Genomic DNA, 57,671 nt, shown 5'->3' on the forward strand with positions numbered 1-57,671 from the left:
GAGACTGTGAAAGTTGGACTTGGTCCTTGTGGAATTACAGTCAACCAGGAAGGAACGAAACTATATGTGACTAATTGCGAAAGTAACACTATTTCTGTAATTGACACGAGTTCAAACACTGTTACAGCCACAGTCCCTGTGGAAAAATGGCCTATGGGAGTTACAATCATCCCGGATGGAACAAAAGTATATGTGGCAAATGAACGCAGCAACAATGTTTCCGTAATTGACACCGCAACAAAAACCGTTATAGGCACCGTTAAAGTCGGAAGGAGTCCTTACGGAATTGCAGTCACACCGGATGGAACAAAGGTATATGTAGCGAACTGCGGCAATGACAATAATCTCGGAAAAACTGTCTCTATAATTGATACAACTACAGACAAGGTTACAGCTACGGTAAAAACAGGTTTCAGTCCTATTGCTTTTGGTCAGTTTATGAGTCCTCTCCCGGCACAACCAGTACTTCCCGCTGCAAACTTCAGCAGCAATATCACATCCGGTTATGCTCCTCTTTCTATCCAGCTTACGGATTTCTCAAAGAATGTAAATGAGCGAAACTGGAACTTTGGAGACGGATCCAATTCAACACAGCAGGATCCAGCACATACTTACTCCCGAGCAGGAAATTACAATGTAACGCTTACAGTAAACAATACAAACGGTACCGATTCGAAATTTGTCACAATAACTGTTCTGGCACAGCCAATATTTTCTGCATCTCTAACTTCAGGAAAAACACCACTCAGTGTTAGTTTTACTGACCAGAGCACAGGATCGCCAACATCGTGGAACTGGACTTTTGGAGATGGAACTTATTCAACGAAAGAAAATCCTGTACACATATATAGGAAACCAGGAAAGTACTCTGTTACGTTGATATTAAACGAAACTGGGAACAAGAGTACAGTAACAAAATCAGGTTATATTACTGTTTCAAACGGTTTTGAAGCCCCTGTTACTGCTTTTTCTGCATCTCCAGTTTCAGGAAAAGCGCCTCTTACCGTTAGTTTTACTGACCAGAGCACAGGATCGCCAACCTCAAGGAAATGGACTTTTGGAGACGGTACACATTCAATCGGAGAGAACCCTGTACACACATACAATAAGCCAGGACGATATAATGTTACATTAACAGCAAGTAATGCAGATGGCAGTAATAAGTTAACAAAATCCAGCTATATTATTGTCTCAAACGTTTTAGATAGTCCTGTCACCAGCTTTTCTGCATATCCCACTTCAGGAAAAGCACCGCTTACTGTTAATTTTACAGGCCAGGGCAAAGGATCTCCAACTGAATGGAAATGGTTTTTCGGAGATGGAAATAATTCAACAGAGAAAAATCCTGTATACACATTCAATAAATCAGGACTTTATTCTGTTAGATTAACAGCAAGTAATGAAAAAGGCAGTAATACGTTGACTAAAACCGGCTACGTAGCTGTCTCAAGCGTTTCAGATACTCCTGTGTCCAAATTCTCTGCATCCCCAACTTCAGGAAAAGGGCCTTTGAAAGTTCAGTTTACTGACCAGAGTACAGGGTCACCAACCTCATGGAAATGGTATTTTGGAGATGGAAGCAATTCTACAGAAAGAAATCCTGTACATACATACAATGATTCAGGACTGTACTCTGTTTCATTGACAGCAATTAATGAGAACGGAAGTAATGCGTTAACTAAAACCGGTTACATTGCTGTCTCAAGCGTTTTAAGTACACCTGTTACCAGCTTTTCTGTATCTCAGACTTCAGAGAAAACGCCTCTTATTGTTCGATTTACTGACCAGAGCACTGGATCGCCAACTGAATGGAAATGGACTTTCGGAGACGGAAATGATTCAACAGAAAAGAATCCCGTACACACATACAGTAAATCAGGAAATTATAATGTTTCTTTGACAACGACTAATGAGGGAGGCAGTAACAAGGTGCAAAAATCAGGTTATATAAATGTAATTGCTGAGAGCGGTACTGTAACGTCAAATCCGAGATACACTGTCCCTGTTACTGCCTTTTCAGCAACTCCAACTTCAGGAAGCATGCCTCTTACTGTTAGTTTTACTGACCAGAGCACAGGATCGCCAACTGAATGGAAATGGACTTTCGGAGACGGAAGTAATTCAACAGAAAAGAATCCTGTACATATATACAATAAGTCAGGACGATATAATGTTACATTAACAGCAAGTAACGCAAATGGTAGTAATGCGTTGACAAAATCAAGCTGCATTCTTGTCTCAAATGTTTTAGATGCTCCTGTTTCCAAATTTTCTGCATCCCCTACTGCAGGAAGCATGCCTCTTACTGTTAGCTTTACTGACCAGAGCACAGGATCACCAGTTGCATGGAAGTGGAGCTTCGGAGATGGAAATTATTCTACAGATAAAAATCCTGTACACATATACAATAAGTCAGGAAGATACACTGTTTCATTGACAGCAAGTAATGTAAACGGCAGCAACACGTTGACAAAATCCAGCTATATTGTTGTTTCAAATGTTTTAGATGGTCCTGCTACTAACTTCTCTTCATCTACTACTTCAGGAAAAGCACCGCTTACGGTTAGTTTTACTGACCAGAGTACAGGATCTCCAATTGAATGGAAATGGACTTTCGGAGATGGAGGTAATTCAACAGAAAAGAATCCTGTACATACATACAATAAATCAGGACTGTATTCTGTTACATTGACGGCAAGTAATGAAAACGGCAGTAATGTGTTGACTAAAACCGGTTATATTGCCGTCTCAGGCGTTTCAAATACTCCTGTTGTCAATTTTTCCGCATCTCCTGCTTCAGGAAAAGCACCGCTTACGGTTAGTTTTACTGACCAGAGTACAGGATCGCCAACCTCATGGAAATGGACTTTCGGAGATGGAGGTAATTCAACAGAAAAGAATCCTGTATATACATACAATAAATCAGGACTGTATTCTGTTACATTGACGGCAAGTAATGAAAACGGCAGTAATGTATTGACTAAAACCGGTTATATTGCCGTCTCAAACTCCCTTGTAGCTGCTTTTTCTGCGTCTCCAACTTCAGGAGGCATGCCTCTTACGGTCAGTTTTACTGACCAGAGTACTGGATCACCAGATGCATGGAAATGGGCTTTTGGAGATGGAAATACTTCAACGGAAAAGAATCCCGTACACACATACAGTAAAACAGGACAATACGCAGTTAGTTTAACGGTAAACAATTCCGGTAACGTTAGTACTGAAACCAGGTCCAGATATATTGTAGTAAGTAAGTAAATGTCTAGATAGAAAAAATGGTTTTGCAGAAACTAAGGACTATAAATTAGGTATTTGGGAAAAAGGAACTACAGGCTTTATCTAAACTAAAAGATAAAAGGGAGCTATACCTTAAAGGACATACCAGTCAGTATATTGGGTTATAACTTTTCTCAATAGAATCCTTTTCCCGATATATTTCCAATGCCTTTTCAAATGTCAAATTCTTGTTTGATTTAAGGCAGAAAAATCCTTCTCTTCCATTAATTATCGAACTTTTCAGGAGTTCTATTGCTTCTTGCTCACTAATTGCTTCTTACTCACTAAGCTCTTCGAGCTTAGTCTTAAAAGAATAGTCAATCTCAATCAACTCATTGTTTATTCTGAATTTTTTGGGAAGCTTTTTGTTTTTGACAATTATCTCTTGTATCTCTTTTGCTTCCTGTAACTTCTTCAGAACAGTTCTTGCCTTTGCTTCCAGCTGTTTTTTCTTGTAATGCTTCTGAGAAACAGAAATACTTAATGCTATTTGGCTTGAGGATTTTTATTCCGTAAATACCTTTTTCAGAATCTATCAGTTCTGCTTTATCTTTTTCAAATTTCTCAATGATTTTATCGGCACTTGAACTCAGTTTCATGGAAGTAAGATACGTCATCTCATCTTCCTGTATTAGCTTAATTGTCAACTGTATTAGCGCCTGTATCAAAAACAATAAGAGATCCTCTTTTAAGTTTACTTTTTACCTAGTGTCTAGAATACTTAGTTATTAGTCATTAGAATTATGAAAATGACTGCAGATGTGTATTTTCTAATTATTAATGCCCAACAATTAAATTGTCATGAAACTAGTTATAAGTCTCAGGAAAATGTTGCAGATCAAGAACATTTCCTTTGTTGACTGTAATTCCAATGGGTATGTTAATTGGTTTTTAAGTTCACTGACTCCGATAGTTATCTGCAACTTATCAGGTCTATGATCTCTACTATATCCATATTTACCAAGTTTGGATTTAGTGCCGTAAAGAGTTATACTTGTCCAGTCAAGGTTTATATTTGTCTCTTCAAAATCATAAACGGAAAATAGATTACCTAAAATATCAGAAAGAATCTCCTCTTTGTTACGTCCTAAGAGCTCAAATGTTCTGTAAAGAACTTTCTCATGAAAACTCTCGAGATTCAAAATCTCGAGAATTTCTTCCTGATTTAGCCATTTACCAGTTTCTTTAACACTAAAATTCTCGGTGAGCTTGTAGCTCACCAAGCCAATTAATAAGCTATTGAGATCTAAACCTCGGCTTTTATGCTTACTAAAAACAGCAGAAAAATTAAGTTTTTCGTAAAAGTATTGAACAGCAAGCATCGATCCGATAGGAACACATATATTCTTGTTAGGAACAGTAGGAATGCTCTTATTTTTGTTTTTAGATTCATCAAACCAATGACGAAAATAAGAGTACTTACTTTTATATAAATGTCAAATTAAGGATGAAAACTAGAGAGCAGCTCCTAGTCCAAAGGCAGACTTTCCAAGACCTCTATCTCCTACTATGGTTATATCGTAGCTTTCATTATATCGTTTTACTCTATTGACAATCACTTTAAAAAAATCGTAGTTTTGATTAAGCCTCATATCAGTCTTGTAGATAGGTCTCCAAGGCCTGGTGAAATGTACTATCCCAGATCTGCTGAAAATTAGCGATTAGTTGGGAATCAAAACTAGGTTTAATTCGTCTTCCGTTTGCGTTTTCCATTTATGAATATATAAAAAACTACGGATAAGTAAGTTATTACCGTAAGTGGCTATTAGAAAGAAGAGTAATAGGAAATAGGACTTACGCACTTGAAGTTCAAAATCAAGGTCAATAGACATCACTAATAACTCGATGCTTTAGACGGTTGAAGGTTTGACGCTGTTGATTATTCAATTCAACTGCGTAAGTCCTATTTCATTAAATTAATTTTATTTTCTGAACACAAATTTACCTTCTTCCTCAGTAAATAAAAGTGAGTTGAACCATAATCCGTAATAATTGCTAAACTCGTCAATTATACTTCTTCCAATCTCCAAATAATCTTCAGTTAATCTCCATGAATCCCATTCTCGCTCAATATATATCTCATCTGTTTCACACTTAGCAGAGTAGCTAGAAGGGTTATAGCCCGTGGGAATCACAGATCCAGCTGCATTCTTAACTTTAAGTATTATCTTTACTTTTCCCACAAAGTTTAGTTTTGAGTAAACTGCTTCAGAAAATTGAATTGTTTGTAACAAATTTATAGCTAAACCGCGAGTCCAGAGTAATTTATTTCCATCTTGAGATTCTCCAAAATCCTCCATGCAGTGGATTAGTCCGTTTCTGTGAACTTCTACATTATGATGATTATATCCGCTTATCCATCTAATTCCGTATCTAGAAGGTCTACCAATACCTTCCAAATAAATATCTTCTTTTTTTGGTTCAAACCTCATTTTGTTCCGATCGAAATCTAATTCTTTTAAGTTTGAGTTATCTATTATTTGTTTATCAACTTTTAAAGGAGTAATAATTATATGAGTATCCATTAGAAAAGCATTGTCTGTAAGTATTAGGAGGCGGTTAGAAAAAATGGTATCTTCAACGTACTTAGTAAGTTTGCCAACTCCAAAAAATCTTTTTTGATAAAGAGCTTCAATCTCATGTGCATCCATTTCTGTCGCTTCAAAATTATACCTTTTATAAAATTTTTTTGCTCTATTATTGTAATAAGGTTGATTTTGACCTTCTGGAATGTGGATTATTAAAACTATTTTTCCAGGTTTCTCTGGTACATTAATTGATTTAATCTTAACTCCAATTCTAGGTATGATGTTACTTATTATAATTTGCTCTAATCTATCTGTATCAATGTCATCAATACCGTCTATGGCTGCAGGATATCCTCCTTTTCCACTTTCTTGGACGCCATAAATTAAAAAGCCTCCTGAAGAATTTGAAAAAGCAGTTACTTCTTTCAATAAATTATTTTCATGCTCCTTTATTTCCGAATATTCTTTTTTGTAATCTAAGATTTCTGATTCTTCTATTTTTTGAGACTTTAATTTACAAATATCTTCGTAATTCACTTCGGATAACATTTTATTAAAAAACATGCATAGTAAGAGCAATAATTAGGTGATAAAGTTTACTAATGTAACTATAATTACTCAAATTACTTAATAACTCAGTAAGACAAATATGAAATCGTATTAACTTATTAATTAAATCGCCATCTGTAAAAAATGACCTATTGATATTGTTTTTTGATCTGCTATGTGTTCCTAAAACTTTTTTAATCATAATAATATATTAAAGAATTTCCAAAATGTAATATAGATCGATTAATAATGTATCAAAAGTTCCAAAGTAAAAACGGTGGTTGAGCTTGTGGAGATTTTTATAAATGGCACTTCATCCGACTGATTATTTTAGGAAGGAAAGGGTTTTTGTTGATCGCGAAACTTGCATTGATAATTTTAAAAAAATCATTCAAAATCCCAATAATCAAGATTATAATGCTCTATTTTACTATGGTATAGCAGGCATTGGTAAAAGCAAGTTGCAACATGAGTTGCAAAATATATTGAACACGGAATATCCTGAAATGCTTTGGGTATCTATGGATTTGGAAAACGATACTCACAGAAATGTGAGTACTTTTTTAATAGCACTCAGGAACGAAATTCAGAAAAAACGCAATGTAAAATTTTATAAGTTTAACTTGGCTCATGCCATATTTTCGAAAAAAAGTAGGCCTGACATTCCGTTAAATAAAGAGACATATCCAATGCTTAAAGAAGATGAATTTTTTTACAATATACTAAATGCTCTTAATGAAAACGCATTTGGACCTTTTATATCAGTACCTGTAAAACGGATAGTTGATGCTATAAATCACGCTCCTGAAAAAGTCAGAAAATATTTTGGAGAGTTGCCTATAGATATTAATAAACTTGAATCTATGGAGGCTCATGAAATCGAAAAGAAATTGCCTGGTATTTTTGCTGCAGATTTTACAGGTAGTTTAGGCACTAATTCAAGAGCTTGTATTTTTATTGATACTTATGAAGCTATTTGGAAAGACTGGAGGGGAATAGGTAGCTTCAGTGAAAAAGATAAATGGATACGAAAATGCCTAATTCCCAATATGCCAGGCGTCTCATGGGTGATATGTGGGAGAGAACAGATAAAATCACTATGGGTAGAAGACGAGCAAGAATGGAAAATGTGCATGAAAGAGTATCCTATAGAGGATCTATCAGAAAAATATAGTGAACAATTCTTAAAAGAATATATAGAAGAGGAAGATATTCGAAATGTAATAGTTAAAGCAAGTGAAGGAGTTCCATATTACCTTAATCTATCTGTTGACATCTATGAGCAAGTCAGTAGAATCAAAAAACCAGAAATCAAGGACTTCCCAAACACGAAAAAAGAAGTTTTTGAAAAGTTTGTGAAATACCTTGATAATAATGAAAAAAGAACTCTTTATATCCTCTCAGCACCGAACTCATGGGATCGAAGTCTTTTCGAAATATTAATAAAAAAATTCAATCCAATTTATTCAGTTTATGAATTCCCAGACTTAATTAAATATTCATTTATAAAAAAAATGACGGATGAGAAATTTTCACTCCATCAACTAATGAGGAAAAATCTTCAAGAATATCAAGATCCGACATATAGAAAAGAAGTTCATCTATTTTTGCATAATTACTATAGTAACAAAATCAAAGACATCGATGTTAAATCGATCACCCAAGAACATGAAATTGCATTAATCGAAGCTTATTACCATACAAAAGAAGTACTGGAATTCGACGATTTAGGTGGATGGATTGTTGAATATACCGAACCATTTGATAAAGCTGGATACTGGAAAACAATTCATCCGATGTTTAACGATCTTGTTGAGGTTTTTAAGGAAAGGCTCGGGTCAGAACATCCTTATGTTGGAATTCTTACGAAAAAATTAGCTTATTTAAGTGAAGATAGAGGGAGATACAACGAAGCAATATCGTATTACCAACAAGTTCTTGAAATATATGAAAAAAATTTAGGCAAAAAATATAGAGGGGTTGACCTTGTAATTGATGACCTTGCAATTGCAATGGCATCTAACGATTTAGCAAATTCTTATACGGGTATTGGTGAGTATGAAAAAGCACTTACACTGCAACAAAAGGCACTTTACATACTTCAGAATGAAATTGACAAAGAGCATCTTTATTTTACACTTGTACAACAAAATATAGCAATGACTTATCAATTCTTAGGTCAGTATAACAAAGCAATGGAGCTATGCCAAGAAGCTCTAACTGTTCGAGAAGCTCTTTTGGGGGAAGAAGATCTCGAAGTTGCTAAAACGGCAGAAAATCTGGCAGTAATTCATCAGCAACTAGGTAATTATAAAGAAGCTTTTGCCCTTGTTCAAAGAGCACTTAATATAAGAGAAAAAAAGCTTGGTCCTAAACATCCCGTAGTTGCAACAAATCTGTCTAGTTTGGGAGTATTGTGTACTATGATGGACAACCTTGAAGAAGCCTTGAAATACAATCACAGGGCTGCTGAAATTGCAGAAGAAAGATTTGAGGGAAACCATATAAATATTGCACAAACGTTATCCAACTTAGGAGCTACTTATCAATATATACTTAGATATGATGATGCATTAGAGGCATATCAACGAGCTTTACAAATAACTGAATACAGTTTGGGATCAGATAACCCAATTCTTGTAAATACATTAAATAACATAGCAGAGACATATCGCAAAATGGAAAATTATGATAAAGCACTAGAATTTTATCAAAGAGCCTTAAATATAGCTAGAAATCGTCTTGGAAAGGAACACCCTCATGTTGCATTAATTCTGAACAATATTGGAAGGCTCTACATTGATATAGGAGAATTTGACAAAGCACATCCAATTTGCCAACAAGCGCTCGATATTCGTGGGAAAACTTTAGGAACGGATCACGTTGATTTCGCAATAACACTACAAAATCTAGGAATTATTTATGGATGTGTTGGAAGGCGTGATTACGCTTTACCCTTATCTGAACGCTCGCTACATATATTTGAACAAAAATTAGGTTCTGATCATATACGTACCAAGGAGGCTAAACTGTTAGTTGATACTCTAAAGGAATCTGTATAAAAGATTCCTACCAAATTTATTTTTAAACTTTTCTTAATTTGGTCAGGATTCAAGTCTTAAAGGGTATGACGACTTAGGTATTATTTAAGCCAAAATAAGCTAATATTGCCATCTTGACTACATCAAGAGATATATCTAAAGTTTTGTCAGCAGCGCTTGACATCACTTTCTCGGATAAGTTAGAAATCCATTTTTTAACATTTGAGCCAATGTTTTTTGAATTTCCATCTTGTTTATCTTTTTTTATTAATATTTCTAAATCATCTATTTCGTTTGAAGGAACTCCAATTTTCTTAAGATATTCTAATAGGCTTGTTAAATTATTTTCTTGAACATATTGTTGTACTACTTGGCAATTGTCAAAATTATTAATAGAAAAATGTCCCCCGTAAATATTATTGTTGAAAATTTGTGCAATTTCTCTTTCTGGTATTTTCGGTGTATCAATGGAGGACCCTTTAATCTCAGGATACTTTTCTTGAAGTTCTAATAGAAAATCTAATAAACGATTCCTTATATTGTCTAAAATCTGTTCAAAAAATCCGATAGGAATATCTTTCCATGCGTCTACACATATATCATTTTGACAAAGATTATAAAGTTTTATCAGGTCAGCCGGCCAGCGACGCTTAAGATTTAGCTCTCCAGCTTTTACTATACTTTCTATAGATTTTACACCATCGTATATGTTATTCTCCTGAAGACCATTTCTTATTGTTTCATCTGGTATGCACATAACAGATATTGGGATATTTTCAATTTTATAATTATAACTAATAAAATTTCCCCTGTTAAAAGCAGAAAATTTTCTATATTCGGGTAACTCTTCTTTACTTTGATACCCATTTAATTCGTGATCTACCCACGTTTTAATTTCTATGTTATTTAATTCTGAAGCAAGTACTTTTGCTTTTCTTAAAATTGATGAGAGCTCCGTATTTGGCTCAAGAATGTCACTTTGTAAACTTTCTATAATCGCCATAGAATCTATTTAATTTGATCATGTCATTATATTTTAATAATTCTGTATATGTGTGAGCTGATCCTAAAACTCTAAATTTCCTTCCTTAATCTCGAATTTGGAACAATCACTCACTCCTCCAACAACGAACCCAGTTATGAACTTCTTATTGATGTGGAAATAAAATTGGTTTTGGAATGAACTCTATTATTGCCCTTCAATTACTCACCCCGAGCCTCTATACTCAATTAAAAACAGTTACCTTACCTCTTTTACCCCGAAAAGTCACTGGCTCCCCTACACCCCGACTGCCTCAGCCTCTTCAGCCCCACTCTCACACTTAAAACCTCTAAAAAAGCCAATCCACAACTCCCTCAACTATCAAAAATAGTATCCCCTTTCAATCTATCTTTTTTCAGTCAAACACTCGAATCAGGTTAGTGCATGAGCTCATCCCAAAACCAATTTTATTCTCACATCAAGATCCTAAATTAGAGATTAAAAGGGCTAATTTCAAGTTTTGGGATCGGCTCCATAAGAGCCGGATCTTTAACATAACCTTTGAAGCATACAAGGTTATTACAGATAATATTCTAAAGCCTCTTCGAAAATTTATTTTAGAATAGATAACCAAAGATGCGCTTGATGCATTCTGCCGCAAGCAACAGGTATGTCAGCGCCAAACCCGTCTTGATTTCTTACAACTTTCCAAAAGCCCCTGCAGTCATAAAAAATAGCTACCTTATTTCTTTGTCAGAGGCAGGCAGAAGCTTTAAGTGAGCAGTAGCAGTAAAACTAAACCTAATGCTCACAGTGGGGTTTTTGAAGCAAAGCTAATATCTCATGCTGAATTCAGCACATCTATTTTTCAAATTACTGCTTAAAAATACGGATTAATGCTGCTAAAAAGTTCTTTTTAACGAGGTCTTTTTTGAGGCTCTCAAATTAGAATCTTGACTTAAAAATCTATTGTCAATTAGATCAGAGGTTTTTAGAGCTAATTTGAGAGTTATTGTACTAATAACAGATATAGAAAAGTATAAGCCAAAGTTGACTATATATCTATTAAATAGTGTGGTATTGTGAATACCATACTCAACTTAAAACAGCTCATTATGAGCTGGTGATGTAAAGATTATTGACCGCGCATACTAATCTTTTTCATGACAGCCACATTCGATCCTTCCATAACTGGTATATTCATGTTTGGGCTATTAGCAGGTATATGTCCATGTAATAGTGTACTGTGCCTAGGGTTGATAGGTTACCTTACAAGTGGAAAGACAAACTTATCGCCTATTAATATTCTCAAGTTAGTCATCTCATTTTCAATAGGCACTGTGTTAGTACTGTTACCACTCGGGTTTATTGCCGGATACATTGGGAAATATGTATTGTTTTTAAACAGTGCAATTGCCTGGACAATTGGCGGAATATTAATGATTGGAATGGGATTACAACTATTGCATGTTTACAAACCACCAATAAGAAGCATATTTAATTTTTTCAGATTACCTAATTCTTACACAATAACGGGAGCATTTTTACTTGGGCTTTCATTCGGAGCAATTACAGTAGGTAGAGGTGCTCCAATGTTAATAGTTGTATTAACGTATATCGCATTATATCAAACTCCAATTCAAGGATTGCTTACTATATTGATATACGCAACAGGCCTAAGTATCCCCCTCATTATAATCAGTTCTATCGGCGGTTCATTTGGCAAAAAGATAAAAGATACTACAAAAATAAGTGGCAATCTAGCTGATAAAGTAATAGGAGTATCAATAATAGTAATTGGTATATATTTCCTATATTTAGCCCTGCAATAAAAAAGCTCATTAAAAAATATCTGTTTTCGATGTTAGTTCCTGCATAGCCTGTGTAGTACGCAAAATGATTCGATAAAGTTCATCAGACCAATATATTTTATCATCGATTATGATATTCCAATCCCAATTTCCAACATGAGCCATTCTCTGAGCTTCAGCAAGGCTTTCTTTGTTTTCTTTCAACGAGGTGTAAATAGCCTCAAGTTCTTCTGTACACTCTCTGACCTTTCCTTTTAAGTCCTAAATCATTTTTTCCTGAATTCCCACTCTCCATACAGGCATGTCAAGCTTCCCAATAATCCGAAACCTAGAATAGAGTTATTTTTGTTTGATTCATTTCCACCTGAGCTACTACCGTAATCAGATTCAGAATTGTTATTATTTGAATTATTGAGTCCGATAGCGTTTATTTCTGTAGAGACTGATGGATGAGATGCCTGGTGAAATCGCAATATAATATGGAGTTAATTGGGAATCGATGCACAAGTTCTCCCGTTATTTTATCCTATGGAAAAAATATGATGGTCAAAGATTTTTTTGATCTGATTGCCGGAATTAACTTTCCATATCTGTGAATCCAATTCCCATTTGGACTATTCTTCAGTTAATCCCTTTCTTATTCATGTATAAAAGGATTAAAGTGATTAAAAGTATTGTAATGTAACCTCCCGTCCCAATCGCAGTCCGATTAATTTCTATATTCAACAAGGTTGCAATTATTATTACAATAAGCCATAGGAAAAAACCCAGTAGATTACTTTTAAGACCTATTATGTCTTCAATTCTCTTTTTTTCGTCAATTACTTTTCTTGAGACTATATAATGCCCCAGTATTATGAAGAAAACGATAAGACCAGTATTGAACCCAAACAACTATTTGATTAGAAAAATGTAATACATCGCTCGCCCTAATAGACAAAGTGAACATAATAAAACTAAATACAATGCCTAACAGAAGTCCCCAAATCTCTTCTCAGGTTTGAGTTTTTGTATTTTCATAAATACATCACTTTTTAAATTTAATTATATAATCATCAAATTAACCAGGGCTTACTCACTTATGATGCCAGATCAAGTACAGGAAACATCATAATTGAAATTTAAGTTTTAGAAAGTTATGAGTTTTCTACTGTTGTTTTTGTAGTTTAAACCGTAAGTCCTATTAACTTAGATTTGAAGTACGAGAGAACATAATTCAAAAATGTAAAAGGACGAAATTTATACAAGTTCGTCCTTGTGCTGCATCATTCATGATGTATGTTTATGGGTTTGAGATCTTCTCTTTTAATTATTGTTTTTCTGAATATTCTTTAACAGCTACTGATAATATTACAAGTATCAACGTAAGAGATAATAAATTTGAACTATAGTTATCTTCAAACCATGAAAGGTACACATTATATAACGCCATAACTATGGCTATTAGTGATAACACATGCCATACCATATTAACTAACTTTTTTCCCATTGTAATCCCTTAAAACTTAATTGGGTCAAACGGAATGAAGCGGCTACCTGCATTGCTTTGCGTCTTTATTCAATTGTAGAAATATTGGATTTTAAGGCCGTCTCTAAGACAATTTGCTGTAACGATTTACGATATAAGTGATCAGGATTATGATTAAGTATATGATGAGAGATTCAATAAAAGTTCCAACAACTACGCCCATAATAGTTGATAAATCAGCAGGTACAATCACGAAGAACGAATTAAAAATTAAAAAAAGGCGAAGCAAGCGATAAATAATATTCCATAACTTGATTTTTTCATTATAAATTCTTTTTACCTAATCCTTTATAAGTTTTCTATGTAAATTTTCAAACTATTCGTTTTTAGAATTCATTCAAAGCGGTAATTATCCTTGGTCTTGTTTGTTTGATAATCTGGCGAAAGATTATAAATATATGTAATTTGCTCATTCATATTCAATGACTTTAATAAAAGATAAAATGATACAATATAAAATCCTTTAACCGTAATATACTGGTAAGTAAGTGCATAACTTATGATATTCTTAATCTACTCATAGCCCCAAAACTGTGAGAGTGCCAGAAGATTGGTACGTTCTTATCTCCGCCATTTGGGAGAATATAGGGTTGGAATTCATCCGACTCTGGATATCACAAAACATACCAGTCAGTATCATCCACAGAGAAGTCTTCCTTTAAGCCTACTTCCCTTCTGGGAAGCCCGAATGCGTCGGTAATTGCGTCGGAAAGGTCCTGAAGGTACTCTTTAGATGAGAGGCTGTTGTAGATGAAGGGTTTATCGGGCTGAGTCATCTTCTGGATTGTAGATTCCCTCGGGACAACATCCACTTTAATGTCAACCATTTCCAGAGCTTTTTCCATTGCAGTCCTGAAGTCCCCGATGCAGTAGGCTATCCTGTGTCTGTAGTTTTCCCTTGTTTTTTCAAGATAAGCGGCAATCCTCTCGCTTTCGATTTTTATGAAGTCCCTTTTGATCTTTGTCACGTTGCACTTGCCCATCATAAAAGTATAGTTCATAAAGGGATATTGAGTATCAAGTTCCCTTGGAGCGATCCCGCAGGTTCCGAAGGTTACTATATGCACATCCTCGGGTTTTAAAATCCCAAAGATTATCCTGTCAAACTTTTTATGGGACGGGCTTTCATGGTAAGGCTTTCTCTTGGCGCAGGGAACAAAAATACATACTTCCCTGAAAGGAGCTTCATACTCGGTGAGAACCCAGTCATTGGCTCTTATCATGTCAGGATGATAAATTATTCTCTCGGTATCAAGAGGTTCTCTGGAACGTTCGTCTTCAGGGATAATTGGCTTCATAAGACCTCAGAGCTTATTGAGCCTGGAAATTATATATATAATTTCCTGAGCAGAATCTCTCTGGGCTTGTTATGTTTTTTTGAAAACAACCGGAAAAGATATAACTGAATATTTAGCACATACTACCGGACGAAAGTGATATGATTTAAGAGAGATAAATAAGTTTATAAATATATTCATCAATATTGATAGCTAAAAACACATAAAGGTAATTAACCTAATAATAATTAACGAAACTGAGGAGTATGCTTTTGAAAGCAAGTCTGGAGACCGGAACAAGGTTTTCTATTTTGTAAGCATCTCAGTCTACCCTTAAGTAATTCCTGAACATGCTGCCGGTATCCTCAAAGAACTAAAAAATTCTAAAAACAACAGGGCGAACTGTCCTTAAATAGTGGTTTTATGGCGAATTCTATTCATGAAATGATCAGAGCAAGCTTCAGATGCGAGGACATGGTAAAATGTGTGCTCGGCTTGAAATCCCTTGATATCGATGCATACAAGGCTCTGCTTATGCATGGACCCCTGACGGCAGAAAGACTGGGAGAGATTCTTAACAGGGAAAGGAGCACTGCGTACCGTTCTCTGCAGAACCTTATAGCCTGCGGAATTGTTTACAGGGAAACAAGATCCATCGACAGCGGAGGATACTATTATGAATATGTAGCCATCGAGCCTCAGGAAATGAAGCAGATGGTTAAGAAGAACGTTGACGAATGGTACAATCAGATGAACGAACTGATTGAAAAACTTGATGATAAAGTAAGTGTCCTCGTCATGCGGATGGACGATGAGGAAGCTGAACACAAATAACTAGAGTAAAAATTAAAGTAAAAAGTTACATAAGTAACAGGAATAAGAAAAAGGCAGACCGAATAAAGATTCGGCCAGATTTACTGTTTTAATCCGTCTACAAAGTCTCCCATTCTTTCTATTGCTTTTCTGATGTCATCCAGAGATGCTGCATAAGCACAACGAAGGAAACCTTCACCTGCTTCTCCGAATACGTCTCCGGGGATTGTAACGATTTTCTTTTCATTCAGCAGGCGTTCTGCAAAGTCAGAAGAGGAAAGACCTGTACACCCAATATAAGGGAAAGCATAGAAAGCGCCTTTAGGGTTACAGCATTCAAGTCCTATTCTGTTAAAGCCTTTTACAATAAAGTGCCTGCGCCGGTCGTATTCACGAACCATTCGTTCCATTTCCCCTTTACCGTTGCGGAGAGCCTCGATTGCTCCTACCTGAGCAGTTGTAGGAGCACAGAGCATGGAATACTGGTGGATCATCATCATTGAATGAATGATATCCGGAGCTCCCATGGCAAAACCAAGTCTTAACCCTGTCATAGCATAGGCTTTGGAAAAACCGTTCAGCATTACAGTCCGATCCTTCATGCCTTCGAGGGAAGAGAATGGAACGTGAGTGCCTTCATAAGTCAGGCATTCATAAACTTCGTCCGAAATTACAAATAAATCATTCTCGACAACGAGGTCCGCAATATCCTCCATTCCTTCCTGCTGCATAATTGCACCTGTAGGGTTGTTAGGGAAATTGAGGACAATTGCCTTTGTCTTGCTGGTGATTGCAGGTTTAAGAGCTTCTGCAGTAAGGCTGAAATCATCATTCCTGTGCGTGGAAACAATAACAGGCTTGCCTCCTGCCAGAATTACTGAAGGAACGTATGCCACATATGATGGCTGAACCACAATTACTTCGTCTCCGGGATTTACCACTGCCCTGATTGCTATATCAAGAGCTTCGCTTACTCCTGTAGTAATCAGGATTTCGGATGCAGGGTCATAGTCCAGACCGTAGCGCCTATAATAGGTTCTTGTAAGTTCGTCTCTGAGTTCCGGAAGCCCGTAGTTTGAGGTATATGATGTCTGCCCTTTTTCAAGAGAATGGATACACATCTCACGGATGTGCCAGGGAGTAATGAAATCAGGCTCTCCCACACCAAGGGAGATTATATCCTCAAGTCCGGAAACCAGATCAAAAAAACGGCGTATTCCCGATGGAGGGATACTCTTTACAGCTTCCGCAATGAATTTTGAAGGATCGCATGGAGGTCTCAAGCAAACACCCCTATAAAAAATTATGTGAGTTGGATAGAATATAAAACGGGATAAGAGGGATAAAGTTAAGCAGTCCCGAATTAAAACGAGACAGGAAGTCTCTGAATTGTCTCCGGTTCGTGAAGGATTACCCCGTCTTCTTTATAGGTCTTCAGCACGAAATGCGTGGACGTACTCTGGACCTGGTCAAGAGTGGCGATTTTTTCTGCCACAAAAAAGGCCACATCCTTCATTGACTTCCCCCGGACTGTAAGGGAGATGTCGTAGTCCCCGGACAGAAGCCTGACAGACCTGACTTCCGGGAACTTATAGATCCTTTCTGCAATTGCCTGATAGCCCTGGTTACGCTCGAGAGTGACCTTCAACTCAATTACGGCGTAAACATAATTTTCCCCAACCAGGTCCCAATCAACTATGGTTTTGTAGTGCCGGATAACTCCTGTTTCTTCAAGCTTTGCGATCGTCTGGGAAACTTCCTGTGCAGACGTTCCTATTAGGGTTGCGATTTCTTCCGGACTTGCTCGGGCATCATTTTCAAGAATTTCCAGTATATGTCGAATCATTTCGTCCATTTTGACCACCGGCACAAAGTTTAGGGAAAATTGGCACAGAACCCCGGGTTGGGGTCAGGGCTCTCTTCAATTATTCAATTAATACAGCGTTTATAACTCCATCCTGCCCGGGTCTGCTTGTAACTCTGGCAGTGCCCACGGGAGTCCTTATAACGGAACCTTTTGTCAGAATATTACGCCTGACATAGTGTTTGTTGGCAGTATTGTCAATTACGGTCTCAATTGGTGCGGTAACTGTCTTTCCGTCCTTAGGGTTGGTTACGTTTGCAACATTGGACTGGAGAAGCCTTACTTTCCTGTTGCCGCCCATTGTGTGAACATTCTTTCTTTTTACGTCGCTGATACGGGTATCCGCAGATTCGCGGCCCATTTCAAACTTGCGCTTTCCGCGGGCAGCAATAACCTTCCCGCCGGTAGCTTTTCTTCTGGAGCTGCCTTGCCATCTCATTATTAAAACCTCATTATTTTATTGAAATTTAAGTCAAGATTTGTATTCAGTATTTATAGTCAGTATAATTTTTAGCGCTACTCAAGCCGATTTTTAACGGGACCTTGAATGGTTCAGATAGTAAATATCCTGTAATCCTGGTGATCCTGATCTGGTGATCGTTATCAGGGTATAAGCATACCTGTCAGTAGCCTAATTGCTCTGCTAATATATTAATGTATTAACAGGAGTACTTTAATTAGCATATTTGCTATGGACTTAGCAATACGAATAGAATTGTATATGAACTTTGCGATCATGCCGCCAGAAAAATCCTGACTTCCGACCAGACCCTTAACACAGGTAACTGTAGCTGAAAAAGTAGTGCCTGAAGCCTATAAAGTTATTATGTAAAAAAGAAACAAGGAATCGCCATAGAAAAATATATATGCAGAATTAAATAAAAAAGTAAGAGGAAAAAGCTTCAGGTGCAGGCTAAAAGGGAAATTATACAAATACTACATCGAAAGCCCTTCAGCCTCCGGACAATTATTCAGATAGAGGAGGACAAATAATGGTCACTGAAATTTCACTTAATACTATATGCGGACATACAACAAAAGTTATAGCTACAAAAGAAGGCAAAAACACCCATGTGCATATCAAAACCACCTGTGAAAAACTCAGGAAATGGGGTACGCATTTTGATATGGGCATGAAAGATCTTATGGGCGGCCCGGATACCGTGCTTGCCCAGAAAATGGCTGAAGCTCCTCTTACTCCCACCTGTCTTGTCCCGGCTACAGTAATGAATGCCTGCTGGCTCGAAAACGGCATGATCTCTAAAAACCTTGCCAGGGAAATGGGAAAAATGGAGATTATTTTTGACAAACTTGAGTGAGGATTCTTGTCAAATCCTCCTTAATTTACTTCCTGTCCAGGCAAGAAGCTGTCTAAAGCAGGAAACTGAGAACGGCATAACTGGCTTAAAAATTAAGAGTACTGCGAAAAACTTCCTTTCAGAATCAGAACTCGAGAATATTTATATCGAATCTGGTTGTGTATAATTTAGTCAAAACTCAACAAATATACATATAATAAAATAATATACAATTGTTTTTTCAAATTGGTTTTTCTATAAATTCATACCCTGAGTGATAAAATGGACATAAAAGAAATTAACAGCTACGGACAGGAAATGATCGAGTGTCTTAAACTCACAACTTCTCCAGTTGCGGTTAAACTGGTCCCGAAGGGAGAAAAAGTTCCGGAAGGAATTAAAAAGGCGGATGAGGGAATGAGACACTGCCAGTTCATCGACCGGGTGAGAAAAACCGGAGAGGAGCTATACACTCTGGGAGAAGACCAGATGTGCAAAGGCGGAGCAGGTGTCATGGGCCTTGGAGCACTCCCTCCGAAAGTCGCAAGCGGAGAGTTTTATTATAAAGGCTTAAAGCAGTTCAGCACCCAGGAGGCTGCAAAGCTCACTATAGAAATGGTGCCGACACTGGCTCCGGACTCTACGGAGGCTGTCCTGTATGCCTCCCTTGAAAAGGTTACGTTCATGCCGGATCTTGTACTGATAATCTGCAACCCGAAGCAGATAATGCTACTCACCCAGGCTTACATGTATAAAACCGGAGGCAGGCTTGAAGTCAGTTTCGCAGGCAAACAGAGCCTCTGTTCCGATGGTGTGGTGCAGGCTAAAGAAGGTGAAATAGGAGTTACAGTAGGCTGCAGCGGTAGCAGGGCTTATACAGAAATTACAGACGACGAAATGACAATGGGCATCCCGATCGACTTCCTTCCCGACATCGCAGCCGGACTTAAGGAAATCTGCCCTAACTGAGTATAAAACCTGCTTCATTTAAATATAAATTCCTCCATGCTTAAGCCCTATACAGGGTGAGCTATTGATCAAATATAACATAGTAGACACAGCCTATTTGTTATATTTGAGAACTATTTTTCTACTTCACTTTAGTAATTGCCCGTCAGTGACTTTTTATTAACAGAGCCAATAACACTCCCGAGGTGCAATTCGGGAAGGACAGCGGACTGTTGCGATGTAATCGCAACTACAAGAAAAATCATCGATTTTTCTGTCCCGAGGCACATTCGGGCGTGAAAAAGGATAAACTATTTAAATATGAGTGCCGAAAGCTTGTGCTTTAGCCAACCAATCCCCTTGTAAAACGTCTCCTTTTGCTGCTACACTGGTAGCTATTAAGATACCTCTGTCTTTCCATTTCATATAATCTGCCGTATACTTGTAAGTATCTATGGCACCACTAAAAAATCGTTCTTCATCGCACTCTCCGCACATAATCAAAGCAGATTCCTTTATATTAAGCGATTTTTTACAGTTATCCACACAATAGGCACAAAATCTGTCAATCACAGCCTTCAACTGTGCAGAAATCCCAAAAAAATACAAAGGAGAAACCAGTACAAGCATATCTGCGCTTTCGAGCAGTGGTTCAATCTCTGCCATATCATCACACTGAATGCAGGCTCCATCCTTTGTCCAGCACATGATACAGGCCTTACATCCACTAATATTGAGTTTTGCCACTTCGATTTTGTTTACTGTATGCCCTTTTTCCTGTGCTCCTTTCATAAAGGCATCTGCCAGCATATCGCTATTCCCGTTCTTTCGTGGACTACCAGTAAGTATCAGTATTTTTTTATTCATTACATAGCATCTCCAGAAAACTACTTTTATCTTTTTCAGTAATTTTATTTTTCGCTCTGCACGGATTGCCAACAGCTACTACATTAACCGGAACATCTTTTGTCACTACACTCCCGGAACCGATGACTGTGCCATCGCCAATGGAAAAACCCGGATTCACAATAGAGCTACACCAAACCAAACATTGTTGCCTATGAAAATAGGAGTGGCATGTTCCAGCCGAGTATTCCGTACATCGGAACGCATGGGATGTCCTGCATATGATTGCAGTAGAAAGCAGCCATTCCATATAGTCGTCATATATGTTTTTGGTTTTCAAGAGTGCTGGGAAGCCAGTCAACTACCCCTCTCTGCCCGCTGATGCGGTCGAGGAGGGAGTCTCCTGCTTATGAGGATGAATTATATACTAACAAGGAAAAGAGAAAGAAAATGACCTCTTACATAGCAGACTCGGCAGTTTTTATTATGGGAAACTGCAACGTGGACAGCTCGCTGCTTATTACAGTCCCTTCGGTTGCGGACGAGTTAAAAAGCAGTGACTCCATACTCCGTTTTGACCTTGCAAAAGAGGGAGGACTCAGGGTAGAATGGCCGGAACCTGAAATGGTAAAAGAGGTTCGGAAAAAAGCTGAACAGACCCGGGACTCAGAAGAGCTATCAAAAACAGATCTGGAAGTTCTTGCAAAAGCACTTGAACACAGGGAAACGGCGGTACTGCTTACAGATGATTATGCAGTCCAGAACGTTGCCGTGCAGCTCGGGATTCAGGTTAAACCGATTGCCCAGAAAAAGATAAAGGATGTTCTTATCTGGCAAAAACAGTGTATTGGCTGTAGAAAAACCTTTGAGAAAGGGGACGAATGCCCTATTTGCGGTTCACCCCTGAAAAAAAAGAGAAAAAAAAGACTTAAAGGCAAAGGTTATCAGGAAAACTGAAGAAAAAGATATAACGCTTGATAGTGTAATAATGTCTTTAACTGAGAAAAGATATACTTGAATTATAATTTTTCAGGCAGTAATTCCAGGCAGTATTCCAAAGAATAACTGCAAAATCGGCCGGAAATACCGCCAGATAAAAAATTTCAGGTGGGAATGGAGGCATGAAGAATATAGAAGATCTCATTCAGAAAGCTGTGGAACTGCAGAACAACGGACTTGGAACCGGCCAGATTGCCGATGAACTTAATGTTTCAAGAGAAACAGTTACATGGCTTTTAACCCGTTCGAAAAAAGAAATCGCAGCCCCCGCTCCAAAAGACATATCCGTAAACTGGAGCAGCATAGGAAAGAGCGCTACACGGCTTCACTACATCTCACTTGCACTCTGTGACATGGTGCTTGAGACCCTGGAAAAGACAAACACTGAAGTGGATGTAGTAGTTGGCGTTGCAGCTAGCGGCATTCCCCTGGCAAGCATGATGGCAAACGAGCTGGGAGCAGATTTTGCCCTTTACCATTCCCGTAAAGGACATGACATGGTCCAGCCCGGCCAGAAAGGTACCATTAGCAGAAACTTCGGAAGCGTCGCAGGTAAGAACTGCGTAATTGTTGATGATGTAATTACCACAGGTTCAACCACAATGGAAGTAATCGAGCAGTTGCGCGAAATGGACGCAAAGCCCAGAGTAGTTGTGGTTCTTGTGGACAAAAAAGGCGCGGATACAATTGCCAATGTTCCTATCCAGTCTCTGGTAAGGATAGTGCGCGTGGACTGAAAATATCGAAAGATAAAACAGAAGTAAATCTCTTTTATATGGAAGGCCTTTCACAAGAGAGGTTTTCCAAAACCTATACTTATACCTGTTTACATTTCTTAGTTTTTTCTTTTTTATTTATTTTATCTTCTTCAGGCATTTCTGAACCAGTACTTTAAAAAATTATTCTTTTCAGAATCGAGAAGAGAAAAATTAACAGGTTTATTTAAAAGGCCTGTTAATACTCAACTTCCGTAGATGCAATCTTTTCTGCAAGCCTTGAGAGCACTTCGGTTCTCATTCCTTCCACAAACTTGATACTGCCGACAACAAGATGTCCGCCTCCGCTGACTCCGGCACCTTTCATTTCTTCGCGAAGCTCCCTGACAATCCTGGGGATATTCATAAGCACGCCTTTTGAACGGATAACAGCAAAGTCAGGACCATAGCCAATAGTAACTACAGGCTTGTCCGGGTTTCTTTTAACAAGCACATCATGCACTTCCCCGGAGGTTTTTCCCGGTGGCGGGAAGGTAAACTTCTGGGCATAGTTTTCGACATCTATTACATTCATAATCGCGCCATTCGCCAGTTTCTGAGATTTGACGTTGAAGAGACAGGTCTCAAGCTGTTCTTTTATCATGGTATTTGCCTGTTCGCAAAGCAGAGATACCAGATTTTTGTGGATTGTGTGGTCGCCCATATCCAGGATATCGTCAATAAGACCCTTTCCACTGCTGAATTTAAGCCAGAACTGCTCATAATCCAAAGCCAGAGCCATTTCTTTTAATTCCTCAAGTGTATAGCGATCCGAGACCAAGGAGATGTACCTTCCGGCCTCCGGGGCTTCAGAACGGTCTCCTACTGCCGAAACAGCAGGAAGGTGCTTTATAGTATCACTGATGCCGGGATTGATCATACGGGCGACCTCAGCACAGAGCATTCCCGCAGTAACCCCGAAGTCTCCTCCTACATGAGCAGGGTTAACGTGCCCTATCAGATACTGGTCAACAATGTCATCAGGGTGATGGTGGTCAATGACAAGCATATCGATGCCGTAGACACTGGCCTGTCGCATAGCAGGGACATCCTCTTCGGTTGAGCCGTTGTCTACCTGGATAATAAGAGGCATTTTCTGTCCGTGCCTGGCATAATCCTCTAGTGCAAAGGAAATATCCCTTGTAACATCGGCAAGTTCATAAAAAGGAGCCTTTGAAGGAGCACGCTTATAGAAATAGTATTCCGCATCTGTTCCACCGATTTCTGTAATAAGGGGAAGAATTGCTCGCTCAATGGCTATTGCGGAAGTAATTCCATCGGCATCGGCATGGTGCCTGAGGATAATAGGTGTCGAATGGAGAATTGCCTTTTTGATCTCTTTGGCGACATGAAGCATTCTGGGTTTGAGCTTTTCCATAATCTCGCTTTCGATCAGGAAAGGAATATCAGCAGGTGCGGCTTTCTCATCGATTACCTTCTCGACCCTTGTCTTGACAGCAGCCTCTTTTTCTCCGGTAAGCAGTTTCATGCTCATGACTTCAATCTGGACCTGCTCATCCCTTGGAGTCACTTCCCCGGTAATCGAGACAATCATTCCTACGTCGATATGGGGGTAAGACCGTTTCCCTGCACTCTCAAAAGCTGCACACGGGATAAAGCCTCCTTCATCGCTTATAGTGAAGATTGTCGGCCCGCTTGTCTGTTTTATCTGAATAACCTCTCCTTCGATCCGGATGAGCCTGCCCTTCATGCTGGTATCTATCTGGGAGGAGTTCTTAAGAGGAAGCTCTTTTTCAAGCTCAATGGTTTCGTACTTTGTAAGAGTTTTCGGAATAAGATCGAGCTTTCCTCCCGCTTTAATGCTTTTTACCAGGACGATTACAGCATCCCCGACTTCCGGCTGAACCCCGACATTGCTGGAATGCATAAGCCCTCTTACGTGAGGGTTCAAGTCCACAAAGACCCCGAAAGAGGCGATACTGCTCACTATACCGTGATAAAGCTTTCCTGCTTCCACATCTTTAAGATCACATGACTCGTCCAGAGCATAAACATGCTGGGAACGTGAACAGGTAGTACAGATCTCTTCATCCGTATCCTGTGGGTTATGAATTCTTACTCCGCAAACCTTGCAGGTATAGATCTTTCCAAGTCCCTCACAGGCCTCACAGGGTCTGGTAACTTCGATACTCCCCTTGCCTTTGCATTTCTCACATACTGCACCATTTTTCAAGAAACTGTCAATATCTTTTTCTGAAATTTTCATAAAGTCAACTGATTTAGACTTGCCTTTTCCCTTACATACAGGGCAGATCTCAGTTGAAATAGCTTCGTAGCCACGTCCGTGGCAATCTGGACATTCCTTACTCATTAATATCAACACCAGTGGTTCTTCCGAACCTTCGTTTTCTTAATCTCAAAATCTTTGGAATTAAAATATTGTTTTGAACCCTATACATTTATTGTATTCTTTGTCGGCCCTCAGTCTACTGGTAACTGTAGGATCTTCCCCAGGTCCGGATTAGTGCCTGCCGACTAGCCCTCTTTCTGCATATCTCCTTTTTGAGTTCAATATCTTGTGTATGCAAGATATAAGTATTTGTCAGCAAGTTATTTTGCATAGCGTCTACAGATATCCAGAAATTTCAGGATTTTGTGGTTTCTGTTATTTTTATTATGTTATTTTTTATATTATGTTATTTTTATATTATATATGAAAATGACAGTGACCGCAACCCATTGAAAATCGGAAAGAAGGTTTGATGTGAGTACTTATATAGATTCGCAGATATTTTAGGTAGACGACAGAATGTAAAATTTTTAACCTATAAAAGCTTAATTTATATTAATTTCACAAGTTTCTCAAATAAAGAACACTTACTAAGTTCAATTTTAAGACCAATTGATAGGAGGGAATAAATTATGGTTGATTTCATCGGTGAATTATTGCTCCCTGTATTAATAATTGTAATATTAATACTCTCACAATCTATAAAAATGGTTAATGAATACGAACGTGTGGTTATATTCAGGCTTGGTCGCCTTAGTGGTGTAAAGGGCCCGGGACTTTTCCTTATCATCCCTTTCATTGATAGAGCCATGAAAATCGACCTGAGAGTCGTTGCAATCGATGTCCCAAAGCAGGCCGTTATCACGCGGGATAACGTCACAGTTGAAGTTGATGCCGTTGTTTATTATAAGGTCGTAGAGCCAGGGGCTGCAATTACGCAGGTTGAAAACTATATGTTTGCAACTTCAACCCTGTCCCAGACTACGCTTAGAGACGTGCTGGGCCAGATGGAACTGGATGAGTTGCTTTCGGAAAGAGAGAACATCAACAAGCAGATTCAGGAATTGCTGGATGCTTACACAGACCCCTGGGGTATCAAGGTTACAGGCGTAACTATCCGGGATGTATCCCTGCCTGAAACAATGAAAAGAGCAATCGCAAAACAGGCTGAAGCAGAAAGAGAAAAACGTGCCAGGATCATCCTTGCAGAAGGAGAATACCAAGCTGCTGAAAGGATGAAAGATGCGGCCAGCCTTTACCAGGGACTTCCTACTGCTATCAAGCTAAGGGAACTTCAGACCCTTGCTGAGATTGCAAGAGAGAAAAATCTGATCGTAGTTACACAAACTCAGACTCTTGAAACCGGGAACATAGCCGCCCTTTCTCAGGCTATATCCGGAAAGAAAGAGCAATAAGGGCAGATTAAAAGCCGAAAAACATGTAAAGGCGAGAAAGGATCATTAATTATGCAAACGAAAAGGATTTTCCATTCTCTCTTTATTTTTTTTCTCTGCATAACTCTCACAGCTGTTCTCGCGCTTCCTGCAGGGGCAGCAGCCGAAGATAGAGTGCTCTTGCTTGAAATAACCGGAGCTATTACCCCAGCTTCCGATAATTTGATAGCTGACGCAATAGAAGAAGCTGAGAGCGGGAACTTTGAGGTTCTCGTAATTACCCTGGATACTCCAGGGGGAGGGCTTGAAGAGACCCAAACAATCATAAAGTTAATTGAGAACACGACCGTGCCTGTTATAGGGTACGTGCCTGAGAGTGGAAAAGCCTGGTCAGCAGGAACCCTCATCCTTATGGGAACCGATATTGCTGCAATGGCTCCTTTTACAGTTATAGGGTCAGCCCAGCCGGTGCGGGTGTCTGCAGAAGGGACAGTACCTGTAGAGGATGAGAAAGTAATAAATGCCCTCGTTAAATTTTCGACTGAAACGGCAAGAAAACACGGGAGAAATGAAACTTTTGCAGAAGAAGTAATTACCAAGAACAGAAATCTGAATGACGAAGAAGCCTTAGAAGAAGGAGTAATCGAATATAGAGCCTCTTCCGTTCCGGACCTGCTGGTTCAGGTCGATGGGGAGGTTGTGAAAAGTAAAGAACTGAATACCGCAAATGCAACAATAGAGATCTACGAACCTCCTCTTCCTCTTGCTTTCCTGACGTTAATTTCAAACCCGATTCTTTCCTCTCTTCTTCTGACAATAGGGCTCTATGGGATTATCTTCGGGATTTCAAACCCGGGAGCAGGAGCAGAGATTTTCGGAATTATTGCAATCGTGCTGGGATTGATAGGCACAGGATTCGATATTAATATAGCAGCAATTTTCCTGATTATTGTCGGAATAGGGCTTCTTATCCTGGAACTTCAATCCCCGGGGTTTGGAATTTTCGGGCTTGCAGGACTTATTTGCCTGGTAATAGGGAGCATCTTCCTTGTGCCTCTGGGAGGCGAGAATATTTACACACCGGAGTTCAGGAGGCTACTAATCCTGACAATTGTTACTCCTACAATTGTTTTTGGGATATTCCTGGTCTTTGCAATATATAAAGTAGCCGAAACGAGGAAGAAAAAGCCCGTTATCGGGTCCATTATAGGAGATACTGCCCGGACAATAGACCCGATAAGCCCTGAAAGTCCTGGTTTTGTCCGCTATAAAGGAGAGTACTGGCAAGCCAGATCCGAAGAGAAAATTGGAGCTAACGAAGAAGTTGAAATTACAGGAAAAGACATGGAAGTGCTGCTTGTAAAAAGAAAAGTCTAACACTTCTTGTGTCTAACACTTCCTGTCTGTTTTTTCTTTTTCCGGATTTCTTCTTCCAGAGTTTTTTTTCGGTTTTAGCTTTTCTTTTTGGCCATTATTTTTTCAAGAACCTTCTGCTTTTTATTGATGGCTTCTTCGGCTGCCCTGTCAATTGCGTGCCTCATCTCCTCGAAATCTCGTGGATTATCTTCCCCGTGAACTTTTTTGACAGGAGTATAGGCAGATTCTCTAAACCTGGGTGCAAAGTCCCTGATCTCTCCATTGACAATTATTTCAGCCCCGATTCCTTCTTCCACACGCCCTATGATATCAATCTCAACCCCGGCAGCCCTGACTATTTCAAGAATTTCTCCGGCATACTCAGGTGGGACGATAACCAGCAGGGCATCAAGAGATACGCCGAGATAATCGATTTTAAGGGTTTCAAGCATGGAGAGGACCTTTGAGTTAACGAGAGTCCGCATTTTATTTTCTTCAAAGACCATTTTTACTTGCGCAGTCTTTGAAATTTCCCGGGCGTCCCCGCGGATTCCTCCATTGGTGACATCAGTCATGGAATGGACTTTTTTGTACAGGCCGGACCGAAGGAGTGCCTCACAGGCTTCCAGAAAACGGATGTTAATAGTTTCCTCCACCACGTCATGCATTCCGTAATAGAGTGCGGTTGTAGAAACCGTACCTCCGCCTGCACCCTCCGTCATAAGGATCAGGTCTCCTGCCCGGGTCTGGTTGCGGGAGGTAAGAGAAGATGTAACACCAACCGCCCCCACACCTCCTGTCATTCTTTCACCTATAACCATATCCCCGCCTATCCGGAGAGTGCTTCCTGTAATTAGGGGAATTCCGGTTAGCTCTGAAACCGTGGTGATTCCTGCGATATGGTCGAAGATTTTTGCCACATCCCCATCGTCTGCGATATGGATGTCTGAAAGCATGGCAAGGGGACGGGCTCCCATTGAATAGACATCACGCAGGGCTGCTCTGGCGACATGAAAACCCGAAAGGAAAGGAAAATCACTGAGGCGGGAGTGTATACCGTCAATTGTGATCACAAGGTACTCATCTCCTATTTTCACAACGCCTGAGTCATCAAGCTGGGAACTGTCAACTACCGCACCGGTCTTGCCTATAACCTCACCAAGCTTGGAGTGAACGTAAAAGTCTCCCGTACCCCTGGAACCCACTCCGAACTCACCCATAACAACTCCCGAAATAATGGGGCTTAATACGTCTCCCTCGGTGTGAAGAGTTGCTTTTGCTTCACAAATAACTGCAGCTGCAATCTCTTTAGCCCTTTCGGAGCTTATGTTCTTGATTTCAAGAATTCTTGAAGCAAGCTGTGCCTCAATCCCGGTTTCGTTTGAAGGGTCTTTCCTGAGAGCCCGTTTTGCATAGCCTTCTATATCCATAGTACCATCCTCTCGCAGATACCTGTCACTGTTTTGAAAGACGCAGGACAGGAAATTTGAAATTAAATCAACACATCTCAACGAAGTTTTTCAGAATCTTCAGCCCTGTTGCTCCGCTTTTTTCAGGGTGGAACTGGGTGCCCATAACGTTACCATTAGAATTCACCACAGATGCCGAATATTCCAGTCCGTACTCACATGACGCAAGGGTGTTTTCCGCAGTGGTATCGACATAGTACGAGTGTACGAAATACACGAAAGAGCCGTCAGGGATACCTCTAAACAGAGGGTGGTCCTGTTTAATCCTGATGTTGTTCCAGCCCATGTGTGGTACTTTCAGTTCAGATTTTGGAAAGCGAAGTACCCTGCCCTGAATGAGATCGAGTCCATCGGTCAACCTGCCTTCCTCAGAAGAGCTCATCAAAACCTGCTGCCCGAGACATATTCCAAGCATTGGTTTTCCCGATGCTGCAAATTCCTCAATAGTCTCTTTGAGAGGAACCAGACACTTCATTGCATCTATAAAAGCACCTACTCCAGGGAGAATAATACCGTCTGCTGCCAGGATCTCTTCAGGGTTCCCGGAGATTACAGGACTTGCTCCAACGTGTTCAAGCCCCTTTTGAACACTTCTGAGATTTCCAAGCCCGTAATCGATAATCACGATTCGTTTCATAGTTCTAACAAACAAAGTTAAGATAGATTAAGCTTACGAACAAAGAATTTCAGAAATGTGGGAAAAATTAGGAAAATATGAAGTAAGGAAAAATAAGAAAAATATACCTGAAAAATATAAAAGCAAACATTTCAGGTCAGTATCTGTCTGCAGAAAGATTACAGAGAAAGATTACAGGGCACTGTCTGCAGAAAGACTACAGAGAAAGATTACAGGGCACTTTCTCCTTTACAGGGTACTTTCTCCTGCTCAAAAATCACCTTGTATTTGCCACAGCGAACGCATTCGTAGCGCTTTTCAAGCACTGTTGACCTGCAACATAGCGCTCCGCTTTTTCGTTTCCAGTCGTGCAGTCCTAAAAGACACAAAAAATTTCGTCTATGGTCCGATTCACTTGGCTCATCAGAACATTCTTGAGTCAAAAACCTCTTTCCCTCGCTATAGTCAGTAAGGCTGTTTTGCGGTATTAGGGGAATTTATGCACAAAAGAACTATATAAATATATAGTTTTTAAGATCAAATACAAAGAGATGAGTCTACGAAAAGATAGTTTGGAATAAATATCGAAAAGTTATAAATAGAATGATCAATATTGATAGAATGTTGTACAGTTAAAATGTTAACAATAGAATCAAAGTGAGGAGGAAATATGCGGGGATTTCAGCTATTCAGACATGATGAGAAAGCAATGGAATTACCAATTAATATCGTAGTGATGCTCGTTGTAGCGATGGTCGCTCTTGCAACGCTTATTTCGATAATACCGACTCCTACAAAGGAAATGTCAGTCTTTGTTGAAAAAACAGGACTCGGGACAGGAAGCCTTCAGTCAGGAAACTCAATAATAGTAGGTGCTACCACTGCACAGAATCCTTTTGCCGTATCAGCGGTAGTAAAGGTAACAGATAAAGACGGAAATCCGGTTCGGGATGCAAACGTCATCCTCAAAGGACTCGGAGGTGCAGCATCGAACACAACTGACATTAACGGAGTCACTGTGCTGACAACGCCAAGCACTGCACTGGTAAGGCTTGACCCGAACCAGAATGAAGGCACAATGGACCTGAAAATTCTGGCAGACGGTTTCTATGATTATGAGAAGAAAGATGCAGTTATGATCGTCAAGACTCGTTAAATGCACACTTAGCACGGGCAAAAATGGGCACAGATAAAACTGGGAGAAGCCGCTATGCTGCCTGATAACCTAAGAGAGAACGAAGCAGGAACTGTTGGGCTTCCAATAAGGATTGTAGTTCTTTCGATAATTGGATTCATCGGTTTTTGTGCGATTCTCTCAGCCATTTCAGCTGCTCCAAAACCTCCTGAATCTATGTATGCAGCATCAAACGTAAGCACACTCTCAATAACCTCGGGAGAGAAAGGAAACTTTAGCTTGCAGATAAGCGTTTTTGACAGGGAAAACCGCGGTATGGGAGAAGCAAACGTGATTATCTGGAGCCCGGACAGAAAAAAAGCTTATTCAGGCATTACGGATTCTAATGGAAACACAATAATAAAGATTTCTAACCCTGAATTACCTCCCGGGAAAACAGAAGGATATGTTTCAATAAAAGTGATGAGAAGCGGATACAAAGATTTTGATGAGGAGTATTTTGTAAAGGTAAAGAGAAGTTAAACCATTTTAAAAGATTCAGGACCTTAAAACCGATTCAAGATAGTTAAGTTTTAAGAGCTATTCATTCAACAATTTAATTTCTTAACAGGTTAAGACTCCAAAACAGCTCTTTCTTTTTGGATATTCATCCCTTTTCAAATCTTCATTATATATTTGATACACGTTTACTCATACCTGATATATTTGAACCTGAAAGACAGAATTTAGAGAATTTTTACAAAGCCAGAGAATAATCATTGCAAAACACTATTGTTATTGACCATAAACCACAGCCCAAAGAATGCCATAAAACTTCCGCACAGGTATACCAGTTTTCTATGTGTAGGCTGTGAAATTATTTCCGTCCCTCTGGAAAAAGCAGAGGATACGGTTAAAAGAAATCCAAGATCTGCTATCCAGTGCCCGGCGATAAACGAAATTACTGCAAGGACACCTATAAGATACTCCTCAAGGAGGATTGCGCTACCAGCCGTTAACCACCATGCAACAAAAAAAGGATTTAATGCTGAGGTTATAATTCCTGCGGATACTGTACCTGAAAAAGGGTTCAGTGCCGAAGTTACAATTCCTGAAGATATGAACCCCGTAGAAAGATTCATACTGCTGGCTGAAATCGAGACATCCATTGTAGAGACTTCTTTTGCTTTTTTGATCATCGTAAGTCCGAAAACGACCATAATCAGGCCGCCTATTATAGCCAGATACGAGATAACCGATCTCCTGAGAAAAGATGATGCACCTATCAGAATAAGCATGAAGAAGACGAATTCTACAAGGGCGTGACCCATAAATATCGAAGGTCCTGCTCTCCAGCCTTTATGAAAAGACGCCTCTATTGTTGCAAACATCATGGGCCCGGGAATAATGGCTGCGGATATACCTACTGTGAAACCTAGAATAAGAGCTTTAATCAATTCAATTATGGCGCCACCCCGGATAAGATCTTAATACATAAATGTAGAAAGTATTTATATAAAAATGTTTTGAGACTGAGCGAAAAATAGCTATTATAACATCAGTCTGGAAAAATACTCGATCTTACCTTAATCGGTACCCTATCTTACCTTAATCGGTACCCTATCTTACTTAATCTATTTTTTTATTATTAATCATCAGGGGTTTTTGTTTCCGGTTAACCAGGAAAAATTTCAGAAGTACGGCTCCTGCCATAGTTACCGCAAGTCCGATAGAAAAGTAAGGAGACCTTATTAGATCCCATCGGCCAGACCATATAAGAAAACCTGTAAGCAAAAGGACGGAAGACCCGACAATTCCTGAGACTTCCACAGGTACTTTTATCGAACCCAGGGTAAACCTGTCTCTATTTTCAAGAAATTCAATACGGGACTCAAGTTTACTTACATATTCTTCTGATATGTTCTCCTGAGTTTTAATGCTCCTGACTTCACTCTCCAGTCTTTCGAGCTCTGGACTAAGACTACCATGCACAAAATCGGAAAGTTCGGATACTGCAGTGTGTATAGAACGAATGCTTTCGGAAAGTCTGGAAAAAACAACACTTATATCCTTTACTCTGTAGCTGGCCCCGGAAATCTCAGAAGAGCTATCCAGGAATGTCATGGAGGCATTTGATGCCTCTGAAGAGGGAAGTACAGCACCGAAGGCAAAACTTGAAATATCTTCTTCTGTAAACGAAGGAACAAAGTCTGAAAGCAAAGAATTCCCAGGAAGAGGGAAAGAAACTTCAGGAGACACAGAAGGCCCCTGAGGGGTAACCGAAGACTCTGCTGCAAAATTTGCAAAATTTACTTCCTGAGAAGAATCTGAAGGAACTGCCGAATAAGCCTTTCCTGCCTGCAGAGCCTGAGACGCATCAAGAGACAAGCGACGCTCAACTGCCCTCAATCTTTTTTCAAAACTTCTGATGTTCTGGTCAAAGACCTCGATTCTTCCCTGAAGATCATTCCTGATTTCTGGCTCTGTCTGATACGATTTGCTCAATTGAACCATAACCCCCCATAAATCCCTGATATGAAATCAGACTTCAACAGTATATAAATTTTTTTGAGTAGTAGAGAAAAATATTGGAAGTGTAATTTGAAAAATCTAAAAGCAAGAGAAAAGTAAAAAGTAAGAAAGTAAAGAGTACAAAAAACGAGAAGATCAGATAAGTCTGACTTCAACAAAGTCCCCACTGTCCTGAGCTTCCATGATTTCCATCGCAAGGTCTGAGTTTATCCTTAATTTCACATCTCCATGCCGGCTAACAGTTGCACTGAAAAGATATTCGTCTTCGATAAAGATCTCAACATCCCTTCCTGCAAGTTCGGGAGCCCCGATAATAAGGTGTTTTTTTGTCCTTTCGATAACAGGATGAACCGGGGACGCTGGAGCACTTATCTCGGGCGCCGGTTCTCGAGCTTTTCCAGGAAAAGCTTTACGTTCAGCCCCTTGCTTCAGGCCTTTTGTGCTTTTTGGTGTTTCGGCTTCTATCTCCCTAACATCGATATGGAGTCCCAGTATATTTTCGATCCTGTCAATGACATTTCCGCCTTTGCCGATAACCTTTCTCATGTCTTCGTCGAAGACTTTTACGATTGCGCTATCGTCCGAGGTTACTTCCACTTCAACAGGGCCTGTAGCATATCTGCTAATAACGTTTCTTATCTCTTCTTCGGCAAGCCTCCAGGCAGGTTTACGGCTTTCCCTGGAGGGGCCGATTGGCATGACTACGACCTGTTCTCCGTAAGTATAAATCTCATATTCGACCTTGCCTGTTTCGAAATCTGCAATGGTAATTACCGGTCTTGCAAGATCCTGCTCGGTCATCCCGTGAGGAACCTTAACTGTAAAGGCAAGAACGAGAACCTTTGCAACCTCTCCTTTATCGATGAAAATTACAGTATCAACTACCTGCGGGATCACACCCAGTTCAACTCTTCCTATAAGACGCTGGATTGCATCCACTGCTCTGGTTGCATGCACTACCCCGATCATCCCGACTCCCGCAAGCCGCATGTCCGCAAAGATCAGAAAATCCCCGGTTTTTCGCACTTCATCATAAATGGTGTAGTCCGGCCTTACAAGGAGCAAGAGATCAGCAGTATTCTCCATCCTCCCATTCAGGGGAGAATATTGAGTAATCTCAGCAGGCACCTGCAGGTCCCTTGGAGACTCCATGGTCTTGACTACCTGCCCGTGGTCATTCAGATAACGTGCAACCCCGGCAGCAAAAGTTGACTTTCCTGCTCCAGGAGGCCCTGCAATAAGGATTCCACGCTGGCTTATTATGCGCTCTTTCAGTTTGTCGCTCAGACGGTAGTGCTCAAGGTCAACAACAACTGTAGGTCTGACGACAGTTATCTCCATATCATCGGAAAAAGGCGGATGTGCAATTGCAATCCTCATGTTTCTGATTTGCAGTACCGTTGCCCCGCTTGAAGACATCTCTATGAAGGACTCGGGGTCAAACCTTGCCCTCTCGATAAGTTCTTTTGAGATACTGGAAAGCTCCTGTGAACTTGCAGGTTCTTCCCTGATCCGTACATAACGTACCTGTCCAACAGGACCCTTTTTGGCCATTGGAGAAACCCCATTTTTGAGATGCACGGACATCGTATCATCAGTAAAGAAGTGCTCTACTTTGAGAGGACCTAATTCCGAGGGATCCAGAACTTTAGGATGCATGTACTCAACATCAAGTCCCTTTGCCCTGGCTATCAGACTTTGTACGCGGTCCTCACTAACGAACAGTCCCCCCATATCAAGAGCTGTCTGCCGGATAAGGGCATCCACCCTTCCTTCCTTGGAAAGCTTGATCTCCTCAAGAGTCGGCTGAACCCCGCTGAACTGAAGTTGAATATCCCCCCTGTCTGCCAGTTTACGAAGCTCCGAAAGTTCTTCAAGCCCTTTGAAACCTATTTCTCTGCCCTTGTTTGCCTGGGCTTCAAGTTCCGATACTACAGCTTCGGGAATGATGATCTCAGCGCTCCCGAACTCACCACTTTTAATTCGGGACGAAAGCCTCCCGTCAATAATCACGCTTGTATCCGGAACGATTCTCCATATCCGCTTCTCATCAGCCATATAAAGGGATATAGAGTCAGAAAGTATATAATAAAACTTCTCCTGCTTTTTTTCAGATGAATGGAGTTAGGAAAGCGGTTAGTAAAAAATAAAGTTTTAAAAGATCTGAGAATAAAAACGATTAAAAATAGAATAGAGTGATAAAAATATAATACTATGATTTAGCAAACGTAATTGAAGCAATATAGTTGAACTCAGTAAACATCTTCAGGCTCAAAGACCTTTTCGCCGACGACATCTCCTTCGAGATTCCGATAAAAACATGACCTGTATCCCATATGACAGGCTCCACCTATCTGTTCTACCAGCAGGAGAACAGAATCCATATCACAGTCAATCCTGATTTCCTTTATTTTTTGCAGATGCCCCGACGTTTCACCTTTTTTCCATAATTTTTGCCGGCTTCGGCTCCAGAAGTGAGCAATTCCGGTCTCGACGGTCTTTTCAAGAGCTTCCCGATTCATATAGGCACACATCAGAACCTCCTTGCTGGTCTGGTCCTGAACAATAGCAATAATCAAACCGTTTTCGTATTTCAGGGTATCAAAGTCAATCATGTGGGATAAATTGCCAAACTAGTATAAAAAGAGGAGTTTAGTAAAAAAATTTCCGAATAGATAGGAAACTTTAGAGAACAAAAAAGATTCCAGGTAAAAATTTCAGTACACATCCTGCCATCCTTCAAAAATAGGAATAAAAATCCTACAAGGAGAATAAATGTTGAAGCTAATAAAGAATAATAATATTAAAATTATGTAAAACAAGTAATAAAGTTATAAAAATATATATTATATTCTGCATAAAAGCTTCTGAGGAAAAAGAAAGTTCAGCACTTATTTTCTAATAAAAAAGGGCCATAACAGTGATTTATTAAGCTTTATGGGTGGGAAGGATGGATTTCAGATTTAAGAGCAAATTTGTGCCTCTATTGTTACTAAGTGGACTGCTTTTAGGGTCAATTTTGCCGGTTTCTTCACTGAGTACAGTGAACAAAGAACCTTATTCAGTGAACAAAGAACCTTATTATATCTTTGAAAAATTGCCAACCGACATACCCAGTGACCAGAAATACGTTCCCGGGGAAATACTTGTGAAGTTTAAGCCTGGTGTCTCTGAAGAAGAGGTAAAAAATATCACCGAAGAAAATGGAACTCAGGTAACTTATACCAGTCCCTACGCAGGATTCAAGATAATGGAAATCCCAAAGACAAAAACCGTTGAAGAAATGATGGAGATCTATAGCAAAAACCCGAATGTGGAATACGCAATCCCCAATGTCATCATGAACGCGCTTATGGTACCCAATGACCCATATTACGGTCTTTACCAGTGGAATTTCAAAGCCTTCGAAACCGGAGTGGGAGGTGGAATCAATCTCGAACCTGCATGGAATATTTCCACCGGAAAGGGAGTAATCGTTGCAGTGCTTGATACGGGAGTTGCATACGAAAACTACTCCATATACAAAAAAGCTCCTGACCTTACGAACACTATTTTTGTTTCGGGTTATGACTTTGTCAATAACGATGCCCACCCGAACGATGATAACGGGCATGGAACGCATGTTACTGGAACTATAGCCCAGAGCACCAATAACAATTATGGTGTAGCTGGCGTGGCTTATGACTGCTCAATAATGCCTGTGAAAGTTCTTAATGATGAAGGCAGCGGAACCCTCGCGCAGATAGCAGATGGAATTTACTACGCGACTGAACATGAAGTGGATATTATAAGTATGAGTCTTGGATATCAGGCTCCCAAGATAGATCCTGTCCTTAAAGCTGCTCTTGATACTGCTTACAATAATGGAGTCACCATTGTGGCGGCTTCCGGAAACGACAAGAAAAGTACGGTCAGCTATCCAGCTGCCTATGAGAAATGTATTGCAGTCGGAGCTACAAGATATGACGGAAGTCGCACGTATTACTCAAATTACGGTGAAACCCTGGATATTATGGCCCCGGGGGGAGACATGAGGGTAGACCAGAGCGGGGATGGTTATGGAGATGGAATCCTTCAGAATACATTCAACACTACAACTAAAGACCCTACAGACTTCGGTTACTGGTTCTTCCAGGGAACATCCATGGCAACTCCACATATATCAGGCGTTGCCGCATTGTTGATATCCGAAGGAGCAAACGGGCCCGACGAAGTAAGGGCTGCAATACAAAACACAGCTGTAGATCTGGGAACTTCGAGTTGGGATAGTTATTACGGATACGGGCTTGTAAACGCAACTGCTGCCCTTAACTACGTTCAGGGAGCCAACTGTACACAATCCTCAGGTAGCTGAAGCAGGAAGCCCGTGTGCCTGAATCGCATGAACTGCAATAAAAGTTGATGTTTAGCTTCATACGACTCTGACGAAAGCATCATGTCATATGAATGAACTTTAGTTGATAAACTTCTGGAAAAACAGAAACCTTGTTTTCACGGTGCGATTCCAAGGACATCCTCAACGTATGCCCTTAAAAGTTCTGCAACGCTCCATGCCTGAGCAATGCAGCCATCCGGAGAGTAAGGATAATTACCATCAAATAGCTCAGAAACCGTACCTATACCTGCTATTTCAAGATGTGTATCAAAGCCCTGGAGCAGAGAGCGCATATCCTCAAGACTCTTTTTCGAATAGTTGTGCACTTTTCTATAGGCTTTAACATAGGGTCCGAGAAGCCATGGCCAGACTGTTCCATTGTGGTAAGCTGAGTCCCTTCCTTCAGGCCCTCCCTTATAAAACCCTATATAAGAAGGATTATCCGCTGAGAGTGTCCTGAGCCCGAAAGGCGTGAGCAGATCTTTTTCTACCCGGTCTACAATAGCCTTTTCTTTTTCCGGAGAAAGCATGGTGTAAGGGAGAGAGACAGCAAAAATCTGGTTCGGACGAATTGAAGGATCTTTAATCTGATTTCCTTCTTTATCCTCAGATACGATATCATAGAGGCAGTTAGCTTCCGGGTTCCAGAAGACTTTTTCAAAGTTAGAGGCAACTCCGGCTGCAAGAGTATCATATGAAGAGGTTTCTTTGCCAAGCAGATCTCCCAGGCTGCAAGCAGTTCTAAGAGCATTATACCAGAGAGCATTAATCTCACATGCTTTACCTGCTCTTGGAGTCACCGGATTATTGTTTACTTTAGCATCCATCCAGGTCAGCTGAGGACCCTGCTTGATAAGGTAATCAGAATCCATTCCAATCCCAAAGTCCGTACCTTTGCTGTAATTATCTATTATTTCTTCCACAGTTTCCCATATATCCGAAAGGAACAGGAGATCTTCGGTATATGCAAAATAACGGCTCAGGGAGTGAATAAACCACAGGGATGCGTCAACTGTATTATAGGCTGGCTCTCCTCCAAAAGCCGGGAAATTATTGGGGATCAAGCCTTTCCTGCAATTACCGGCAAAATTTTTTAGTATGGATTTGGCATCTTCAAAACGCCTGGGGATCAAAACCAGACCAGGCAGAGAGATCATTGCATCCCTCCCCCAGTCTGAGAACCAGGGATAACCGGCTATTATTGTCTTTTCACCTGTGGAAGGGTGTTTTACGATAAAAGAGTCCGTTGCCCTGAGAAGTTTGAGTGCGAAAGGTTCGGTAAGCCTTGAATTAAAAGCAAAAAGATTCTGTCGGTAAACCTCTCTTGTATAGAGATCTTCAGCTTTTTCGAGAGTAAAAGAAGAAATATTTTCAGTTGAAGCAGCAATAAAAAAATAAGAGGTCCCCAATTTAAGTTTACTTTCAAAGTAACCGGGATTGAAGTTGTCTTCCTGGAATGAGAGCCCCCGGTCTTTCTCAATATCGTATTCGAAGTTATAGTACCACTTTGGCTCGGCATGGTACTGGAGATTGGATGAAAGCCAGAAAACAAAACCATTAGAGCTTTCCAGTTTCACTCCTTTAGGTTCAGTTCTCTGAGAAAAAGAGATATCATTAGAACGTGTGGTCCCATGAAAGCTTCTTGCGTTCACCAGAGGAGAGATTCTCAGCAAAGCTCCCTCCCTGCGACACCTTATCTCATAGAGAACGCATGTCGTGTTACTATTGTGAACCATGAAAATCTTTTTTTTCACGGTAAAGTCTCCGGGCTGGTAAACCCAGAGAGGAGAAGGTGCCAGGATAAACTTGGAAAGATGAGTAAATCCTTCTGGATGAACTGTACCTGGATATTTGTGGGTTGCAAGCGGATAGGTCTCTTCATTTATAGAAAGCTCTTCATCCAGGGAGGAGAGCAGTAAAACCCTTCCAGGGGAATTCTTCGGAGCCGCAACAAGGAGTCCATGGTAGGTTCTTGCCCCAGCTCCAATGATAGTAGATGAAGCATATCCTCCGATCCCGTTCCCTACTATCCATTCTCTTTTTATACCTTCTTCATAAGTATGAAACGAATCTGTTCCAAGTCTGATCCCACTCATACATACCTGATTAGGATTTGATTTCTTATATAGTTGTACGTTTAGAAAGAGGTTTAAACAGAGAAGTAGGCATACGGTATAATAAGTTTTAAGATAATTATATTTAAATTGTAAACATAAACTATTTTAGCTGTGCAGGACATAAGAAAGTGAGAATCATGAAGCAAGACCTTTTAGAACTCCTTGTTGATATCTTCAAATCATCCGGATACAATGTCATAATATCCAGCCAGTATGACATCCTTGTAGAGAAAAATGGGCATAAGGCTTATGTCATGTGTGCCCTGAGACCAGACTACGAGGAAATAAGATCTTTTTCGGAAAAGATAAAAGGTTGTACCGGAATCTATGTGATGACCCAGAAAACTTCGGGAGAACTGAATGATTACGCAGCCGAACTCGGGATATATATCTGGGACAGGGACGAACTGGCTCTTCAGATAGGAAGAGCGGTTCTGGCAAACATGGAAAGAAAATTAAGAGATTGTCAGACAGAATCCGAAATATCTCCAAATGAACATAAAGAACAGGCAGCCTCTGCCCCGGAATCTGCCGAAGAAAACTGGGAGGAGGAAGATTTCGAACAGGAGTCCTGTTCCGCAGGGGAACTTGTACCGCTTCAAGAGATGTCGAGAGAGACAGAAAGGATCTCTTTTGAATCAAGAATCATGTCGCCAGTTGAGGAGAGAAAGCCTTTAAAGAGGCTGGAGAAAAATGAGGATTCTAGAGCCGAACAGTATGAGATGCTGAACATTCAGTCTGTAGAACCAAGGATTTCTAAAGATCAGGCAATTATTATTGCAAAACCCTATCTTAGCAGCCCTAAAGATGCAGTTCTGAAATTCGTACCTTTCTGGAAGTATTCTTATAGCGTTGAAGCCGAAAAGCGGTTCAGGTCAAAAGTCATGAGTATTACAGGAGAAGGAAAAGGTTTTCTTAACGCTCTGAATAAGTCAAGAGAAAAAATGGACATAGAAGGACTTGGAATACCTACCAAAATTCCGGCAGTGCAATACGAGCTAAAGCGGCCGAATGTGGATAAAAAACAGGCAGAAAAGGTCCTTCTTGATTTAATTATACAGGAAAATACACGCGAAATGCGTTTTAATAACCTGGAAGGACAGGCAATTATTTATGAACAAAAGAGTATAAGCCCAAAAGCCGACGAAATAGAACTCGATATGGAGCTTGTATATGTTCCTGTCTGGGAAGTAAAAGGTAAACGCAATTCCCTTGAGATCAATGCTTATAATGCCAGCGTGCTCGAAGAGCCCATAGATGAAGATGCCGAATTCCTTTAAAGGAAAACCCAAAAAAATATCAGAAGAAAAATATATAATATAGAAAATATATTTACATATTGGGAGAAAAACGGACTTCCAGAAGAAAGAATCCATCATCTGCCCTTCAAGACTTCTTTACAAGGCTTTTTCAGGGGAAAAAAGGTGCCATCTCACATAAGCATTATATGTCTTAGATGCAAGACTATATAACGCTTAGGAATCATCTATAAGCTGTAACGGATGGCATTCTTTAGAAATTAAAGATATTCAATATTTTAAATTTACCAAAATGAAAAAAGAGGTGCATATAAATGATCGAAGTAACAGAAAAAGCTGCAACAGAACTGAAAACACTGCTTGAACAGGAGGGCAAGCCTGAACTTGCGCTCAGAATCTTTGTTGCTGGAGTAGCCTGCAGTGGAGTACAGTACGGACTGGCCCTCGACGATGAAGTTAAAGAAGACGATGTCACAATGGAAAGCAATGGAATAAAGCTTGTAATGGCAAAGGATATCGAGAGGAGCTTCTCCGAGGGCAGCATCGATTACATCGAAGATGAAAACGGGAAAGGTTTCCTTATCCGCAACCCAAGCGCCGGCGGCGGATGCGGTACCTGTGGCGGCTGCCATTAAATAAAAAACTACACTAAACGTATGAAATACCCGAACCTGAAGAAGCAAATCAAAAAATAAAAACAAAGGAGAAGGAAATCTATGTTTCCAGGAATGGGAGGCGTGGGTGGCCGGGGAATGAATCCGGCTAAAATGAAGCAGATGATGAAGCAGATGGGGATTGATGTTAAAGAACTTAAGGACGTTGAAGAAGTTGTTATAAAAACTGCAGACTCTAACATAATTATTGAAAATGCAAACGTTACTATAATGACAGTCCAGGGTTCGGAAACATATCAGATTGTAGGCGATGCAAAGGAAGTCCCAAAATCTCAGGAAATCCCTGCCGAAGACATCAAACTTGTAATGGAGCAGACCGGCGTCTCCGAAGAAGAAGCCAGGAACGCCCTGAAGAACTCAAACGGAGATCTGGCAGAAGCCATTGTGGCACTTTCTTCTGCCTGATTCCTTTCTTCATTTTATAAGTATCTCATTTACGAACTTCTAATTTTATAAACTCCTATTTTAGGATTATCTCACTTTTACCTTACATAAAAAATTATTTTCAACGTTCTCTTTCAACACTTTATTCTAACCTGTTTTTGATATTATTTTCAAGAGAGCACCTTGAATATCTTGCCGGAATATCTGTCAGAAACACCAACAATCTAAAATAGGATAAAGAGAGAGAAAACAGAATAAAGGAAGAAAAGATGTTGGAAAATAAAAACGTTGAAAGGGAGAAACTAGCAAGCAGGGTAGGCTTTCTACTTATTTCAGCCGGATGTGCAATCGGACTGGGAAATGTCTGGCGTTTTCCCTTTATCACTGGAAAATATGGAGGGGCAGCTTTTGTCCTGGTTTACCTTGCATTCCTGCTTTTACTCGGCCTTCCGATAATGGTAATGGAATTCTCAATTGGCAGGGCCGGACGCCTCAATATCGCAGGGGCCATGAGGGCACTGGAACCTGCAAACAGTAAATGGCATATCTTTGGATACCTCGGGATCATAGGAAATGTTATTCTGGTAATGTTTTACACAACTGTTGCTGGCTGGAGTTTTGCCTACTTTTATAAAGAACTTACAGGCGTTTTCAACGGGCTTTCTCCTGAAGAAATAGGAACCGCTTTCGAGATCTTTCTTGGCAGTACTGGAGAGCTAATCATCTGGATGGCTCTTGTGGTAATCCTTGGCTTCTTCATATGCTCCCTTGGGCTTCAGGAAGGTGTTGAAAGAGTAAGCAAACTCATGATGTCCGGCATGTTCATCATGCTCTTAATACTTGTCTTCAAAGCCATAACCTTACCCGGAGCATCAACAGGCCTGAGTTTCTACCTTAAACCTGATTTTTCAAACTTTAGCTGGGAAAGCGTTTATGCTGCAATGGGACAGGCATTCTTTACTCTGAGCCTTGGGATAGGAGGGATGACAATTTTTGGCAGTTATATAGGAAAGGAACGCTCCCTTACAGGAGAATCCCTAAATGTCATAGCACTTGACACCCTAACTGCGTTCCTCGCAGGGCTGGTGATTTTCCCTGCTGCTTTCGCTTTCGGTGTGAATGTAGGGTCCGGACCCGGCCTTATTTTCGTAACACTTCCAAACATATTTAATCAGATGCTGGGAGGCCAGTTTTGGGGCATCCTCTTTTTCATGTTTCTGACCTTTGCCGCAATGACAACCATTATCGGGATATTTGAAAACATCATGGCCTTTACAATTGACGAATGGGGATGGGAACGAAAAAGAGCTGCTTTGATAAACGGGATTGGGATCTTCATCCTTTCTCTTCCGTGTGTACTTGGTTTTGGTCCCTGGAGCAGTTTTGCACTCCTTGGGGAAGGCACAGTGGTTCTTGACCTGGAAGATTTCATCCTGAGCTATAACCTTCTTCCGATCGGAGCCCTTGTCTTTGTGCTCTTCTGTACCAGAAACTTCGGTTGGGGCTGGAAAAACTTTATAGAAGAAGCTGATGCAGGAAAAGGGATCAAATTTCCAAAATGGCTTAAACCTTATGTGAGTTATGTTCTTCCCCTGATCATACTTGTAGTATTTATCAAAGGCTGGATGGACATATTCTAAGATACTGAAACTAAGATAGAAGATTAGAAGAAAGATTGGAAGGAAATTGTGATTCTTAAAAACAATATCAGAAAGACATTCAGAAAATCAGAAATCATTGAGAAAAAGCAATTCAAAAAATCAGTTTTAAAATTAGAAGTATTAAAGTATTATAAGGTGAGCTTGGCAGCGATCCAGAGTTCCCGAAGGCTCGCACACTTCAGTACAGTAAGGAACGCGGGCAGGCTTATCTGCTGTGTTCGGGATGGGTACAGGAGTTGCCCTGCCGCTATGGCCGCCAAACTCAACCTATAAAATGGATATTTTGTGGAATAAGAAGTCATGTATGGTGCTGCATACCGGATTTCGCCTGGACCTGAATTAGGTGAAAGGAACGAATAGTTAGTGAACGCGGACTGAACACCTCGTTGCCTTGGTGCTTACATCCCGTTTCTATCAAACCGGTCTTTTACCGGAATCCTTAAAGAGGTCTCTTTTTAGGTCAGATTTCGAGCTTAGATGCATTCAGCTCTTATTCCTTAGCGCGTAGCTGCCCGGCGATGCCCTGTCGGACAACCGGTACACCAGTGGCGCCGCTGCTTGGTTCCTCTCGTACTAAAAGCAGCTTACCCGCAGACCTCTGGCACCTCTAGTAGATAGTAACCGACCTGTCTCACGACGGTCTAAACCCAGCTCACGATCTCCTTTAATAGGCGAACAACCTCACCCTTGGCCGCTGCTGCACGGCCAGGATGGAAAGAACCGACATCGAGGTAGCAAGCTGCCGGGTCGATATGTACTCTTGCCGGCAACGACTCAATTATCCCCGGGGTAACTTTTCTGTCATTTTTGGCCCCCACCAAGGAGGCTCAAAAGTTCGCTAGAACCGACTTTCGTCTCGTCATCCACTGCTGTGCTGAATAACGTCAGGCTGACTTATGCTCTTGCACTCTTCAGCGAGTTTCCGACCCGCTTGAGTCAACCATTGCGCGCCCTTGATATCTTTTCAAGGGCGTCCCGCCCCAGGCAAACTGCCCACCTATCGGGGTCCTCTTCGCAGAGTTAGGGTCGTAGTCCCGGAAGGGTAGTGTCCCAATTGCGGCTCCACGGATGCTGGCGCACCCGCTTCGACGCCTCCTACCTACACTGTACATCCAGAACCACAACCCAACGACAGGCTGCAGTAAAGCTCCACGGGGTCTTCACTTCCCCCTAGAGGTCTCTAGACTGTGCACTAGAATGTAAGCTTCACCGGACTCCAGTTAGGGACAGTAGGGCTCTCATTGATCCATTCATGCAAGTCGCCAATTAAGCGACAAGGTACTACGCTACCTTAAGAGGGTCATAGTTACCCCCGCTGTTTACAGGCCCTTCTTCCCGTTGAACCGGGGTTTCAGGTACCTGCACTGAGCAGGATTCAGAGATTGTACTAGTCCTTACGGATTTGCAATCTCCTATGTTGGTATTAGACAGTTAGAGCCCCCTGGTCACTGCGACCTGCTGTCTTCACAGCAGGCACTCCTTATCCCGAAGTTACGGAGCTAATTTGCCGAATTCCCTTAACTGAATTACTCCGACACGCCTTAGCCTTTTCAGCTAGGGGCACCTGTGTCAGTTCTCGGTACGGACATTTAGCTGCCTTTTCACGGGTCCCTGGGTGCAGCCGACTTTAGCCATTACAGATTCGCCCGCTTCTCGCCATTACGGCTCTCCACGGGGTTCGCTGCTTAGACGGCGCGACGACGCCGCTCGGCCTGCCCTGAGACGTCAGACTCAGTGCTAAATGGTACAGGAATATTAACCTGTTTCCCTTTTGGCGTACTCGAATTACGGTACGTCTTAGGACCGACTAACCCTCGGCTGACGATCATTGCCGAGGAAACCTGGCCCCTTCGGCGGCAGGGATTCTCACCCTGCTTTGCTGCTACTATTACCAGGATTTTCGTTTGTGAACGGTCCACAGGACTTCACAGCCCTGCTTCAGTCCGAACACAACGCCTTCCTACGAGATTACCTTGCGGTACTCCGTGGTATCGGTGGTCGACTTGAGCCCCGTCAATTTTCGGGGCCCCAAACCTCGACTGGTGAGCTGTTACGCACTCTTTGAAGGGTAGCTGCTTCTAAGCTAACCTTCCAGCTGTCTTGGGCTTGGGACGCCCTTTAGCGTTTACACTTAGTCGACACTTGGGGACCTTAACCACGGGCTGGGTTGTCTCCCTTACGGACTACAAGCTTACCCCAGCAGTCCGGACTCCGACTTTCTTTGATGACGGTGGGTTTGGAGTTTGACAAGCGGGCGAGGGGTTTCCCCCCCGGAACCGCCAATCAGTGCTCTACTCCACCGACGATCTCCAGTCAGGTCATGCTGCGACATGTTTCGGAAGGAACCAGCGGATGCCGGGTTAGATTAGCATTTCACTACGAGACGCAGGTCACACGAATGATTTGCAGATCAACACCGCTTGCGGTCCTCCACGTAGCTTTCGCCACGCTTCAACCTGCCCACGCCTAGATCACCCGGCTTCGGGTCGTACCCCGATGACTCCACGCACTTGTATACGTCGTGCCTCACCCGAGGGTTGCGCACATGTTGCTTTCGCTTCGGCTGCCCAATTACAAGGTTAGCCATTGCCATCAAGATACACTCCCTGGCCCGTTCTTCAAAACGTAAGATACGACACTGGCAGTGATACTCGTACAACACTCTCGCGAGTGCTTCCTTCGTATCAAAGATCCTTTCATGCCGTATCGTTCCATCACTATCAGGTTTCAGGCACTTTGCACCTCCCTTCTCGGGGTACTTTTCAGCGTTCGGTCACCCTACTATTTCGCTATCGGTCTCAAGGAGTATTTAGTTTTGGAGGTTGGTGCCCCCCGGATTCCCGCACGATATCCGACGCACGGTACTCAGGGACATGTTCCGGTCTTTTGGTTTACATCTACGTGACTGTCACACTCTATGGTCTGCCGTTCCAGGCAAGTTTGATTTAGCCGCGAGACTTTATGAACAGCCCTACAACACCACATTTCCCTGACGGGATTCGGTTTGAACTGTGCCGGTTTCACTCGCCGTTACTTACGGCATCTCATTTGATTTCTTTTCCCGCTCCTACTGAGATGTTTCAATTCGGAGCGTTCCCGATCATTACTGATCACTATGGAGAGGTCCCATTCGGAGATCCCGGGTTCATTGGCTCCATGCACCTACCCCGGGCTTATCGCAGCTTGGCACGTCCTTCATCAGCTCTTGAGCCGAGCCATCCACCTGATAGCATAATTCCTAATTACCTAACCAGGTCCAGTAAGCGTCCAGTATACAGCACCTATACACGACTTCATCTGCCTGCGGTTCCGCGCAGGCTATCCATCCTTCCCCGAAAATTTACTTTCCGGGTGCACTTGATGATTTGTAAAATTTGTTATTTGGAATAACAAACTGATTAATGGAGAAATCCGAAGGATTTCTGGTTTGAGGATTTGTAGGTTTATCGGCATCCGGGTGACAGTGTTTTATGCTTAGGAGGTGATCCAGCCGCAGATTCCCCTACGGCTACCTTGTTACGACTTAACCCCCCTTGCAAAGCACAGGTTCGAACACGGCACAGAGTCCGTGCCCTCACCCATACCTCACTCGGGTGGTTTGACGGGCGGTGTGTGCAAGGAGCAGGGACGTATTCACCGCGCTATATTGAAACGCGATTACTACGGATTCCAGCTTCACGAGGGCGAGTTACAGCCCTCGATCCGAACTACGAATGGGTTTGTGAGATTACCAGCCCTTTTCAGGGTAGGGACCCATTGTCCCATCCATTGTAGCCCGCGTGTAGCCCGGGAAATTCGGGGCATACTGACCTACCGTGGCCCGCACCTTCCTCCGATTTAACATCGGCGGTCCCCACAGAGTACCCATCATCCCGGAGGACATGCTGGTAACAGTGGGCACGGGTCTCGCTCGTTGCCTGACTTAACAGGATGCTTCACAGTACGAACTGGCGACGGCCATGCACCTCCTCTCAGCGATTCAGGCAAGGTCTTCAGCCTGGCCTACATATTGCTGTCGTCCCCGGTGAGTTGTCCGGCGTTGAGTCCAATTAAACCGCAGGCTCCACCCGTTGTTGTGCTCCCCCGCCAATTCCTTTAAGTTTCAGCCTTGCGGCCGTACTTCCCAGGTGGCTCGCTTCACGGCTTCCCTGCGGCACCAGACACGGTCGCGCCATGCCTGACACCTAGCGAGCATCGTTTACGGCTGGGACTACCCGGGTATCTAATCCGGTTCGTGCCCCCAGCTTTCGTCCCTCACCGTCGAACCCGTTCTGGTAAGACGCCTTCGCCACAGGTGGTCCCACAGGGATTACAAGATTTCACTCCTACCCCTGTAGTACCTCTTACCTCTCCCGGTTCCAAGTCTGGCAGTATCCCCCGAAAGCCTAATAGTTGAGCTATCAGATTTCCCGGAGGACTGACCAAACCGGCTACGGACCCTTTAGACCCAATAATCACGATCACCACTCGGGCCGCCGGTGTTACCGCGGCGGCTGGCACCGGTCTTGCCCGGCCCTTGCTAACAGGTGTATTTTACACACCCGGACAGCCAGCATATGATGCTGGCACTCGGTGTCCCCTTATCACGGTTTCCCGCATTGTAAAGTTTTCGCGCCTGCTGCGCCCCGTAGGGCCTGGATTCATGTCTCAGAATCCATCTCCGGGCTCTTGCTCTCACAACCCGTACCCGTTGTCGGCTAGTAGGTACATTACACCCACTACTACCTGATAGGCCGCAGACCCATCCTTGGGCAGACGAATCCATTTTACGCATAAAGCATTCCAGCATATGTGCGTTATCCGGAATTATCCCCAGTTTCCCGGGGTTATGCCGGACCCAAGGGCAGGTTATCCACGTGTTACTGAGCAGTACGCCATGTATTGCTACATATGACTCGCATGGCTTAGGCGAACACCGATAGCAGTAACCTCTGGCAGGATCAACCAGAATTGTTAATGTATCGCACACTTAAAATTAAAGGTCTTGGTCGCAGAAACTTGCACTAACAACTATCAATTCAGTTAGTTCATTTCGCGATAAAATGTTTGAAACATCTATCACCCAGAATTAACCGAACCGACAAATCCTCGTCAGTCAGGAAACAACTCCTGACTCCATTTTTAATGAGTAGTAATTCTGCATTTGTGATGCAGGAAATTAGAGTTACGCGCCCATAGTATTTAAAGGTATCGAACTCCCTGTTGAACAGGAAGGATCTTCACCAGATCACACTACGAGAAAAACTGTCTAGCATGTAATTAGAACCACACTAGATCAGGAATATATATGTACGCACTCATAGTATTTAAAGATATGTATACCCTCTTTGAGAAGAGAAAATATCAAACCATCAGACTATGAGAAAACCAACCAGCACAAAGAGACTCATGCCGAGATAGGAAACACATATACATCAGTTTTAGTATATAAAGCTTATTGTTCAGGAAACTTTGTAAAGAAAAACAATAATAACAGACGATGACACATTGTTTTTTCAATTCCTGAATTCCCACTCTAGAATCGATAATTCGAGAGCGGTGCACGCTTGTTTTGCGCGTGAGACATACAAAGGCACATCCGATATATATATCTGTCGCCTCATGCAATACTTAATAAAAAACAAGAACAAGAACAAAGTTAAAGGTAGCAGAAAAGCGCAGCATTAAAATAACAACAGGAAGTTGAAAGCTGCACGATGAATAACCTTAAAGCCCGAAAAAAGAGATATAAGGATATTTAAGTGTATAAAAATAAAAAGTACAATAATAATTACAATCTACATATAACGAGGTATCACACTGGCAGACTTAAAGAAACCTACATCAAGAGCCAATACCAGCACAGAAGAGACAGTAACAAGAGTACGCATTCCTCGCAGAGAAAACAATGAGATCCTTGCAACCGTTGAAAGTCTCCTTGGTGCAAACAGGCTCAGGCTCCGCTGCATGGATGGAGTCGTCCGTATGGGGAGAATTCCAGGTTCGATGAAGAAGAAAACCTGGATAAGAGAAGGAGATGTCGTCATTGCTGTGCCATGGGAGTTCCAGAACGAAAAGGCAGACGTGATATGGAAATACACAAGGCCGCAGGTAGACTGGCTTGAAAGGAAAGGATACCTGAAAGGATAACATGAGCAGGGACCTGGAAGACAAAGTAAAGCGCATCGATACCGCTAAAGATAAAGCACGGGCAAGAGAAAAAGACTCCGACCGGTTGAAGGTAGAAGAGAACGTATTTGACGTTCCCACTCTTAAAATCCTTTATACCCTTTCCAATAAAGGCATAATAAAATCAATGGGAGGAGCCATCAGTACCGGAAAGGAAGCAAATGTCTTCTATGCGGAAGGCGAGGAAAAGGAACTGGCAATAAAGATATACAGAATGGCCAGCAGTACTTTCAAGGCAATGGACGCCTATATCATGAAAGACCCTCGCTTCACGAACATTAGAAATAACAGGCGAGATATCATTTTTGCATGGACACGTAAGGAATTGCAGAACCTGAAGCGTGCAAAGAGCGCAGGAGTACGGGTGCCTGAACCGATCATTGCTGAGAAAAATATTCTCATAATGGAGTTCATGGGAGAAGAAAAGACACCCTATCCACTGTTGAAGAACACACCGCTGGAAAACGACGAGGCAAAGCTTGTTTATGATAGAATCGTCGAATATATGCGTCGCCTCTACAAAGAAGCTAATCTCGTACATGCTGACCTGAGTGAGTACAATATTCTCATTGACCCGGCAGATACAACCCCAATCTTCATTGATATGGGGCAGTCCGTAACTCTGGAACATCCCAATGCCAGAGAGTTTCTCTACAGAGACGTGCTAAACATACTCAGGTTCTTCGGCCGCTATGGGATCACGGACAAACCTGAAGAACTGCTTTCAAAAATACAGGCGGAAACAACATGACTCAGTATGTCAAAATCCCCAAAGAGAGAATCGGAGTAATTATCGGTCCGAAAGGAGAAACAAAGAAACTCATAGAGGACAAAACCACATGTCAGCTGGAAATCGAGAGCGATAGTGGGAAAATCGATGTCACGTGCGAGGAAGATCCCTTAAAAGAATTCAGAGTCCTTGAGACTCTCAAAGCCATAGGAAGAGGCTTCAGTCCCGAAAAAGCCCTTGAAATCCTTGATGACGATATGCTGATGCTTGAAGTGATCGACCTTTCCGATGTTGCAACCACTCCAAAAGAGCTCCAGCGCATAAAAGGCAGGATAATAGGAAGAAACGGACGAACCCGAGAGCTTGCGGAAACCCTGATAAACGTCAAGATCTCCGTGTACGGAAAAACCGTATCCGTACTCGGGTACCCTGAGCAGAACACCATAATACGGACAGCCATAAAGATGCTGCTCGACGGAGCCACTCACGGCGCAGTCTACAAGTTCCTTGAGAAGAAACATCAGGAACTATTGCACTCGCAGCTGGACTCAATAGATTTTTACTGAAAAATTATTTAAAAAGGAGAGTTCCGGGACCTTATTCAGATCCGGTCTCTTCATAGTCTTCCTCTTCATCTTCTTTTGACCTTTTTCCGCTGCCTTCAAGGAATTTACCCCTTCCCGGCCTTGCATTAATGGATTCTTCCATCCAGATTACCTCGCCTCTCGACAGAGTGTACTCAGGAAAAACTGCATCCATACCTTCAAAAGGTGTCCATCCAGCCTTACTGTGCAGCATATCAGCCCTTATGGGTTGAAGATTGCGTGGGTCCACAATCATAAGGTCAGCATCAAAACCCACCTCAAGCCTGCCCTTACCCAGGCGGTCCAGTCCGAAAGCTTTTGCAGGGTTCCGGCTTGTAACCATTATCATCTGAGAAAGGGGAAGGATATTTTTCCGGACTGCTGCAAGCATAAGAGGCATAAGGGTCTCAACTCCCGGCACTCCAGAAGGAGCAGCTCTGATATCGGCATCCTTCTCAGACTCAAGATGAGGAGCATGGTCAGAAGCTACCATATCGATAGTCCCGTCATTCAGTCCGTTTACAAGCGCTTTAATGCTATGACTACTCCTTAGAGGTGGGTTCATTTTGCCAAAAGCCCTGAGCCTTTCCCAGTCTCTTGTAGAGAGAAACAGGTGATGGGGAGTGACCTCGCATGTAAACAGAGGGCTTTTGTTTTCTCTTTTTGCCAGATATTTTTCTTTTCGGATCATTCCCACAGCTTCAAGCGTGCTCAGATGGCAGAAATGAGCTCTGACCTCGAGCCTGGAAATAAGTTCAAGAGCGCTCTTGACAGCCGATGCCTCGCAGGCGTTCGGGCGTACCTTTGAGTGGTAATCAAAAGAAACATCCCCTTTTAACAGCTGCTCCAGTTCAAGGCGCATTTTTTCATCCTCTGCATGGATAGTGGCAAGGGCTCCGAGCCTTTTTATCTCAGCCAGGGCTTCCTCAAAAGTTTCTTCGTTTATATTCAACCCCCCTGTAGACTCGGCCATGAAAATTTCCCCGAAAGCCATAACACCCAGCCTCCAGAGCTCTTTAAGCTTCTCTATATTTTCTGTTACTCCGCCATTGATCCCGAAATCTACAATGGATTTTCCCCTGGCAAATTTGAGCTTTTGCTCAAAAGAGCGCCTGTCCGTGGTAGGAGGAATAGTGTTCGGCTGGTCGATAACAGTAGCAATACCTCCTGCAGCTGCAGAACATGACCCTGTGTACCAGTTCTCTTTCAGGGTCATGCCCGGTTCCCTGAAATGCACGTGCACATCAATTCCGGCAGGCAGGGTAAGTGCTCCCCCTGCATCAATTACCATGTCCACGCTTGAGACCCTGAAATCTTTTCCGATTTTTTTAATCTTGTCGTTCTCAATAATGATTTCGGCAGGCTGAAGAGAGTTATTGTAATAAATTCTCGTATTTTTGATATGAATATCAGGCATGGGCGTCTATATGCTTAAAACGTACTTAAAACATGTACATCAATGGAAATTAAGAAATGGATATGAAAAAGAAATCAAAAAATGGTTGTAGAAGCTGAGGAAAGTGTGTTTTCTCAGCTCTGAAGGCATTTCTTCAGTAAATTACTTATTTTAATTGCACACGGGTTTTCAGGTTATTTTTCTAACGTGGATGGTCGGTCTCAAGCCCTCACTGCGCAGGAAAAGAAAAACTGAAAGATCCTTTTCGGATTCCGGAAGAGATCAAACGAATAATCCTGGGTTACCAAAAAACTAAATCCTGAAACAAAAAAAGGAAAAGTAGAGAAGGAAAATTCTTTTTAATTCAATTTAACACGCTCAGCCGTTGTAAGGTAAACAACACTTTCACAGATGTTGCAGCAGTGGTCTGCAATCCTTTCCAGGTAGCGGATCAGGAAGAGCAGGTAGGTAGCTTTTGAAATAATATCTGTATCTTTAGCCATCATTTCAATTAACTCCACCCAGACTGCATAAAAGAGTTTGTCAACCTCGTCATCTCTCGCAGCCGTAGATCTTGCGAGTTCTGCGTCCTGAGTTACGAAGGCTTTCATTGAGCTTTCAAGCATATTTGCTGCAATGTCTGCCATTCTTTTTGTATCTATAAGTGGCTTTATATGGCTGCCTTCGATTTTTCCAGGGATTTTGGCAATATTAATTGAAAGCCCTACGATTCTTTTAAGGTCCGCTGAGATCTTAAGTGCTGATACGACAAGCCGGAGATCACTTGCCATGGGCTGCTGAAGCGCAAGCAGATCAAAAACAGAGATCTCAATTCTCTCCTCGAGCTTATCCACTTTAGATTCAAGGTCAAGAGTCTTTCTGGCAAGCTCGATATTGAGATCTATAACTGCTTCCATTGAGTCGTGAAAAATCAATTCGGACATTTCCCCGAGAGAAAGTACGGACTCTTTAAGCAGATCAAGCTGCTGAAAGTATCGTTTTCTAATCATTTTTTATCACCCGAACCTGCCAGTAATATAATCTTCAGTACTCTTTTCCTTTGGACTGTGGAAGATTTGCCTTGTCTGACCGAACTCAATCAATTCCCCCATAAGGAAAAATCCGGTATAATCCGATATCCTGGCTGCCTGTTGCATATTATGAGTTACGATTACTATCGTATAATCTTTTTTAAGGTTCATAATAAGATCTTCGATCCTTGCAGTAGAAATCGGATCAAGAGCACTGGTAGGCTCATCGAAAAGAATAATTTCGGGCTTTACCGCCAGAGTCCTGGCAATACACAGCCTTTGCTGCTGTCCGCCGCTAAGAGAAAGAGCAGGAGATTTGAGCCTGTCTGAAGTCTCTTCAAAAAGAGCAGCAGAACGAAGGGCTCCTCTGACAACTTCGTCAATATCCTTCTTATTTACCCCATGGATACGCGGCCCGTATGCAACATTGTCATAAATTGACATAGGAAAAGGGTTAGGCTTCTGGAAAACCATGCCTACCTGTTTCCGGAGCTCAACAACATCAACATCTGCTCCGTAGATGTCCTCATTTTCGATTAAAACTTTACCTTCGATCCTGCAGTTTTTAATAAGATCATTCATCCTGTTTAAGCATCGGATGAAAGTAGACTTGCCACAGCCTGAAGGACCTATAAGAGCAGTTACACTGTTTCTGGGGATCTGCATTGATATATTTTTAAGAGCTTGCTTTTCCCCGTACCACAGATCAAGATTTTTCACTATTATATGAGGCTGAGCTATATTAGGCTGAGCTACGTTTTGAACAACTTCAGTCATTTATTGACTCCAATTATTATATAATCTGATAATTTTTGAAGATTCTAATTGAAACAGGATTCTAAACCTGATACTTACTATCAGAATTTAATTGGGTTTTACTTGTCAAATTTAATCAAATTTTCAATTTTTGCCTGTAATGCCTGCGGACCAGAACCGCTACGACATTTAATCCCAGCACAATTACCAAAAGAACAAGAGCCGTTCCATACTGAAGGGGTCGGGTTTTGACAATGCTCGTCCCTGATGTTGCAAGTACGAAGAGATGGTAGGGAAGAGCCATAAACTGGGAGTAGACCGAGTCAGGCAGCCTGGGCAAAAAGTAAGCAGCACCGGTTAGAAGAATAGGAGCTGTTTCTCCTGCAACTCTTCCGATACTCAGAATCGAACCTGTAGTAATTCCCGGGATAGCTGCAGGCAATATCACATGCCTTATAGTCTGCCATTTGCTAACCCCAAGCGCAAGTGAAGATTCCCGATACTCATTCGGAACTGCAATCAGGGCTTCCTGGGTAGAACGGATAATTACCGGAAGAATCAGAAGAGAAAGGGTGAGGCAAGCCGACAGTAAAGATGAACCAAACCCGAAATATTTAACAAAAAGTGCCAGCCCGAAAAGCCCGAATACTACGGAAGGAGTTCCTGCAAGGTTGTTGATTGCCATTTCTATAAGCCAGGTGGTGCGAGTTTCTCCTGCATATTCGTTCAGGTAGATGGCAGCCATAATCCCGGTCGGAAGGGCTGCAGCCATCGATCCTATGATAAGGAGAACAGTGCCTACAATTGCCGGATAGATCCCACCCTGAGTCATTCTCATGCGAGGCATTTCAGTAAGGAACTCAATACTGATTGCACTGTATCCGTTGTAAATTATGTAAGCGAGGATAATTACCACAAACCCGGCTACTGTCATTGCTGAAAGGGTGAGCAGTGCAAAGGCGATTTTTTCGCTTGTTCTTGCATTCAGCCCCAGATTCAGTCCACCCTGCAACCGAATGGATTTATGTTCGTTCTCGTTTACTTTTGAACTCAATTCCACTTTCAGTCCACCTTAAACCTGTATCGTTTTTTAATTGAATCCGCAATCAGGTTAATCAGGAAAGTTATGATGAAAAGCACAGATCCCACTGCAAAGAGGGCATGGAAGTGAGCACTCCCCTGGGGAACCTCACCCATTTCAAGTGCGATTGTGGCAGTCATTGTCCTTACAGGGTCAAGAATGCCTCCAGGAAAAGATGGAATTACTGCAGTGTTTCCGGTTACCATCATGAGAGTCATTGTCTCCCCTATAGCCCTCCCTATGCCAAGCATCACAGCGGCTGAAATTCCGGAAAGGGCTGCAGGAACTATGACCTTATATATGGTCTGCCATCTTGTGGCGCCCAGAGCAAGCGAGCCATGTTTGATAGTGCTTGGGACAGAACTTATGGCATCTTCTGAGATAGTAATTATAGTGGGAAGAGCCATGATTCCAAGCATAATTGAACCTGTAAGAGCGGTTTGTCCTGTAGGAAGGTTAAAGAAGTCCTGCACAAACGGAACCACAATAACAAGCCCGAAGAACCCGAATACGACAGAAGGGATCCCTGCAAGGATTTCAATAAAAGGTTTCAGGGCATCTGCAACCTTCGGGTGTGCAATTTCAGAAATATAAATAGCAGAAGCAATCCCCAGAGGTACTGCAAAAAGGATTGCACCGGCAGTAACAATAAGAGAACCGAAAAAGAGAGGCAATAGCCCGAACTGCCTGTTCACGGATGTTGGGTACCAGAATTCTCCTGTAAGAAAGTCCAGAAGGGACGTGTTTTTAAAAAGAAGTAAACTATCCCTGAACAAAAAAAGGCATATAAGGAAAAGGATGACAACCGTAAGGGCGCTTACTGAGAAAAGCACTGATTCGATTGTTTTTTCCTTATAATTCCTGTTAAACATATCTTTCCCCTGGAGTAACTTTTGCCATCACTGCTAATTTATTGTTGTTACTGATCTACAGGGAAGTAACCAACTTCAGTAACCAGGCTCTGTCCGGTTTCACTGAGCACAAAGTCTACGAATTCCTTTGTGAGACCTGAGGGTTCTCCGTTGGTGTAGAAGTAAAGAGATCTGGAAAGCGGGTATGCACCACTGAGGATGTTTTCAGAAGTTGGAGCTTCATAGCCGTTTCCGCCATCCAGGCTTAAGGCTTTGACACTGTCATCAAGGTATGCAACACCGATATATCCGATTGCATTGGGATTCTGAGAGACCTCTCCGACTATGCCGCCTGTTGCAGGCTGGGTAAGAGCATCAGGCCTGTATTCATCTCCCTGTAAAACTTCTTCCTTGAAGTATTCATAAGTCCCGGAACTGCTGTCCCTGGAAATCACCACTATTTTTGTGTCCTCACCGCCAACATCCTTCCAGTTGCTGATGGTTCCGTTATAGATGCCGCGAAGCTGGTCAAAGGTAAGTTCAGAAACAGAATTCTCGGGGTTTACAACAACTGAAATACCGTCATAGGCAATAGTAGTCTCCACCGGGTTGATGCCATTTGCTTGAGCGGCTTCTATTTCTTCAGCTTTAATTTCCCTGGATGCTGTAGCAATATCTACCTCACCGTCAATAAGAGCTGTAATCCCAACACCTGATCCGCCCCCGGTAACGGTTACACTTTTATCAGAGTTTTCAAGCATGAATTCTTCAGCTTCAGCCTGAGCAAGGGGGAGAACCGTATCCGAACCTTTCAGAGTAATACTCTGTGATTCGGCTGCTGGGGCTTCAGCTGCAGGAGCTCCCTCAGAAGAGGTTTCACCAACCTGGGCTTCGCCGTTCTCATTTCCAGTACATCCAATTCCCAGAAATACAAGTCCTACCACCAGTAAAGTGAGAACTGTGTATGTTTTTAAATTATTTGCCATGTTACACATACTCCTTTTATTAAATAACAACAAATCAACAATCTATATCCATCAAAGATGTTTCCAATACAATTCACTATAAAAGTAGAGAGATATATAAAGATTCGCCATATATAGTATTTTGAAGTACTGATATTAGATAGATACCTATAAAACAAATATACTATATAGTAAGTATATAAAATATATAATTAATCACTGACTTGCAATACAAATATGAATCAAATCCCGACAGAAATAAAAAAGCGTATCAATTAAACTAAACCTGGGAACACTTCGCTTACTCTGAAACTTCTCATTTCACCGAAGGAATAAGATCCTCCACCAGCCTGTCAGTCATTCAAAAAAGAAGAAGAAGGAAGAAGTAGAAG

The 57,671-nt window shown here is 41.6% G+C and carries 43 protein-coding genes, 3 rRNA genes and 2 pseudogenes (1 of these 48 cut by a window edge); 20 read left to right on the top strand and 28 right to left on the bottom strand.

Features of this window, described 5'->3' with window-relative positions; genetic code table 11:
• Positions 1–3,258, top strand: the 3' portion of a protein-coding gene (locus tag MSHOH_RS17620; RefSeq protein ID WP_048141638.1) for a PKD domain-containing protein. The gene continues 1,740 nt to the left of window position 1, outside the view; 3,258 of the gene's 4,998 nt are visible here — the last part of the coding sequence; its start codon lies off the left edge, out of view; its stop codon occupies positions 3,256–3,258.
• 133 nt (positions 3,259–3,391) lie between these two features.
• Here the strand turns inward: MSHOH_RS17620 and MSHOH_RS26095 are convergent.
• Both MSHOH_RS26095 and MSHOH_RS17630 read right to left on the bottom strand, forming a co-directional pair.
• Positions 3,392–4,672 (bottom strand): annotated as a pseudogene (locus MSHOH_RS26095) (IS1634 family transposase); the annotation flags it as partial.
• Between the two features lie 526 nt (positions 4,673–5,198).
• Positions 5,199–6,368, bottom strand: a complete 1,170-nt coding sequence (locus tag MSHOH_RS17630; RefSeq protein WP_048141640.1) for an AlbA family DNA-binding domain-containing protein — start codon at positions 6,366–6,368, stop codon at positions 5,199–5,201.
• A 290-nt stretch (positions 6,369–6,658) separates the two neighbouring features.
• Here MSHOH_RS17630 and MSHOH_RS17635 point away from each other — a divergent pair, with 290 nt between their 5' ends.
• Positions 6,659–9,415, top strand: coding sequence for a tetratricopeptide repeat protein (locus tag MSHOH_RS17635; RefSeq protein ID WP_048141642.1), 2,757 nt, complete (start codon positions 6,659–6,661; stop codon positions 9,413–9,415).
• Positions 9,416–9,488: 73 nt separating this feature from the next.
• Here MSHOH_RS17635 and MSHOH_RS17640 read toward each other — a convergent pair whose 3' ends face one another.
• Positions 9,489–10,397, bottom strand: a complete 909-nt coding sequence (locus MSHOH_RS17640; RefSeq protein ID WP_048141644.1) for an AbiTii domain-containing protein — start codon at positions 10,395–10,397, stop codon at positions 9,489–9,491.
• A gap of 1,142 nt (positions 10,398–11,539) precedes the next feature.
• Between MSHOH_RS17640 and MSHOH_RS17650 the strand changes: the two genes are divergently transcribed.
• Entirely contained in the window at positions 11,540–12,208 is a 669-nt protein-coding gene (locus MSHOH_RS17650; RefSeq protein WP_048141647.1) for a cytochrome c biogenesis CcdA family protein, read from the top strand.
• Positions 12,209–12,453: 245 nt separating this feature from the next.
• On the opposite strand, the pseudogene MSHOH_RS25395 reads toward MSHOH_RS17650, so the two are convergent.
• A pseudogene (locus MSHOH_RS25395) lies at positions 12,454–12,627 on the bottom strand (YncE family protein); the annotation flags it as partial.
• A 1,702-nt stretch (positions 12,628–14,329) separates the two neighbouring features.
• Positions 14,330–15,013, bottom strand: a complete 684-nt coding sequence (locus tag MSHOH_RS17660) for a DUF5591 domain-containing protein (protein WP_048141651.1) — start codon at positions 15,011–15,013, stop codon at positions 14,330–14,332.
• A gap of 402 nt (positions 15,014–15,415) precedes the next feature.
• Between MSHOH_RS17660 and MSHOH_RS17665 the strand changes: the two genes are divergently transcribed.
• Complete coding sequence (locus MSHOH_RS17665) at positions 15,416–15,826, top strand: helix-turn-helix domain-containing protein (protein ID WP_048141653.1); 411 nt, start codon at positions 15,416–15,418, stop codon at positions 15,824–15,826.
• A gap of 80 nt (positions 15,827–15,906) precedes the next feature.
• On the opposite strand, the gene MSHOH_RS17670 is transcribed toward MSHOH_RS17665, so the two are convergent.
• The 3 genes from MSHOH_RS17670 to MSHOH_RS17680 all read right to left on the bottom strand — a co-directional run bounded on the left by MSHOH_RS17670 (position 15,907) and on the right by MSHOH_RS17680 (position 18,108).
• Positions 15,907–17,088 (bottom strand): aminotransferase class I/II-fold pyridoxal phosphate-dependent enzyme, encoded by a 1,182-nt coding sequence (locus MSHOH_RS17670; protein ID WP_048141655.1) that lies wholly within the window; start codon positions 17,086–17,088, stop codon positions 15,907–15,909.
• 80 nt (positions 17,089–17,168) lie between these two features.
• Positions 17,169–17,660, bottom strand: a complete 492-nt coding sequence (locus tag MSHOH_RS17675) for an Lrp/AsnC family transcriptional regulator (protein WP_048141657.1) — start codon at positions 17,658–17,660, stop codon at positions 17,169–17,171.
• A 70-nt stretch (positions 17,661–17,730) separates the two neighbouring features.
• Positions 17,731–18,108 (bottom strand): 30S ribosomal protein S8e, encoded by a 378-nt coding sequence (locus MSHOH_RS17680; protein WP_048141659.1) that lies wholly within the window; start codon positions 18,106–18,108, stop codon positions 17,731–17,733.
• Between the two features lie 553 nt (positions 18,109–18,661).
• On the opposite strand from MSHOH_RS17680, the gene MSHOH_RS17685 reads away from it, so the two are divergent.
• Both MSHOH_RS17685 and MSHOH_RS17690 read left to right on the top strand, forming a co-directional pair.
• The gene (locus MSHOH_RS17685; protein ID WP_048141660.1) at positions 18,662–18,988 is read left to right on the top strand and encodes a DUF6951 family protein; all 327 of its coding nucleotides are present in this window, start codon (positions 18,662–18,664) and stop codon (positions 18,986–18,988) included.
• A gap of 261 nt (positions 18,989–19,249) precedes the next feature.
• Positions 19,250–19,936, top strand: coding sequence for a DUF169 domain-containing protein (locus tag MSHOH_RS17690; RefSeq protein WP_048141662.1), 687 nt, complete (start codon positions 19,250–19,252; stop codon positions 19,934–19,936).
• A gap of 294 nt (positions 19,937–20,230) precedes the next feature.
• On the opposite strand, the gene MSHOH_RS17695 is transcribed toward MSHOH_RS17690, so the two are convergent.
• Both MSHOH_RS17695 and MSHOH_RS25765 read right to left on the bottom strand, forming a co-directional pair.
• Complete coding sequence (locus MSHOH_RS17695) at positions 20,231–20,782, bottom strand: flavodoxin family protein (protein ID WP_048141664.1); 552 nt, start codon at positions 20,780–20,782, stop codon at positions 20,231–20,233.
• Positions 20,775–21,122, bottom strand: coding sequence for an LbetaH domain-containing protein (locus MSHOH_RS25765; RefSeq protein WP_269850455.1), 348 nt, complete (start codon positions 21,120–21,122; stop codon positions 20,775–20,777). The genes MSHOH_RS17695 and MSHOH_RS25765 overlap by 8 nt, the downstream gene beginning before the upstream one ends.
• Before the next feature lie 89 nt (positions 21,123–21,211).
• Here MSHOH_RS25765 and MSHOH_RS17705 point away from each other — a divergent pair, with 89 nt between their 5' ends.
• Positions 21,212–21,718 carry an NOB1 family endonuclease gene (locus MSHOH_RS17705; protein WP_048143610.1) on the top strand — a complete coding sequence of 169 codons (507 nt, stop codon included), beginning with the start codon at positions 21,212–21,214 and terminating at the stop codon, positions 21,716–21,718.
• A gap of 164 nt (positions 21,719–21,882) precedes the next feature.
• Positions 21,883–22,497, top strand: coding sequence for an orotate phosphoribosyltransferase-like protein (locus MSHOH_RS17710; RefSeq protein ID WP_048141666.1), 615 nt, complete (start codon positions 21,883–21,885; stop codon positions 22,495–22,497).
• Positions 22,498–22,714: 217 nt separating this feature from the next.
• Here the strand turns inward: MSHOH_RS17710 and MSHOH_RS17715 are convergent, their stop codons facing one another.
• Positions 22,715–24,847 carry a DHH family phosphoesterase gene (locus tag MSHOH_RS17715; RefSeq protein WP_048141668.1) on the bottom strand — a complete coding sequence of 711 codons (2,133 nt, stop codon included), beginning with the start codon at positions 24,845–24,847 and terminating at the stop codon, positions 22,715–22,717.
• A gap of 551 nt (positions 24,848–25,398) precedes the next feature.
• On the opposite strand from MSHOH_RS17715, the gene MSHOH_RS17720 reads away from it, so the two are divergent.
• A complete protein-coding gene (locus MSHOH_RS17720; RefSeq protein WP_048141670.1) occupies positions 25,399–26,181 on the top strand; it encodes a slipin family protein in 783 nt (260 codons plus the stop codon).
• A gap of 51 nt (positions 26,182–26,232) precedes the next feature.
• The gene (locus MSHOH_RS17725; RefSeq protein ID WP_048141672.1) at positions 26,233–27,537 is read left to right on the top strand and encodes an NfeD family protein; all 1,305 of its coding nucleotides are present in this window, start codon (positions 26,233–26,235) and stop codon (positions 27,535–27,537) included.
• A gap of 74 nt (positions 27,538–27,611) precedes the next feature.
• On the opposite strand, the gene MSHOH_RS17730 is transcribed toward MSHOH_RS17725, so the two are convergent.
• The 3 genes from MSHOH_RS17730 to MSHOH_RS23105 all read right to left on the bottom strand — a co-directional run bounded on the left by MSHOH_RS17730 (position 27,612) and on the right by MSHOH_RS23105 (position 30,044).
• Positions 27,612–28,946: an AIR synthase-related protein gene (locus tag MSHOH_RS17730; protein WP_048141675.1), complete on the bottom strand. Its 1,335-nt coding sequence runs from the start codon at positions 28,944–28,946 to the stop codon at positions 27,612–27,614.
• Between the two features lie 67 nt (positions 28,947–29,013).
• Complete coding sequence (gene hisH / locus MSHOH_RS17735; protein WP_048143611.1) at positions 29,014–29,622, bottom strand: imidazole glycerol phosphate synthase subunit HisH; 609 nt, start codon at positions 29,620–29,622, stop codon at positions 29,014–29,016.
• Positions 29,623–29,831: 209 nt separating this feature from the next.
• Positions 29,832–30,044, bottom strand: coding sequence for a hypothetical protein (locus MSHOH_RS23105; protein ID WP_082089408.1), 213 nt, complete (start codon positions 30,042–30,044; stop codon positions 29,832–29,834).
• A gap of 227 nt (positions 30,045–30,271) precedes the next feature.
• On the opposite strand from MSHOH_RS23105, the gene MSHOH_RS17745 reads away from it, so the two are divergent.
• Together MSHOH_RS17745 and MSHOH_RS17750 are read left to right on the top strand one after the other, a co-directional pair.
• Positions 30,272–30,757 (top strand): Ig-like domain-containing protein, encoded by a 486-nt coding sequence (locus MSHOH_RS17745; RefSeq protein WP_048141679.1) that lies wholly within the window; start codon positions 30,272–30,274, stop codon positions 30,755–30,757.
• Positions 30,758–30,811: 54 nt separating this feature from the next.
• Complete coding sequence (locus MSHOH_RS17750) at positions 30,812–31,258, top strand: hypothetical protein (RefSeq protein ID WP_048141681.1); 447 nt, start codon at positions 30,812–30,814, stop codon at positions 31,256–31,258.
• A gap of 233 nt (positions 31,259–31,491) precedes the next feature.
• Here the strand turns inward: MSHOH_RS17750 and MSHOH_RS17755 are convergent, their stop codons facing one another.
• The 4 genes from MSHOH_RS17755 to hisI all read right to left on the bottom strand — a co-directional run bounded on the left by MSHOH_RS17755 (position 31,492) and on the right by hisI (position 35,862).
• Entirely contained in the window at positions 31,492–32,172 is a 681-nt protein-coding gene (locus tag MSHOH_RS17755) for a LysE family transporter (protein ID WP_338037903.1), read from the bottom strand.
• Between the two features lie 172 nt (positions 32,173–32,344).
• Entirely contained in the window at positions 32,345–33,229 is an 885-nt protein-coding gene (locus MSHOH_RS17760; RefSeq protein WP_239451046.1) for a hypothetical protein, read from the bottom strand.
• Positions 33,230–33,382: 153 nt separating this feature from the next.
• Entirely contained in the window at positions 33,383–35,305 is a 1,923-nt protein-coding gene (locus MSHOH_RS17765; protein WP_048141687.1) for a PINc/VapC family ATPase, read from the bottom strand.
• Positions 35,306–35,499: 194 nt separating this feature from the next.
• Positions 35,500–35,862: a phosphoribosyl-AMP cyclohydrolase gene (hisI, locus tag MSHOH_RS17770; protein WP_048141689.1), complete on the bottom strand. Its 363-nt coding sequence runs from the start codon at positions 35,860–35,862 to the stop codon at positions 35,500–35,502.
• A 335-nt stretch (positions 35,863–36,197) separates the two neighbouring features.
• On the opposite strand from hisI, the gene MSHOH_RS17775 reads away from it, so the two are divergent.
• On the top strand, positions 36,198–37,601 hold the full coding sequence (locus MSHOH_RS17775; protein WP_082089409.1) for a S8 family peptidase: 1,404 nt from the start codon (positions 36,198–36,200) through the stop codon (positions 37,599–37,601).
• A 137-nt stretch (positions 37,602–37,738) separates the two neighbouring features.
• Here the strand turns inward: MSHOH_RS17775 and MSHOH_RS17780 are convergent, their stop codons facing one another.
• Positions 37,739–39,718: an amylo-alpha-1,6-glucosidase gene (locus MSHOH_RS17780; RefSeq protein WP_048141690.1), complete on the bottom strand. Its 1,980-nt coding sequence runs from the start codon at positions 39,716–39,718 to the stop codon at positions 37,739–37,741.
• A gap of 158 nt (positions 39,719–39,876) precedes the next feature.
• Here MSHOH_RS17780 and MSHOH_RS17785 point away from each other — a divergent pair, with 158 nt between their 5' ends.
• From MSHOH_RS17785 to MSHOH_RS17800, 4 genes are all read left to right on the top strand, one after another.
• A complete protein-coding gene (locus MSHOH_RS17785; protein WP_048143613.1) occupies positions 39,877–41,019 on the top strand; it encodes a hypothetical protein in 1,143 nt (380 codons plus the stop codon).
• Between the two features lie 293 nt (positions 41,020–41,312).
• Complete coding sequence (locus MSHOH_RS17790; protein WP_048141692.1) at positions 41,313–41,633, top strand: HesB/IscA family protein; 321 nt, start codon at positions 41,313–41,315, stop codon at positions 41,631–41,633.
• A gap of 81 nt (positions 41,634–41,714) precedes the next feature.
• Positions 41,715–42,077: a nascent polypeptide-associated complex protein gene (locus tag MSHOH_RS17795; RefSeq protein ID WP_048141694.1), complete on the top strand. Its 363-nt coding sequence runs from the start codon at positions 41,715–41,717 to the stop codon at positions 42,075–42,077.
• Between the two features lie 248 nt (positions 42,078–42,325).
• Positions 42,326–43,696, top strand: coding sequence for a sodium-dependent transporter (locus MSHOH_RS17800; RefSeq protein ID WP_048141696.1), 1,371 nt, complete (start codon positions 42,326–42,328; stop codon positions 43,694–43,696).
• Positions 43,697–43,856: 160 nt separating this feature from the next.
• Here MSHOH_RS17800 and rrf read toward each other — a convergent pair.
• The 3 genes from rrf to MSHOH_RS17815 all read right to left on the bottom strand — a co-directional run bounded on the left by rrf (position 43,857) and on the right by MSHOH_RS17815 (position 48,668).
• Positions 43,857–43,978: ribosomal RNA gene (gene rrf / locus MSHOH_RS17805) — 5S ribosomal RNA — on the bottom strand.
• A 79-nt stretch (positions 43,979–44,057) separates the two neighbouring features.
• Positions 44,058–46,961, bottom strand: a 23S ribosomal RNA gene (locus tag MSHOH_RS17810).
• A gap of 232 nt (positions 46,962–47,193) precedes the next feature.
• Positions 47,194–48,668, bottom strand: a 16S ribosomal RNA gene (locus MSHOH_RS17815).
• Together the 16S, 23S and 5S rRNA genes form the textbook arrangement of a ribosomal RNA operon.
• 842 nt (positions 48,669–49,510) lie before the next feature.
• Here MSHOH_RS17815 and eif1A point away from each other — a divergent pair.
• From eif1A to MSHOH_RS17830, 3 genes are read left to right on the top strand one after another with little or no spacing between them, the layout of a single operon-like run.
• The gene (eif1A, locus tag MSHOH_RS17820; protein ID WP_048141698.1) at positions 49,511–49,846 is read left to right on the top strand and encodes a translation initiation factor eIF-1A; all 336 of its coding nucleotides are present in this window, start codon (positions 49,511–49,513) and stop codon (positions 49,844–49,846) included.
• A 1-nt stretch (position 49,847) separates the two neighbouring features.
• Positions 49,848–50,636, top strand: coding sequence for a serine protein kinase RIO (locus MSHOH_RS17825; protein ID WP_048141701.1), 789 nt, complete (start codon positions 49,848–49,850; stop codon positions 50,634–50,636).
• Positions 50,633–51,181, top strand: coding sequence for a KH domain-containing protein (locus MSHOH_RS17830; protein WP_048141704.1), 549 nt, complete (start codon positions 50,633–50,635; stop codon positions 51,179–51,181). Before MSHOH_RS17825 ends, MSHOH_RS17830 begins: the two co-directional genes overlap by 4 nt.
• 31 nt (positions 51,182–51,212) lie before the next feature.
• Here the strand turns inward: MSHOH_RS17830 and MSHOH_RS17835 are convergent, their stop codons facing one another.
• The 6 genes from MSHOH_RS17835 to MSHOH_RS17860 form a co-directional block, all read right to left on the bottom strand.
• On the bottom strand, positions 51,213–52,616 hold the full coding sequence (locus tag MSHOH_RS17835) for a dihydroorotase (RefSeq protein ID WP_048141706.1): 1,404 nt from the start codon (positions 52,614–52,616) through the stop codon (positions 51,213–51,215).
• Positions 52,617–52,954: 338 nt separating this feature from the next.
• Positions 52,955–53,605: a phosphate signaling complex protein PhoU gene (phoU, locus tag MSHOH_RS17840; RefSeq protein ID WP_048141708.1), complete on the bottom strand. Its 651-nt coding sequence runs from the start codon at positions 53,603–53,605 to the stop codon at positions 52,955–52,957.
• Between the two features lie 6 nt (positions 53,606–53,611).
• On the bottom strand, positions 53,612–54,403 hold the full coding sequence (gene pstB / locus MSHOH_RS17845) for a phosphate ABC transporter ATP-binding protein PstB (protein WP_048141710.1): 792 nt from the start codon (positions 54,401–54,403) through the stop codon (positions 53,612–53,614).
• Positions 54,404–54,518: 115 nt separating this feature from the next.
• A complete protein-coding gene (gene pstA / locus MSHOH_RS17850; protein ID WP_239451047.1) occupies positions 54,519–55,442 on the bottom strand; it encodes a phosphate ABC transporter permease PstA in 924 nt (307 codons plus the stop codon).
• A gap of 2 nt (positions 55,443–55,444) precedes the next feature.
• The gene (pstC, locus tag MSHOH_RS17855) at positions 55,445–56,335 is read right to left on the bottom strand and encodes a phosphate ABC transporter permease subunit PstC (RefSeq protein ID WP_048141712.1); all 891 of its coding nucleotides are present in this window, start codon (positions 56,333–56,335) and stop codon (positions 55,445–55,447) included.
• Positions 56,336–56,382: 47 nt separating this feature from the next.
• A complete protein-coding gene (locus tag MSHOH_RS17860; protein ID WP_048141714.1) occupies positions 56,383–57,300 on the bottom strand; it encodes a PstS family phosphate ABC transporter substrate-binding protein in 918 nt (305 codons plus the stop codon).
• Between the last annotated feature and the right edge of the window lie 371 nt (positions 57,301–57,671).

The sequence above is a fragment of the Methanosarcina horonobensis HB-1 = JCM 15518 genome (assembly GCF_000970285.1).
Lineage (GTDB): Archaea > Halobacteriota > Methanosarcinia > Methanosarcinales > Methanosarcinaceae > Methanosarcina > Methanosarcina horonobensis.

Bases quoted from the DNA above. Each gene is read 5' to 3' on its own strand.
- MSHOH_RS17630 (WP_048141640.1), bottom strand. From the start codon at position 6,368: ATGTTTTTTAATAAAATGTTATCCGAAGTGAATTACGAAGATATTTGT.
- MSHOH_RS17635 (WP_048141642.1), top strand. From the start codon at position 6,659: ATGGCACTTCATCCGACTGATTATTTTAGGAAGGAAAGGGTTTTTGTT.
- MSHOH_RS17640 (WP_048141644.1), bottom strand. From the start codon at position 10,397: ATGGCGATTATAGAAAGTTTACAAAGTGACATTCTTGAGCCAAATACG.
- MSHOH_RS17650 (WP_048141647.1), top strand. From the start codon at position 11,540: ATGACAGCCACATTCGATCCTTCCATAACTGGTATATTCATGTTTGGG.
- MSHOH_RS17660 (WP_048141651.1), bottom strand. From the start codon at position 15,013: ATGAAGCCAATTATCCCTGAAGACGAACGTTCCAGAGAACCTCTTGAT.
- MSHOH_RS17665 (WP_048141653.1), top strand. From the start codon at position 15,416: ATGGCGAATTCTATTCATGAAATGATCAGAGCAAGCTTCAGATGCGAG.
- MSHOH_RS17675 (WP_048141657.1), bottom strand. From the start codon at position 17,660: ATGGACGAAATGATTCGACATATACTGGAAATTCTTGAAAATGATGCC.
- MSHOH_RS17680 (WP_048141659.1), bottom strand. From the start codon at position 18,108: ATGAGATGGCAAGGCAGCTCCAGAAGAAAAGCTACCGGCGGGAAGGTT.
- MSHOH_RS17685 (WP_048141660.1), top strand. From the start codon at position 18,662: ATGGTCACTGAAATTTCACTTAATACTATATGCGGACATACAACAAAA.
- MSHOH_RS17690 (WP_048141662.1), top strand. From the start codon at position 19,250: ATGGACATAAAAGAAATTAACAGCTACGGACAGGAAATGATCGAGTGT.
- MSHOH_RS17695 (WP_048141664.1), bottom strand. From the start codon at position 20,782: ATGAATAAAAAAATACTGATACTTACTGGTAGTCCACGAAAGAACGGG.
- MSHOH_RS17705 (WP_048143610.1), top strand. From the start codon at position 21,212: ATGACCTCTTACATAGCAGACTCGGCAGTTTTTATTATGGGAAACTGC.
- MSHOH_RS17710 (WP_048141666.1), top strand. From the start codon at position 21,883: ATGAAGAATATAGAAGATCTCATTCAGAAAGCTGTGGAACTGCAGAAC.
- MSHOH_RS17715 (WP_048141668.1), bottom strand. From the start codon at position 24,847: ATGAGTAAGGAATGTCCAGATTGCCACGGACGTGGCTACGAAGCTATT.
- MSHOH_RS17720 (WP_048141670.1), top strand. From the start codon at position 25,399: ATGGTTGATTTCATCGGTGAATTATTGCTCCCTGTATTAATAATTGTA.
- MSHOH_RS17725 (WP_048141672.1), top strand. From the start codon at position 26,233: ATGCAAACGAAAAGGATTTTCCATTCTCTCTTTATTTTTTTTCTCTGC.
- MSHOH_RS17730 (WP_048141675.1), bottom strand. From the start codon at position 28,946: ATGGATATAGAAGGCTATGCAAAACGGGCTCTCAGGAAAGACCCTTCA.
- hisH (WP_048143611.1), bottom strand. From the start codon at position 29,622: ATGAAACGAATCGTGATTATCGATTACGGGCTTGGAAATCTCAGAAGT.
- MSHOH_RS17745 (WP_048141679.1), top strand. From the start codon at position 30,272: ATGCGGGGATTTCAGCTATTCAGACATGATGAGAAAGCAATGGAATTA.
- MSHOH_RS17750 (WP_048141681.1), top strand. From the start codon at position 30,812: ATGCTGCCTGATAACCTAAGAGAGAACGAAGCAGGAACTGTTGGGCTT.
- MSHOH_RS17760 (WP_239451046.1), bottom strand. From the start codon at position 33,229: ATGGTTCAATTGAGCAAATCGTATCAGACAGAGCCAGAAATCAGGAAT.
- MSHOH_RS17765 (WP_048141687.1), bottom strand. From the start codon at position 35,305: ATGGCTGATGAGAAGCGGATATGGAGAATCGTTCCGGATACAAGCGTG.
- hisI (WP_048141689.1), bottom strand. From the start codon at position 35,862: ATGATTGACTTTGATACCCTGAAATACGAAAACGGTTTGATTATTGCT.
- MSHOH_RS17775 (WP_082089409.1), top strand. From the start codon at position 36,198: ATGGATTTCAGATTTAAGAGCAAATTTGTGCCTCTATTGTTACTAAGT.
- MSHOH_RS17780 (WP_048141690.1), bottom strand. From the start codon at position 39,718: ATGAGTGGGATCAGACTTGGAACAGATTCGTTTCATACTTATGAAGAA.
- MSHOH_RS17785 (WP_048143613.1), top strand. From the start codon at position 39,877: ATGAAGCAAGACCTTTTAGAACTCCTTGTTGATATCTTCAAATCATCC.
- MSHOH_RS17790 (WP_048141692.1), top strand. From the start codon at position 41,313: ATGATCGAAGTAACAGAAAAAGCTGCAACAGAACTGAAAACACTGCTT.
- MSHOH_RS17795 (WP_048141694.1), top strand. From the start codon at position 41,715: ATGTTTCCAGGAATGGGAGGCGTGGGTGGCCGGGGAATGAATCCGGCT.
- MSHOH_RS17800 (WP_048141696.1), top strand. From the start codon at position 42,326: ATGTTGGAAAATAAAAACGTTGAAAGGGAGAAACTAGCAAGCAGGGTA.
- MSHOH_RS17825 (WP_048141701.1), top strand. From the start codon at position 49,848: ATGAGCAGGGACCTGGAAGACAAAGTAAAGCGCATCGATACCGCTAAA.
- MSHOH_RS17830 (WP_048141704.1), top strand. From the start codon at position 50,633: ATGACTCAGTATGTCAAAATCCCCAAAGAGAGAATCGGAGTAATTATC.
- MSHOH_RS17835 (WP_048141706.1), bottom strand. From the start codon at position 52,616: ATGCCTGATATTCATATCAAAAATACGAGAATTTATTACAATAACTCT.
- phoU (WP_048141708.1), bottom strand. From the start codon at position 53,605: ATGATTAGAAAACGATACTTTCAGCAGCTTGATCTGCTTAAAGAGTCC.
- pstB (WP_048141710.1), bottom strand. From the start codon at position 54,403: ATGACTGAAGTTGTTCAAAACGTAGCTCAGCCTAATATAGCTCAGCCT.
- pstC (WP_048141712.1), bottom strand. From the start codon at position 56,335: ATGTTTAACAGGAATTATAAGGAAAAAACAATCGAATCAGTGCTTTTC.
- MSHOH_RS17860 (WP_048141714.1), bottom strand. From the start codon at position 57,300: ATGGCAAATAATTTAAAAACATACACAGTTCTCACTTTACTGGTGGTA.